The organism is Delftia sp. CH05 (genome assembly GCF_009827015.1).
In the GTDB taxonomy this organism is placed as follows: domain Bacteria; phylum Pseudomonadota; class Gammaproteobacteria; order Burkholderiales; family Burkholderiaceae_C; genus Comamonas; species Comamonas tsuruhatensis.
Genome location: NZ_WUMG01000038.1, coordinates 1 through 53106 on the forward strand (window position 1 = coordinate 1; position 53106 = coordinate 53106).

At 64.9% G+C, this 53106-nt stretch carries 69 protein-coding genes (1 of these 69 only partly in view); 40 read left to right on the plus strand and 29 right to left on the minus strand.

Annotation, left to right across the window (positions count from 1 at the left end; translation table 11 throughout):
* From GRX31_RS22775 to GRX31_RS22840, 14 genes are all read right to left on the minus strand, one after another.
* On the minus strand, positions 1 to 210 hold a 210-nt coding region (locus GRX31_RS22775; protein ID WP_160854532.1), incomplete at its 3' end, for a hypothetical protein.
* Between the two features lie 48 nt (positions 211 to 258).
* Positions 259 to 849: a DUF1566 domain-containing protein gene (locus GRX31_RS22780; RefSeq protein WP_160854961.1), complete on the minus strand. Its 591-nt coding sequence runs from the start codon at positions 847 to 849 to the stop codon at positions 259 to 261.
* 100 nt (positions 850 to 949) lie between these two features.
* Positions 950 to 1234 carry an H-NS histone family protein gene (locus GRX31_RS22785; RefSeq protein ID WP_160854963.1) on the minus strand — a complete coding sequence of 95 codons (285 nt, stop codon included), beginning with the start codon at positions 1232 to 1234 and terminating at the stop codon, positions 950 to 952.
* Positions 1235 to 1259: 25 nt separating this feature from the next.
* A complete protein-coding gene (locus GRX31_RS22790; protein WP_047218023.1) occupies positions 1260 to 1442 on the minus strand; it encodes a hypothetical protein in 183 nt (60 codons plus the stop codon).
* On the minus strand, positions 1439 to 1672 hold the full coding sequence (locus GRX31_RS22795; RefSeq protein ID WP_160854965.1) for a hypothetical protein: 234 nt from the start codon (positions 1670 to 1672) through the stop codon (positions 1439 to 1441). Before GRX31_RS22795 ends, GRX31_RS22790 begins: the two co-directional genes overlap by 4 nt.
* 1 nt (position 1673) lies before the next feature.
* Positions 1674 to 2648 carry a recombination-associated protein RdgC gene (locus GRX31_RS22800; protein ID WP_160854967.1) on the minus strand — a complete coding sequence of 325 codons (975 nt, stop codon included), beginning with the start codon at positions 2646 to 2648 and terminating at the stop codon, positions 1674 to 1676.
* 6 nt (positions 2649 to 2654) lie between these two features.
* Positions 2655 to 3116, minus strand: coding sequence for a hypothetical protein (locus tag GRX31_RS22805; protein ID WP_160854969.1), 462 nt, complete (start codon positions 3114 to 3116; stop codon positions 2655 to 2657).
* A 20-nt stretch (positions 3117 to 3136) separates the two neighbouring features.
* Positions 3137 to 3424, minus strand: a complete 288-nt coding sequence (locus GRX31_RS22810; protein ID WP_160854971.1) for a hypothetical protein — start codon at positions 3422 to 3424, stop codon at positions 3137 to 3139.
* A gap of 5 nt (positions 3425 to 3429) precedes the next feature.
* A complete protein-coding gene (locus tag GRX31_RS22815; RefSeq protein ID WP_160854973.1) occupies positions 3430 to 3714 on the minus strand; it encodes a hypothetical protein in 285 nt (94 codons plus the stop codon).
* 102 nt (positions 3715 to 3816) lie between these two features.
* The gene (locus tag GRX31_RS30630; protein WP_237426752.1) at positions 3817 to 4128 is read right to left on the minus strand and encodes a hypothetical protein; all 312 of its coding nucleotides are present in this window, start codon (positions 4126 to 4128) and stop codon (positions 3817 to 3819) included.
* Entirely contained in the window at positions 4116 to 4313 is a 198-nt protein-coding gene (locus GRX31_RS30915) for a hypothetical protein (protein WP_126312990.1), read from the minus strand. Before GRX31_RS30915 ends, GRX31_RS30630 begins: the two co-directional genes overlap by 13 nt.
* 583 nt (positions 4314 to 4896) lie before the next feature.
* Entirely contained in the window at positions 4897 to 5388 is a 492-nt protein-coding gene (locus tag GRX31_RS22830; RefSeq protein WP_160854975.1) for a helix-turn-helix domain-containing protein, read from the minus strand.
* A gap of 5 nt (positions 5389 to 5393) precedes the next feature.
* A complete protein-coding gene (locus tag GRX31_RS22835) occupies positions 5394 to 5753 on the minus strand; it encodes a hypothetical protein (RefSeq protein ID WP_337193976.1) in 360 nt (119 codons plus the stop codon).
* A gap of 574 nt (positions 5754 to 6327) precedes the next feature.
* Positions 6328 to 7035, minus strand: a complete 708-nt coding sequence (locus GRX31_RS22840; RefSeq protein WP_160854977.1) for a S24 family peptidase — start codon at positions 7033 to 7035, stop codon at positions 6328 to 6330.
* Between the two features lie 82 nt (positions 7036 to 7117).
* Here GRX31_RS22840 and GRX31_RS22845 point away from each other — a divergent pair, with 82 nt between their 5' ends.
* Entirely contained in the window at positions 7118 to 7366 is a 249-nt protein-coding gene (locus GRX31_RS22845; protein ID WP_160854979.1) for a helix-turn-helix domain-containing protein, read from the plus strand.
* Positions 7367 to 7377: 11 nt separating this feature from the next.
* Here GRX31_RS22845 and GRX31_RS22850 read toward each other — a convergent pair whose 3' ends face one another.
* Entirely contained in the window at positions 7378 to 7653 is a 276-nt protein-coding gene (locus GRX31_RS22850; protein WP_160854981.1) for a hypothetical protein, read from the minus strand.
* A gap of 97 nt (positions 7654 to 7750) precedes the next feature.
* On the opposite strand from GRX31_RS22850, the gene GRX31_RS22855 reads away from it, so the two are divergent.
* From GRX31_RS22855 to GRX31_RS22905, 12 genes are read left to right on the plus strand one after another with little or no spacing between them, the layout of a single operon-like run.
* Positions 7751 to 8176: a hypothetical protein gene (locus GRX31_RS22855; RefSeq protein WP_047218032.1), complete on the plus strand. Its 426-nt coding sequence runs from the start codon at positions 7751 to 7753 to the stop codon at positions 8174 to 8176.
* A 35-nt stretch (positions 8177 to 8211) separates the two neighbouring features.
* A complete protein-coding gene (locus GRX31_RS22860) occupies positions 8212 to 8874 on the plus strand; it encodes a phage antirepressor KilAC domain-containing protein (RefSeq protein ID WP_237426753.1) in 663 nt (220 codons plus the stop codon).
* Positions 8871 to 9890 carry a hypothetical protein gene (locus GRX31_RS22865; protein WP_160854985.1) on the plus strand — a complete coding sequence of 340 codons (1020 nt, stop codon included), beginning with the start codon at positions 8871 to 8873 and terminating at the stop codon, positions 9888 to 9890. Before GRX31_RS22860 ends, GRX31_RS22865 begins: the two co-directional genes overlap by 4 nt.
* Positions 9883 to 10665 carry a hypothetical protein gene (locus tag GRX31_RS22870; RefSeq protein WP_160854987.1) on the plus strand — a complete coding sequence of 261 codons (783 nt, stop codon included), beginning with the start codon at positions 9883 to 9885 and terminating at the stop codon, positions 10663 to 10665. Before GRX31_RS22865 ends, GRX31_RS22870 begins: the two co-directional genes overlap by 8 nt.
* On the plus strand, positions 10662 to 11168 hold the full coding sequence (locus GRX31_RS22875; RefSeq protein WP_160854989.1) for a hypothetical protein: 507 nt from the start codon (positions 10662 to 10664) through the stop codon (positions 11166 to 11168). Before GRX31_RS22870 ends, GRX31_RS22875 begins: the two co-directional genes overlap by 4 nt.
* 43 nt (positions 11169 to 11211) lie before the next feature.
* On the plus strand, positions 11212 to 11376 hold the full coding sequence (locus GRX31_RS30635) for a hypothetical protein (RefSeq protein WP_237426754.1): 165 nt from the start codon (positions 11212 to 11214) through the stop codon (positions 11374 to 11376).
* Positions 11373 to 11840, plus strand: a complete 468-nt coding sequence (locus GRX31_RS22880; protein WP_337193977.1) for a hypothetical protein — start codon at positions 11373 to 11375, stop codon at positions 11838 to 11840. Before GRX31_RS30635 ends, GRX31_RS22880 begins: the two co-directional genes overlap by 4 nt.
* Complete coding sequence (locus tag GRX31_RS22885) at positions 11837 to 12157, plus strand: DUF4406 domain-containing protein (protein WP_160854991.1); 321 nt, start codon at positions 11837 to 11839, stop codon at positions 12155 to 12157. Before GRX31_RS22880 ends, GRX31_RS22885 begins: the two co-directional genes overlap by 4 nt.
* Positions 12150 to 12407, plus strand: coding sequence for a hypothetical protein (locus GRX31_RS22890; RefSeq protein WP_160854993.1), 258 nt, complete (start codon positions 12150 to 12152; stop codon positions 12405 to 12407). Before GRX31_RS22885 ends, GRX31_RS22890 begins: the two co-directional genes overlap by 8 nt.
* Before the next feature lie 20 nt (positions 12408 to 12427).
* The gene (locus GRX31_RS22895; RefSeq protein ID WP_160854995.1) at positions 12428 to 12694 is read left to right on the plus strand and encodes a hypothetical protein; all 267 of its coding nucleotides are present in this window, start codon (positions 12428 to 12430) and stop codon (positions 12692 to 12694) included.
* Positions 12685 to 13206 carry a hypothetical protein gene (locus GRX31_RS22900; protein WP_237426755.1) on the plus strand — a complete coding sequence of 174 codons (522 nt, stop codon included), beginning with the start codon at positions 12685 to 12687 and terminating at the stop codon, positions 13204 to 13206. The genes GRX31_RS22895 and GRX31_RS22900 overlap by 10 nt, the downstream gene beginning before the upstream one ends.
* A complete protein-coding gene (locus GRX31_RS22905) occupies positions 13203 to 13763 on the plus strand; it encodes a hypothetical protein (RefSeq protein WP_160854997.1) in 561 nt (186 codons plus the stop codon). Before GRX31_RS22900 ends, GRX31_RS22905 begins: the two co-directional genes overlap by 4 nt.
* Before the next feature lie 39 nt (positions 13764 to 13802).
* Here the strand turns inward: GRX31_RS22905 and GRX31_RS22910 are convergent, their stop codons facing one another.
* The 7 genes from GRX31_RS22910 to GRX31_RS30640 form a co-directional block, all read right to left on the minus strand.
* The gene (locus GRX31_RS22910; protein WP_160854999.1) at positions 13803 to 14126 is read right to left on the minus strand and encodes a hypothetical protein; all 324 of its coding nucleotides are present in this window, start codon (positions 14124 to 14126) and stop codon (positions 13803 to 13805) included.
* Between the two features lie 64 nt (positions 14127 to 14190).
* The gene (locus GRX31_RS22915; protein WP_160855001.1) at positions 14191 to 14433 is read right to left on the minus strand and encodes a hypothetical protein; all 243 of its coding nucleotides are present in this window, start codon (positions 14431 to 14433) and stop codon (positions 14191 to 14193) included.
* Entirely contained in the window at positions 14430 to 14732 is a 303-nt protein-coding gene (locus tag GRX31_RS22920; protein WP_160855003.1) for a hypothetical protein, read from the minus strand. Before GRX31_RS22920 ends, GRX31_RS22915 begins: the two co-directional genes overlap by 4 nt.
* A gap of 91 nt (positions 14733 to 14823) precedes the next feature.
* Positions 14824 to 15267 (minus strand): hypothetical protein, encoded by a 444-nt coding sequence (locus tag GRX31_RS22925; RefSeq protein WP_160855005.1) that lies wholly within the window; start codon positions 15265 to 15267, stop codon positions 14824 to 14826.
* The gene (locus tag GRX31_RS22930) at positions 15260 to 15733 is read right to left on the minus strand and encodes a hypothetical protein (RefSeq protein ID WP_160855007.1); all 474 of its coding nucleotides are present in this window, start codon (positions 15731 to 15733) and stop codon (positions 15260 to 15262) included. The genes GRX31_RS22925 and GRX31_RS22930 overlap by 8 nt, the downstream gene beginning before the upstream one ends.
* A gap of 153 nt (positions 15734 to 15886) precedes the next feature.
* The gene (locus tag GRX31_RS22935; protein WP_160855009.1) at positions 15887 to 16132 is read right to left on the minus strand and encodes a hypothetical protein; all 246 of its coding nucleotides are present in this window, start codon (positions 16130 to 16132) and stop codon (positions 15887 to 15889) included.
* A gap of 138 nt (positions 16133 to 16270) precedes the next feature.
* Positions 16271 to 16477, minus strand: coding sequence for a helix-turn-helix domain-containing protein (locus GRX31_RS30640; RefSeq protein WP_202396694.1), 207 nt, complete (start codon positions 16475 to 16477; stop codon positions 16271 to 16273).
* 100 nt (positions 16478 to 16577) lie between these two features.
* On the opposite strand from GRX31_RS30640, the gene GRX31_RS22940 reads away from it, so the two are divergent.
* The 9 genes from GRX31_RS22940 (at position 16578) to GRX31_RS22980 (ending at position 27520) form a co-directional block, all read left to right on the plus strand.
* Positions 16578 to 17549, plus strand: coding sequence for a terminase small subunit (locus tag GRX31_RS22940; protein ID WP_202396687.1), 972 nt, complete (start codon positions 16578 to 16580; stop codon positions 17547 to 17549).
* A gap of 4 nt (positions 17550 to 17553) precedes the next feature.
* A complete protein-coding gene (locus GRX31_RS22945) occupies positions 17554 to 19164 on the plus strand; it encodes a terminase (protein WP_160855011.1) in 1611 nt (536 codons plus the stop codon).
* Positions 19165 to 19173: 9 nt separating this feature from the next.
* Positions 19174 to 21435, plus strand: coding sequence for a portal protein (locus GRX31_RS22950; RefSeq protein ID WP_160855013.1), 2262 nt, complete (start codon positions 19174 to 19176; stop codon positions 21433 to 21435).
* Positions 21436 to 21652: 217 nt separating this feature from the next.
* The gene (locus GRX31_RS22955; RefSeq protein WP_202396688.1) at positions 21653 to 22753 is read left to right on the plus strand and encodes a hypothetical protein; all 1101 of its coding nucleotides are present in this window, start codon (positions 21653 to 21655) and stop codon (positions 22751 to 22753) included.
* Positions 22754 to 22823: 70 nt separating this feature from the next.
* Positions 22824 to 24116: a phage capsid family protein gene (locus tag GRX31_RS22960; RefSeq protein WP_126313000.1), complete on the plus strand. Its 1293-nt coding sequence runs from the start codon at positions 22824 to 22826 to the stop codon at positions 24114 to 24116.
* 73 nt (positions 24117 to 24189) lie between these two features.
* Positions 24190 to 24666: a hypothetical protein gene (locus tag GRX31_RS22965; RefSeq protein WP_160855017.1), complete on the plus strand. Its 477-nt coding sequence runs from the start codon at positions 24190 to 24192 to the stop codon at positions 24664 to 24666.
* A 76-nt stretch (positions 24667 to 24742) separates the two neighbouring features.
* A complete protein-coding gene (locus tag GRX31_RS22970) occupies positions 24743 to 25204 on the plus strand; it encodes a hypothetical protein (protein ID WP_160855019.1) in 462 nt (153 codons plus the stop codon).
* Position 25205: 1 nt separating this feature from the next.
* The gene (locus GRX31_RS22975) at positions 25206 to 25877 is read left to right on the plus strand and encodes a phage adaptor protein (protein ID WP_160855021.1); all 672 of its coding nucleotides are present in this window, start codon (positions 25206 to 25208) and stop codon (positions 25875 to 25877) included.
* Positions 25878 to 25888: 11 nt separating this feature from the next.
* The gene (locus GRX31_RS22980; protein ID WP_160855023.1) at positions 25889 to 27520 is read left to right on the plus strand and encodes a hypothetical protein; all 1632 of its coding nucleotides are present in this window, start codon (positions 25889 to 25891) and stop codon (positions 27518 to 27520) included.
* Here GRX31_RS22980 and GRX31_RS22985 read toward each other — a convergent pair.
* The 4 genes from GRX31_RS22985 to GRX31_RS23000 form a co-directional block, all read right to left on the minus strand.
* Positions 27517 to 28131, minus strand: coding sequence for a hypothetical protein (locus GRX31_RS22985; protein ID WP_202396689.1), 615 nt, complete (start codon positions 28129 to 28131; stop codon positions 27517 to 27519). The two genes, GRX31_RS22980 and GRX31_RS22985, sit on opposite strands and share 4 nt — an antisense overlap.
* A gap of 123 nt (positions 28132 to 28254) precedes the next feature.
* On the minus strand, positions 28255 to 28680 hold the full coding sequence (locus GRX31_RS22990) for a protein-export chaperone SecB (RefSeq protein WP_160855025.1): 426 nt from the start codon (positions 28678 to 28680) through the stop codon (positions 28255 to 28257).
* Positions 28677 to 28946, minus strand: coding sequence for a hypothetical protein (locus tag GRX31_RS22995; RefSeq protein ID WP_160855027.1), 270 nt, complete (start codon positions 28944 to 28946; stop codon positions 28677 to 28679). Before GRX31_RS22995 ends, GRX31_RS22990 begins: the two co-directional genes overlap by 4 nt.
* A 36-nt stretch (positions 28947 to 28982) precedes the next feature.
* Positions 28983 to 29534 (minus strand): hypothetical protein, encoded by a 552-nt coding sequence (locus GRX31_RS23000; protein ID WP_160855029.1) that lies wholly within the window; start codon positions 29532 to 29534, stop codon positions 28983 to 28985.
* Between the two features lie 423 nt (positions 29535 to 29957).
* Between GRX31_RS23000 and GRX31_RS23005 the strand changes: the two genes are divergently transcribed.
* From GRX31_RS23005 to GRX31_RS23090, 18 genes are all read left to right on the plus strand, one after another.
* On the plus strand, positions 29958 to 38123 hold the full coding sequence (locus tag GRX31_RS23005) for a PLxRFG domain-containing protein (protein WP_160855031.1): 8166 nt from the start codon (positions 29958 to 29960) through the stop codon (positions 38121 to 38123).
* Positions 38124 to 38199: 76 nt separating this feature from the next.
* Positions 38200 to 39000, plus strand: coding sequence for a hypothetical protein (locus GRX31_RS23010; protein WP_160855033.1), 801 nt, complete (start codon positions 38200 to 38202; stop codon positions 38998 to 39000).
* An 11-nt stretch (positions 39001 to 39011) separates the two neighbouring features.
* Positions 39012 to 40040 carry a hypothetical protein gene (locus GRX31_RS23015; protein WP_160855035.1) on the plus strand — a complete coding sequence of 343 codons (1029 nt, stop codon included), beginning with the start codon at positions 39012 to 39014 and terminating at the stop codon, positions 40038 to 40040.
* Between the two features lie 4 nt (positions 40041 to 40044).
* The gene (locus GRX31_RS23020; protein ID WP_160855037.1) at positions 40045 to 40908 is read left to right on the plus strand and encodes a hypothetical protein; all 864 of its coding nucleotides are present in this window, start codon (positions 40045 to 40047) and stop codon (positions 40906 to 40908) included.
* Entirely contained in the window at positions 40902 to 42074 is a 1173-nt protein-coding gene (locus GRX31_RS23025) for a hypothetical protein (RefSeq protein ID WP_160855039.1), read from the plus strand. The genes GRX31_RS23020 and GRX31_RS23025 overlap by 7 nt, the downstream gene beginning before the upstream one ends.
* Positions 42071 to 43990, plus strand: coding sequence for a hypothetical protein (locus GRX31_RS23030; protein WP_160855041.1), 1920 nt, complete (start codon positions 42071 to 42073; stop codon positions 43988 to 43990). The genes GRX31_RS23025 and GRX31_RS23030 overlap by 4 nt, the downstream gene beginning before the upstream one ends.
* Positions 43987 to 44436 (plus strand): hypothetical protein, encoded by a 450-nt coding sequence (locus tag GRX31_RS23035; protein WP_160855043.1) that lies wholly within the window; start codon positions 43987 to 43989, stop codon positions 44434 to 44436. The genes GRX31_RS23030 and GRX31_RS23035 overlap by 4 nt, the downstream gene beginning before the upstream one ends.
* 1 nt (position 44437) lies before the next feature.
* Positions 44438 to 46246, plus strand: coding sequence for a hypothetical protein (locus tag GRX31_RS23040; protein WP_160855045.1), 1809 nt, complete (start codon positions 44438 to 44440; stop codon positions 46244 to 46246).
* Between the two features lie 55 nt (positions 46247 to 46301).
* Positions 46302 to 46658: a hypothetical protein gene (locus tag GRX31_RS23045; RefSeq protein ID WP_160855047.1), complete on the plus strand. Its 357-nt coding sequence runs from the start codon at positions 46302 to 46304 to the stop codon at positions 46656 to 46658.
* Complete coding sequence (locus GRX31_RS23050; RefSeq protein WP_160855049.1) at positions 46651 to 47145, plus strand: capsid cement protein; 495 nt, start codon at positions 46651 to 46653, stop codon at positions 47143 to 47145. The genes GRX31_RS23045 and GRX31_RS23050 overlap by 8 nt, the downstream gene beginning before the upstream one ends.
* Positions 47146 to 47150: 5 nt before the next feature.
* Positions 47151 to 47681 carry a hypothetical protein gene (locus GRX31_RS23055; RefSeq protein ID WP_160855051.1) on the plus strand — a complete coding sequence of 177 codons (531 nt, stop codon included), beginning with the start codon at positions 47151 to 47153 and terminating at the stop codon, positions 47679 to 47681.
* A gap of 1 nt (position 47682) precedes the next feature.
* The gene (locus GRX31_RS23060; protein WP_160855053.1) at positions 47683 to 48507 is read left to right on the plus strand and encodes a hypothetical protein; all 825 of its coding nucleotides are present in this window, start codon (positions 47683 to 47685) and stop codon (positions 48505 to 48507) included.
* A 224-nt stretch (positions 48508 to 48731) separates the two neighbouring features.
* A complete protein-coding gene (locus GRX31_RS23065; protein WP_237426757.1) occupies positions 48732 to 49046 on the plus strand; it encodes a hypothetical protein in 315 nt (104 codons plus the stop codon).
* A 39-nt stretch (positions 49047 to 49085) separates the two neighbouring features.
* On the plus strand, positions 49086 to 49397 hold the full coding sequence (locus tag GRX31_RS23070; RefSeq protein WP_160855055.1) for a holin: 312 nt from the start codon (positions 49086 to 49088) through the stop codon (positions 49395 to 49397).
* Entirely contained in the window at positions 49394 to 50026 is a 633-nt protein-coding gene (locus GRX31_RS23075) for a glycoside hydrolase family protein (protein WP_160855057.1), read from the plus strand. Before GRX31_RS23070 ends, GRX31_RS23075 begins: the two co-directional genes overlap by 4 nt.
* 46 nt (positions 50027 to 50072) lie before the next feature.
* Entirely contained in the window at positions 50073 to 50297 is a 225-nt protein-coding gene (locus GRX31_RS23080) for a hypothetical protein (protein ID WP_160855059.1), read from the plus strand.
* Entirely contained in the window at positions 50288 to 50800 is a 513-nt protein-coding gene (locus tag GRX31_RS23085; RefSeq protein WP_160855061.1) for a hypothetical protein, read from the plus strand. The genes GRX31_RS23080 and GRX31_RS23085 overlap by 10 nt, the downstream gene beginning before the upstream one ends.
* Positions 50797 to 51636, plus strand: coding sequence for a Gp49 family protein (locus tag GRX31_RS23090; protein WP_237426758.1), 840 nt, complete (start codon positions 50797 to 50799; stop codon positions 51634 to 51636). Before GRX31_RS23085 ends, GRX31_RS23090 begins: the two co-directional genes overlap by 4 nt.
* Here GRX31_RS23090 and GRX31_RS23095 read toward each other — a convergent pair.
* The 3 genes from GRX31_RS23095 to GRX31_RS23105 form a co-directional block, all read right to left on the minus strand.
* The gene (locus tag GRX31_RS23095) at positions 51633 to 51911 is read right to left on the minus strand and encodes a hypothetical protein (protein WP_160855063.1); all 279 of its coding nucleotides are present in this window, start codon (positions 51909 to 51911) and stop codon (positions 51633 to 51635) included. The two genes, GRX31_RS23090 and GRX31_RS23095, sit on opposite strands and share 4 nt — an antisense overlap.
* Positions 51912 to 51994: 83 nt before the next feature.
* Positions 51995 to 52210 (minus strand): hypothetical protein, encoded by a 216-nt coding sequence (locus tag GRX31_RS23100; RefSeq protein ID WP_097203095.1) that lies wholly within the window; start codon positions 52208 to 52210, stop codon positions 51995 to 51997.
* Between the two features lie 13 nt (positions 52211 to 52223).
* Positions 52224 to 53106 carry the 3' portion of a Y-family DNA polymerase gene (locus GRX31_RS23105; RefSeq protein ID WP_160855065.1) on the minus strand. 404 nt of this gene lie beyond the right edge of the window, so the window shows 883 of its 1287 coding nt (coding positions 405–1287); its start codon lies beyond the right edge, outside the window; its stop codon occupies positions 52224 to 52226.

The following is a 53106-nucleotide window of genomic DNA, read 5'->3' on the forward strand; positions in this document are numbered from 1 at the left end:
CTCTTGGTCAGGCGCGCGCCAATCTCCCTGGCCGTTCAACTCGGTCGGAATGCAGGTCTGAACGCCCTTGAATGCCGCGTCTTTGATGTCGTGCTCGACACCGCCAGGGATGACAACGTGATGGACGGCGCCATCGATCAGGCGGGCGCCGATGTAGATGCCGCCTTGCTCGGGCCATGCCTGGCCGATTGCGGGAATGGACTTGCTCATATGGATGCTCCTGCTGGGTGGTTGAGGGTGAAGAAAGGGGTGAAGGGATCAATAAATGAATCTGCGGAAAGGCCGAACTCGGAACTCGTTGTACCGGTTGTTGTTGTTCGTGTTGCCGTTCTCGAAATCGACAGCCCAGGCGTAGTCCCCGCTGAGCGTCGTGCTGCTCCAGTACCAGGACTCTTTGCCGAACAGGTGGGGCACGTTGGCGGCTGCCAGCTGCAGCTCGCGGCGGGCCGGCAGGTAGAAGTCGCTGTGTTCGTCGCTCTCGAAGCCGACCGCCAGCTTTGCGGCGGGGCATTCGTTGCGCAGGCGGGCGGTGTTGGCCAGGCCGTCCCAGTCGGACAGCTCACGCTCGCAGGTCGGGCCCCACGCGGCGCGGCCCACGTCTTCACCCGGAGCGACGATCAGGCCGTAGACTGAGCCATCGGAGCCCCTGAAGTCGCCGGCGTAGTGGCCGCCCTGGCCTTCCCAGTAGTCGCCGATGGCGGGGCGACCATGGTCGGCGCTGGGCACTGCTGTCGGCGCAGCCGGCTCGACGCGGCCCAGGCCCTTCATGAGAGCCTCCATGCTGGCCATGGCTTCGGGCGAAGGGACGAAGATGATGGGCGCCGTGTTGGTGCCGATGTGGACGTTCATAGCGAGACTCCATGAAAAAGGCCGCACAGTGGCGGCCATGGTTGAAATGGAAGGGGTTTGATCAGGACAGCGCCCATGCGCTGTGCTCATGCCTCGGGGGTTAGGCGGCGGAGATCAGGAACGGAGCGCGGTCCTTGCCGTTGATCCAGTTCGGAGGCTTGCCGCGCCCCGTCCAGGTGGAGCCTGTGGCGGGGTCGCGGTACTTCGGGGCGCCCACGCTGCCCTTGGCCTTCGCGGCGGGGAAGACATCGGCAGCGGTGAGGCCGTGCTCCTGGATCAGCGCGCGGGCTTCGGTCACGGCTTTCGCTTTGGCCTCTGCCTGAGCGGTAGCGATCTGGGCGTCAATCTCGGCCTTGCGTGCCAGCAGGTTCTGGTATTCGGACATCGGGTTTCCTTTCTTGGATGGGTGATCAGTGGCCGCAGGGCAGGGCATCGCCGCGGTGATGGTCTTCGGGCAGCTCGGCGCCGCAGCCGAAGCAGTGCGTGGGCTTCTGCTCGTCCCACCAGATGGCGCGGGCACGTTCGGCGGCGCGGCGCGCAGCTGGCAGATCGCGCTCGGCGCGCGTGGGATGGTGTTCGGTGTCTTGGTTCATGCTGTTGAGGCCGTGGCCACCGGGTGCTGCATCCAGATGCTGGCGAGCGTGTCGGTGATACGCGGGCGGGAGTGATTGCGCTTGCGATAGCGGCGGTACTTGTCACAAACGCAGGCGTTGCACTGGTCGGCCAGCCCGTCGGGGCTTTTGACCAGGGCGCGAAAGAAGCCCACGTCGGCGGGCCAGGGCTCGCCGCAGGTGGTGCAGACCTTTTCGGGTGATGCGGCCATGTCAGAACGGCACATCGCCAGGCTTCAGATCTGGAGGGGCACAGGCCGGGCCTGTCGTGGTTAGCGAGGCTGGAAGGGCGTGCCCCAGGCCAGTGCGACCCTCGCCACCCAGGGCTTCGATCAGGTCGGGAAAGAGTTTGGACAGCTCGCCCGTCGTGATTGCCACATCGGCATCGAAACCGCCATCGCCATCCTTGGACTCGGTCACGACATCGAGCATCTGAACCTTGCGCAGCTGCAGGCCTTGGGTCAGCACGAAGCTCACGCGGTCGTCCCAGGTCAGCGCCAAACGCGTGGGCAGCTTGCCGTGTTCGATGTGCTGCTGCACTTCAGCAATGTCCAGTGGATGGCGGCCGTAGCGCACCACGGCCTTGGATTCGTCGGCGGCCTTGAGCTCGCATTCACGGTCAATCGAAAAGCCGGCCGGGCTTTCCTGCGTGGTCAGCCAGTGCGCCATGGCGGCCTGTGCGCTGGTCTGCGTATCGACCAGGGCCAGCGCAAAGCCTGTGAGGCCCTCGACCAGCGAGCTCACCACCTCGTCGGCGCGCGCCTGGCTGCCGGTGTCCAGCACCAGGGTGCGGGCCTGCGGGTCCAGCCACACCCACATGGAGCCCTGCTTGGTGAAGGCCATGGGCAGCAGGTCCAGCTTGGCCTCGTCCTTGAGTTCCTTCTTTTCCTTCTTGCCGGGCTTGCGGCCTTCGGTGGCCTCGATGTGTGCAGCCTTTTCGTTGACGCGGCGGTTGAGCACGCTGGCCGGCAGCATCTTGGCCTCGGTCATGAAGCGCATCACCCACTGATTGGCCACGGACTCGGCCAGCGGGCCATGGGGCTCGCCGCGCGGCGGCACCCAGCCGGCGCTACGCTCCTGTGTGGCGCCGCACTCGGCAAACGGTGACTTTGCCAGGGCGGCCTCGACAGCCTGGAGGTCAGGTGCCCAGGATTCGGAAATTCGGTAAATGATTAGGTTCGTGAGCATGATGTATCAGGCAAGGGATTTCGGATGCTTGGGCAGGCAGCCCAGGCGGTTGGCTTCTGCATCGGTCCAGGCCGCATGACCCAGCAGCAGGGTGTGGGCCTGGGTGGCCAGGGCCATGTTGGGCTGCACGCGCTTTGCCTGAGACACGAGCAGATCCAGCAGCTTGGTATAGGCGCGGGTCTTGAGAATCCCCCAGCCGCCGAACTCGGGCGGCATGCGCTTCACCATCTGTTCGGCCTGGACGCCAATGCCCTTCACGGCTTCCCTGTGAACGAGCTTGGCCTCGTTGCGCAACTGGGCCGCCTCGGCCGAAAGTGCTTTTGCGCGTGCGCGCAGGTTGTAGGCTTCGACAGCGCGTTTCTCGCCCTTTGCTTCGAGGCGCAGCGCGGCGGCCTCGGTGGCCTTGGCCTTGGCCTTGGCACGCATGATCATTTCTTGCGCGTAGAGATCTGCCGGTGTTTGCGACATGGGGTTCTCCAAACGGTGGGTTACAGGGCGCCGCCCTCGGTGTCGTCGGCCGGTAGGTGCTGGATGGCGGGTGCAGGGATCGCTGGCGCGCGCGGCGTGGGTCCGGCCAGGAATTCGTCGCGCTTCACATAGAGCTGGTCGATCAGGGCGTCGGCCAGGCGGGGCAGGTCGCGGGCGTTCATCAGCACCGCGCTGCGGTCCTTCTCAAAGGGCACGCCTAGGGCTGCAAGGTTTGCCGCGTTGAGCTGCAGCACTGGGGCGAAGGCTGCGCAGATCTGCGACAGGTTGAGCTTCTCGGGATTCGGCATGGCGATCAGTGGGCCTTGGACTGCTGCATCGCGTCGTAGCCGTCGATCAGCGCGGACAGCTGCTTGCGCAGATCAGCGGCCGGGCCCAGATCTGCACCGATGCTGGCCAGGGCGCAGCCCATGGCGTACAGGCCACCATAGACCGCGAGCGCTTGGCTGTTGCGTTCGCTGTAGTCGTTGAGGATGCCGATGATGGGGTCGGCGACGTGGCAGACGACATGAGCGCTCTCGTTCGGCGTGATGTCGCGCGTGACGCGCACGCCGTCGCAGGCGACTTCGGACTGGTTCATGGGTGCTCCAGGTTCAGAAAAGGGGTGCTCCGGCGATGGCGACCGCAGCGGCGATGCCGAAGGCGGAGAAGGCGGACCAGAGGAAAAAGCCGAAAAGTTTGCTCATGGCAACTCGCGCAGGCATTCCATGGATTGCGGGCCGATCCAGACCACGGCGTGGCCGGGCGGGCAGGCCTGGGCGGCGCTGTGCGCGCGCTGCACGTCCGCTGCGCTGGCCACGGGCTCCTGGGCCGCGCCGGCCTCCGCACAGGCGCTGAGCACCAGGGCCGCGAGCACGGCCACGCACAGCAGAAGCCAGCCGCCGGGCGTGGGCGCCGGGCCCGGTTCGGCCACAGGGCCTGGGCGCGAGGCCTCGCGGAGGAAGCGCGCATCGGGATCGGGATTGAAGGGCTCGGAGGGGATCACTCGTTGCATTTGGGCTCTCCAGAAACAACAAATCCGCCAGGAGGCGGATTCGTGGGGTTGGTGGCTTGCTGCTGTCGGCGCTGTGCTGCAGCCTCTGCCAACAGGCGCTCTTCTTCTTTCCATTCGGCAAGAGAGCGCGGCTCATAGGCGGCTTGGCCGCGATCGCCGCGCAGCCGGGTGAATCTGGTTCTCATGGTGGATTCCAAAAAAGAGCCCGCCCCACATTGCTGCAGGGCGGGCCAATGCCGCGAGAGCGGCCCCACGAAACAAAAAGGCCCCGCAACTTGTGAAGCTGCAGGGCCTGGCTGGAAAGTGCCGATGCCGTGAAGGCGCGCCTGGGAAGTAGAGAGGGAGGGAGGAGGAAGCCCAGGCTCGGCGTGGAAACTGATTGCGTCCACGATACCCTGCCCACGGCCGGGCAAATGTGAACGGAAAGTAAAAGGTGCAGGGCTCCCACCTGCTGCGGCCTGCTAAGCCTCTGCGACCCCGTGGCCAGGGTATGGGTTGATGGCCGGCCGTATTCGCCCCGGCTTTCCTTCTATTGACGGTTTGGCGGACTCTCGCCGCTTGCAGGCGGGCAAATGCCTGTCACGATTGGCCATCACAGATAAGGGCCGGATGCGATCCCGGCACAGAAGCGAGCGCTGTTTTTCATGGCAGCCGCATAGCCCTCGCGGGTACGGCCTAGGAAGTCTGTCGCTCCGGTTGCTTCCATTCCCCGCGCATCGCCCGCGCATTCCCTATCTGTGATGGCCCCGGCTCCGTGCCGGGGCGCTGTCACGCTCGAAAGTCATCACGATGCAGAGAGTCCATCCGCGCAAGTTCGCGCAGGTGGCTCGTCTGCTCGCGCATCTGTTCCAGCATTTGAACCAGCACCGGCTGCGCATCTGGCTGCTCTGCGGCGAAGTCCTCGCCCAGGGTCTGGCCCAGGCGGTGGACGATCTCGGCATTGAGGCTGCGGTTTGCGGCGCTCGCCAGCTGGACCAGACGACCGTGCATTTCCGTTGGGATGCGCAGCTTGCACTGCGTCGCGGGCGCTGTATCTGCAGGTTCAAGATCAGCGTCATCGTCGCCGTTCAGCAGCCAGTCTGGATCGACAGCAAGCGCCGCCGCCAACGTGTTGACGATGCGAAGGCGTGGGCGAACCTTGTCCGTTTCGTAGCGCGACAACTGGGTTGGGGCCATGTCGGCGCGCTCGGCCAAAGTGAACTGGCTCAGGCCCTTCTCGTTCCTGGCGAGAATGAGGCGCGCCCCGAAGGTGTTCGCCATCGCAATCACAGCGCCAGGCGCCGCTCCAGGTCCTGAAGAGCGGTGCAGGATTCGCGCAGCTGACCGGACAGGTCTTCGATGTGGCCCACCAGCGGGGCGGGCGCGGCCGGCACGGGGTTTGTCTGGCTACCCTGCCCGATAGGGTCATTCGGCATGAGTACCGGCTCCAGCCGTGCGCGCAGGCGTTGGATGGTTGCCTGCAGGTCGCGCACATTTACGGAGACTTGGCTGATGGCCGCATCTACCGGGCTGACGGGAATGCCGGTTGCCGGGGTACCCTCATAGATGGCTCCCAGGCCTGCTGTAGCGATGGCGGATTGGGCGGCCTGTGCGTGGCGCAGGCCTGTGTTTGCGGAAACGGTCACGGTGGTCTCTCCTGTGGTGGTGGCGGAAACAAAAGAGGCCTCCCGTATCGAGAAGCCTCTTTTGTTTCGCCCCGATGCGCTCGGGGAGGGCGTTGATCTGGGCTTTTCTTTTCTTGGCATCCCAGTTCATGCCTCACTCCCGTTTTCTTGACCCAGGAGGCGGTTCGCAGTGCAGCGGTAGCTCGCCTGCTGCCGGCTCAAGTCCGGCATACATGCGGCGCCATATCTCGTTCGCGATGCCTGATCCCATCCAGGGGCAGAGCGCTACTAGCCTTCGCACCGGCAGGTTCAACATTCCCAACCGCGCCATGCCCGCGGCGCCCTGTCTTTACCCAGCCGTGCTTGCTGCAAGAGCCAGAGCGCGCCGGTCGATGCCGTGGTGCCCAACTTCCCGGCCGGTCCGCATGTGTGGTGGCTGGGTTGCTGAGTTTTATTATCAGCGGCGCTGGTTTATGTGTCAACCAGCGCCGCTGATTTTCTTTTCTAAGCGCGCTGGTGCCCTCGGCGAATGGCCGTAAAAAAAACCCGCACAAGGCGGGTCTTTTGGATGCTGAGGTGATGCGAGGCTGGCAGGTCAGAGCATGATTCCTGCCCATACGGCGCGGCCAATTACCTCGAAATCATCACCCTCCCGGTACATGATTTGCTTGGGCTTGAAGCTGGGGTTGTCGGCTATCGCCAAGACGCCAGCCCCAGGCACATCCTGAAGACGCTTGATGAGCAGCTCACCATCGGCACGGAAGGCAAAGAAGTCACCGTTCAAACGCTCCTTGTCCCCTCGGTTTACCAGAACGATGGACCCGTCTGGGATCTTTGGTTCGTTGCTGTGGCCTGTGGCATCCACGACCACAGCATTTGCCTGGGAGACGCCAGCCTTCTTCAAAAAATCGGTGCGGAATACAAGGGCGGGTTTGTCAGCCGCGACGTAAGCCACCTTGCCAGTGCCATTGGCAAAGCGGACATTGGCGTACCGGACTGACGTGTACTCGTCGCTGGAAGGTGGAGGCGGCGGGGTCAGCTCTGCGATTTGGGCTGCTGGGGCCGCCAGTCGTGGGCTGAAATCCTCAATGCGACAGCCCAAGCCAGCGGCAAACCCTGCGGCCGCCTTCAGGCTGAGAGCGGATGTGCCGCTCAGGAAGTTGCTGACAGCGGTCTGGCCGCCGATCCCAAATTCCGCGCCGAACTCCTTCTGGTTCCTGGGCTTGACCCTGTTCCAGATTTCACGCAGGGCCCGCGCTTCTTCGCGGTGCTCGTCCGTGACGATGGCTTTCTTGCTACTCATGGCTTAAGTATCAGGCGCGCTGATTTTTTGTGATCAGCGGCGCTGGTTGACGCATGAACCAGCGCCGCTGATAATGAATGTCATGCAGACACTCAAACCCATACGGTCGCTCCTGGGTGTGACCCAAAAAGAGCTTGGCGTTGGAATCGAATGCAGCCAAGGAAACATCGCCAACTACGAGTCCGGGCTGCAGTCCATGCCTGTGAACGTTGCCCTGAAGCTGATCGATTTCGCGCTCGGACGCGGCCTATCCGTGACCTTGGACCAGGTCTATGGGCGAGCTCCGCTGCCCGAAGTGGCGCCAACCTACCAGGAGCAAGGCCATGGCTGAGCGCGTTGCCCTCACTCCCCTTCCGACTGCGCTCCTGAAGCTGGCGGTACACGTTGGATGCTTGCATCCACGAGACGCATCGAAATTTGAAAAGCGTCTATTGCTCGATCCGGAACTGGGGAGGCCGTCAAAAGGGCCATCGTCTCTTCCTTCTCCCGATGCAGCTCCTTCACCAACGAAACCGGGTCGGGGTGAGTCTTGATGAGAGCACGTATCGCACTCCCTAGCGCCATCTGCATGCCAGCCATGTCCGAGGCCATCTGCTTTCTCAAATCTTCGATTTCCATGTCCGCCCCTCCTGGGAATGGTTGTGTAGGAACTCCCATTCTGCCCCGGGAGGCGGCGGGCACCTTTTCCCAGAATCAACCCCAGGAGTAGTCCCGCATGCGTGACACCCACGAAAAGCTGAGCCGGGCTGAAGCGGCCGCCTTCCGGGCGATCCAGGCAGCTCTTGCCGACCTCGACGCTGAGCAGGCCGAGCGCGTGCTGGCTCGTGTCCAGGACCAACTGGACGAAGAAGCTGGCGGGCCCATGTTCGCGCGCGGCATTGCCGGCCCGCTGGGCAAGCTGGACATCCCGCTGCGCACCAAGGTGGACGAGGCCACGGCCGACCTGTTCCTGCGCCACTGCGGCCAACAGGCCACGGACACATCCATGGTGCTGCGCGACTGCGTGTACGCCCTGGTCTACGGCAAGACCTATCGGCAGATGGTGGTGGAGAAAGTGAACCATGACGCGCAGCGTACCGAGGCGCTGGCCAAGCTCATAGGGCCTTTTGGTAGCCCCGAATTCGGAGGGCCTGCCCGATGAATGCGATCACTGCAATTTCCGCCGCTGTGCTGACCATGAGCAGCGAAGAAATCGCCGCCCTGGTGGAGTCCCGCCACGACAACGTGAAGACTTCCATCGAGCGCCTGGGCGCGCGCGGCGTGATCCAACTCCCTGCGTTGCAGGAAGTCCGGAACCATCTCGGCCAGGCCGTGAGCGTCTACCAACTGTGCAAACGCGACAGCTATGTCGTGGTGGCGCAGCTGTCTCCTGAGTTCACGGCGCGGCTGGTGGATCGCTGGCAGGAGCTTGAGGCCCAGGCCGCTCCTGCCGTGCCGCGCACGATGTCTCAGGCGCTGCGCCTGGCCGCTGAACAAGCCGAGCAGATCGAGCAGCAGCAGGCCGCCCTGGCCCTGGCCGCTCCCAAGGCCGAGTATGTGGACCGCTACGTGGCCGCCAACGGCGCGAAGGGCTTCCGGCAGGTGGCCAAGCTGCTGGGCGCGAACGAGCACGAGTTCCGCGCGTGGCTGCAGGACGAAAAGATCATGTACCGCTTGGGCGGCGAATGGACTGCGCATCAGTGCCACATTGATGCTGGCCGCTTTGTCGTGAAGACGGGCGTGGCCCATGTCAACGATCACGCCTTCAACGCCACGAAGTTCACACCCAAGGGGGTGAATTGGGTGGCCGGCCTTTGGGGCCAGCACCAAGCCCGCCTGGCGCAAGGGGAGCGTGCATGAACCTCGCTTCCATGCTGGACCGGCCCATCGCCTTCCAGCGTTCCTTTGTGCACCTTGGCGCCGGCATCACTGGCGCGCTGATGCTGTCCCAGGCCGTGTATTGGGCCAACCGTGGTTCCGACGACGACGGCTGGTTTTTCAAGACGCAGGTGGAGTGGGAGGATGAAACCGGCCTGAGCCGCACTGAGCAGGAGACCGCCCGCAAGAAACTGTTGTCGCTGGGGCTCATGGAGGAGGCTCGCCGCGGCATCCCCGCCAAGCTGTATTTCCGGGTCAGCATCGATGCGCTGGTGAGCCAGTTGGAGGGCCTGGAGACCCCCTGCAAACAAGATTGCAGGAATCCTGCAATCAAGGATGCGGGAACCCCGCAGGCAGGTTCGCAGAAATCCCGCAAACAGGTTCGCGGGAAAGCTGCAAACAGGTCTGCAGGAAACCCGCAATCTAAACTAAGTAAGACTACAACAGAGACTACTTCAGAGACTACAGCAGAGAGTATTGCGACGGGGGCTGAAGCCCCCCACGCTGCTGCTGAGCCGATGCGTGTCACAGCCCCCAACGGGACAATCCACGAGATCCCTGCAGAGCTGCGCTACCCCGGCCCCGACACCAAGTCCCACAAGACCTGGATCGCCTACGCCATTGCCTACGAGGGCCGGTACCGCAGCTGGCCCGTCTGGAACCAGACCGTGGGCGGCCAGATCTGCAACTTCATTGACCGCGTCGGCGCCGAGATCGCCCCCCGCATTGCCGTGCACTACGTGCGCCGCGTGCAGGAGGACTTCATCGTCCGGGAGATGCACCCCGTTCGCCTGCTGCAGCAGAACGCGGAGAAGTGGTCAACTCAGTGCCAGACCGGCGTTGGGATGACCAGCACGCAGGCCCGCCAGGCCGACCAGACCAGCGCAAACGCTGGCGCCATCGAGGAAGCAAAGCGCCTGTTGCGAGAGCGTGCAGGCGCAGCCCAGGGCGAAGCGTCGAGCGCCGGACAAGGCCAGGGGGAGGTGATCGATGTCTGACCACCACGACACCGACTGGCTGCTGGAGGAGCTGGGCGCCACCATGGAGCTGAGCGGCCAGCAGGTCCGGCCTGCTGCGCTGCTGCTGCTGGCGGAAGATCTGGCCCACATCGACAAGCCTGTGCTGCGCCTGGCCCTGGCCCGCATCCGCGCCGAGCATCGCGGTCCGATCCTGACCGGAACTGTCCTGCAGTACGTGGACCACGCCATGGGCCGCATGCTGCCCGCCGAAGCCTATGGCCTGGCGCTGACCAGTGCTGACCAGCAGGCCACCGTGGTGTGGACCGATGAGATCGCCCAGGCCTGGGCCGTGGCCGCGCCGCTGCTGGATGCCGGCGACAAGTTCGGCGCCCGGCAGGCCTTCATCGAGGCCTACGGCCGGATCACGGGCGAGGCCCGTGCCCTGCGTCGCCGCCCTGTGGTGCAGGTCAGCCTTGGCCACGACCCCGAAGCCCGGACGCGCGCCGTGCAGGAAGCCATCACGGCGGGCCGACTGCCGGGCGGGCTGGAGGGCCTGACTGATGACCTGCGCGAGCAGCTGCAGCTGCCGGCACCGCGCGCCGCCCTGGCGCTGCCGGCACCTGAATCCATGCCCAGCGGCCCGAAGCGTGAGGTGCTGTCCAAGCTGGCCACCCTGCGCGAAGCATTTGCGCTCAAGGCCTCGCGCTTCACGCCCGTGCAGGTCCAGGCCCGCGCAGACCGGATGCGCGTGGGGCAGGCCAAGCGCCGCGCTGCTGCCGCCGTGGCGCAGCACCAGCAGGGGAGCCAGCCATGAGCGCGATCCATCCGGCCGCTACCCGTGCCTACCTCGCGCTGCCCTATGCCTACTCGCTCGCGCAGGAGCTGTCGGCCAGCGAACGGCAGCCGCTGCACCAGCGCAAGCGCGAGCCCCTGGCCGCTGCAGTCCTGGCTGCCGTGCATGCCGTCGGCTACGCCGTTCCGACAGTGCAGCACTGGCGCGATCTAGCTGACGCCGCGAACCTGTCCGAAACGCTGCTGGGCATGGGTGTCTTCACCGAGCCCGAGGCCCAGAGCCTGTTTGCCGATGCGGTGGCCGCCGTGGTTGACCTGGGCCGCAAGCACGGCCATGGCCAGGAGATGCGCCTGAACGCAGTGCAACTGGGCCACCTGGTCGAGTTCGGCGAGGCCTACGGCCAGGTGCTGGAGGTGATCCCGGCCCGCACCTTCATCCGCGCGCACCGCGCCACCGAACGCCGCCTGCGCGAGCTGCTGGTCAACAGCCACGGCAGCGACACCCATGAATTCATCGTCGTCTGATAACCAATGGCAGCAACATCAAATCAATCTCAGCGGGGAAGCCGTGGCACACCTCGTCAAGCTGGCTCAGCAACCCGGGTGGTGGGAGTACGTCAAGGCCAGGGCCAGGGAGCTGGACAGGGACGAGTCTCGGCTGTTCGTGGACATCGAGCGGCAGGTGGTGCAGCAGCTGCAGGCGCTCGCCTGGCGCCCGCCGCCCCGCGCGTGACGCTGCCGGCTGGCCACCAGGGCCCGATCACGGTGCTGGGCATGGACCCGGGCAAACACACGGGCCTGGCCTGGATCGTGGACGGTCAGCTGCAGGCGCTGGAGGAGATTGCACCAGCGCAGATCCTGCAGACGCTGCAGGGCAGGGCGCCCACGCTGGTGATCTTCGAGGACAGCCGCAAGGCACGGAAGACCTGGACCGGCCAGGGAAGCGCCGCGGCGCGGGCCAAGATGGCGCGCAACGTGGGTGAGATCGATGCATGGTGCGTGCTGATCGAGACCCTGTGCGCCAGCCTCGGCATTGCTTGCTTCGGCATGCCGCCCAGCGCGAAGGCCGGAGGCGCCCATGGAGCCAAGATCGACGCCGCGACCTTCAGCCGCCTGACGGGCTGGTCTGGCCGCAGCAATCAGCACCAGCGTGACGCCGCAATGATCGCGTGGTCCTTCCGGAGGGCCCGGCCATGAAGCGCATCTACATCGCCGGCCCGATGACAGGCCTGCCCGACTTCAACTACCCGGCCTTCAACCGAGCCGCCGCCACGCTGCGCGCCCAAGGCCACCACGTCGAGAACCCGGCCGAGAACCCCGCGCCAGCGTGCGGCAGTTGGGCCGGATACATGCGCCTGGCGCTGCCCCAGCTGTGCAAATGCGATGCGGTCTACATGCTGCCCGGCTGGCGCGGCTCCAAGGGGGCGCGTGTGGAGCACGGCCTAGCCCTGGATCTGGGCATGGAGGTGCAGGACTTCGATGCCAGCGCAGGGGAGGGCGGCGCACATGCTTGATTTCCGCCCCGATCTGCCCCGGCGCGGCCAGCGCGGCCCCGTGCGCGCCGCGCCCCAGCACCCGCCCCTGTGGCGTGGCGCCGCAATGCGCGAGCGCATCGAAGGCCCTGATGCCCTGGGCCGCTACCGCTTTTCCGTCTGGTCGGAAAACCGCTGCTGCCGCCTGGAGCAGTACGGCCCCACGCGTGTGTGCGTGATGGGCGACCACGGCTTTCTGGTGCAGGTCGATGTTGAAGGGGATGTCCGATGAGGGTAATAGTCGTCTCCGAAATGGCCCGTGAACTGATCGACCGCCCGACCAACAGGCCTTGTTTCATCCTTCCGCCTTCGTGGAAGCCTTTGGTGGATGCGCTGATGGCCGACCCCAATCCCGAGGGCGAGGCCGCTCTGACGCGGGCAGCGTTGAACGGAGCAAACATCCTGTATCAGCGTTGCCCTGTCCGCCCAGCGTTGCCCGCCGGCGGCGTGTTCGACACCTTCCCGTGGGAGGTAATGGACCGGCTGGATTCCTGGCGGGAGGTGCATCCATGGCGCTGACACGCAGGCCGTTCAAGTCCAAGAGTTCATGGCCTGTGGCAGGCACGACCAATCTGGACCGCGAAGAGCGCTTGGCGCAGCGTGCTGCCCGCGCCATGGACAGCGCCCGCGCCACAGCCGGCTTGGCGTGCACCAGCATCGTGGTGATGGGCGCAGCCAGCACAGGCCTGGCCGTGCCCAAGGCCGAGATCCTCGAATGCGAAGCCTACCGCCGCGCCGTCGCCGCGCTGCCCTGCATCTGGTGCGGCATCTGCGGGTTCTCCCAGCACGCACACCTCAACCTCGGCAAGGGCTTCGCGCTCAAGACCGACGACCGCACCGGATTCCCCCTGTGCTGCACGCGCCCCGACATCGAGGGCTGCCACGTCGCATACGACCAATACCGCCTTGTTGACGGCGGCCGCGAAGCCCACCGGGACTACGGCCTCGAGTGGGGCCGCATCACCCGCCACACCATCCTGGAATCCGGCCAATGGCCACAACGCCTGCCCCTCTGGAGTGAAACCGCATGAACCAAGTCACCACCAGCACCATCCACAAGACAGCCGGCGGCAATCCGGACACCGGCGCGGTCGAGGCCGTGCCCACGCTGACGCAGGTCTATGAGGCGATTCGCCAGTTGCATGAGGCCGGCGAAGAGCCCACGCGCGACCGCATCCACAAGATGACGGGGCTGAACCTCACCACAGTGGACGACCGCATCAAGGTGCTGCGAGGCGAGGGAATGATTGCGGCGGTGAAGCAGTGCTACCGCCCGGTGCACCAACATGGGCCGGCGCGGGATGTGGTGATCGTCCACCTGAACGATGGTCGGACCATGGTGGAGATCGGCGAGCATGTGCTGCACCTCGTCCGCCCTGAGGCCGCGCGCCTTGGCCAAGGCTTGGCGGGCGTGGCACTCGAGCACACAGCACTGACGCGCGTCACGGAGTTGCAGGACCAACTGCTGGAGGAGGTGGCCAGACGTAGAGACCTGGAGCGCGAAGTGAAAGCGCTAAAAGCTCAGCGGCGTGTGGACGGGCGTCAGGGTGATCTACTCAGTGCGCTGTCGGGCCAAGCTGCGGCGTAGAGTCAAGAAAAAGCCCGCTGCGTGCGGGCTTTTTGTTGGTCAGGCAGCTGCCTTGCGCTCCTGGCGCCACCAGGGTGGTGTGAGCAGTGCATTCGGCGAGGCCAGCACAAGAGCCTTGGCCGCCGCTGTGAGCGCCTGGTGCCGCTCCATTTCGCCGAAGGTCAGGCCGCGCCGCTCCATTTCCTGCCGCCTGGCTGCAATGCACTCGCGGGCCTTGTCCTCTGCCTCGACCAAGGGGTGGGCGGTGACCCACTCGCCGCGCTCAGGGTGGTACAGGTAGGCATAGGCCACACCGGCATCGTCATCAAAATGGATCTGCACCTCATAGCCACCTACGGCCGAACCGGGGCTCAGGTAGCGCATCTGCGGCATCCCCCCAAAGCCGGGCGACGAGTATTGAACTCCTCGATCAGTTGGCTTGCTGCGTTCATGACTTTTCCCCTTCGTTCGTTGCTGCAGCGAGGGACGCCGCCGCCTTGCGTTGATCCAGAGTTGAGGCCGCGCCGGCCCTGAGCATGACCAGCTGGCCGGTGCGCAGGTTGCGCGCCAGCGCGCCGATTTCGTGGCCGCGCTGTACAGTGCCCAGCATTTCCCAGCCCGGCAGCTCAACCCATTGGTAGAGACGCCACGGCCCCGTGGCGTCTACCGTCAGCTTTGCCCGTTGGCTCATGCCCGGCTGTACCAACCCAGCCTAACCACCTCGGCCACCTCGATGGGCGCCCCTTCCATCTCTGGTGTCTGCAGCTCGATGAAGTGGCCGTAATCGTTGCTGTAGCTGGCGCCCTTGGCGGTGCCCAGCAACTGCCAGTCGCCGTACAGGCTTTCCTGATGCACCAGCCCCTTGGCGCCCGCCACGGGGACGGCCTGAAGGGCGACGGGGGCGGCGGCGGTGTTGGTCGCGGCGTACTGCACGCCATGCATGCCCGGCTCGGTCTGTTCTGCGGCCCAGATATAGGAAATTGCGGTCATTGTGGTTCTCTCTTGCCCCTCATTGACGGGAGGCGCCGCTGGCGGCGGTGTGCTGCCATGGGTTCAATACTATTGCGCAATGATTGCGCAGTCAATCCCCTTTTTCGTTGTTGCGCAAAATTCCCACGGCCGCATAGCACATGGCCATCAACTCGGCGCTTGATGTGTGCGCGCTGTTGTCGCGCGAGATTGTGCGGATGCGGTCCAGGCGGCTGCGCGCGGTGGGAAGGCCTCTGCGCGTCATCTGATCGGCCAGCGCAGTGGCGTCGATGCCTGCAGCGCGTGCCAGCTGCAGGATGGCCGCCGCCACATCCCCCAGCTCTGGCACGGTGGTGCTGCTGTCGGGCCAAGGGTGGCCCGCACGGCGAGGCAGCACGCGCTCCAGCAACTGCCCATCCCTCTCCAGCACCACCTCGCGGCGCTCATCGTCGTTGTTGGTGTCGCGGGCGGCTCGGTCCCAGGCAGCCACGGCCATGGGCGCCCAATCGGTTTGGCAATACAGGGTGTTGCCCTGGTAGATGCGCCACTCAGGCATGGGCCTGCTCCCGGGCTTTCCAGCTCATGCGGCGGCGGTAGGCAATGGCCTCGCGCACCTCATTCCTTGCCGTGCGCACGATGTCGGGGCGGTTGTCCCAGATCCATTCTTCGATCTTGCGGCGCGCCGATTCCGCGCTCTCGAAATACGGGCGCGCGGCCCACGCCTGGCGCCATAGCTCCCGGTCGGCGGATTTCCGCAAGTCCAGCGGCCCGCCAAAGAGGGGCTTGCCCCGGGCAAAGCCTATGGGCGGCTGGCCGTCCCAGTAGCTGTTTTGGGCGGTGCATGTGGGTTCGCCGTGCAGGTAGACGTTGACCTGCCCAGGCGGCTGCAGGCCCTCGCGCACAAAGTCGTGCGTGGGGTCCAGCCAGGCCAACCAGCGGCCATAGCGGGTGCGCTGCACGCAGCCGAACGAGGCAACGAAGGCGCGCACCTCGGCATCAAATTCCTGGTCTTCGGTTTGCATCATCAATCTCCAGTGGTACTGCCTATGCGGCAGAGAAGCTACCTGTTCGGTAGTGGAGAGAGTGGAGCCCGCTGATGGAGCACCATCACTGCGGTATTTCCTAAGCTGCCTGCTCGGCAGTCGGCGCCTATCTGGATGGCGCCACTATAGCAGTCAGGCAATGAAGAATTCGCCGGGGTTTATCTCGCTGGCCATGCGGCCATCTTCCAGCTTGGCCCACTTTGCATCCCAGGACTTGCCGTTGCCGATGGTGGCGCGTTGCGCGTTGACCAGGTTCCACTGGCGGCCGGCGTTGATTTCCTCGGCCACGCGGGTGCCGCTGAATGCAACGCTTTGGCCGCTGGCCAGGGTGGCGGAGGTCTTGGCGACGATCTGGCCGTTGCTGATGAGGTAGGACATGGTTTTTTCCCTTTGGTGCGTTCGACCTGTGCGGCCGAGACTTCCCGGATCTGCCGAGCCAGTGGCCGCTTGTTGCTGCCATGGGAAGAATATTAATGCGCAATGATTGCGCAGTCAACGCCTTTTTTCAGACGTCACTCAAGCCGCGTTTGCGCGCTCCACTTCCCAGCCCAGGCAGGCCAGGGCGACGGTGCGGGGCACGGGCTTTTCGCCGGTCAGGTAGTATAGGAGCATGCGGCGGGAGAGGCCCAGGGCCTCGGCTGCCGCGGTTTGCGTCAGTCCGTTGCGGGCCATCCAAGTCGCGATTTCTCCGGCGGTGTGTTCAGAGGGCGGTTTTGCTGTCATGTCGTGATTCTATGCGCAACGATTGCGCAAAGTGTCGCGTCACGCGGCGCGCCCCGCCTAGGGTTCGACGGCCCTAGGTCATGCCGGAACACTTCCGGCCATGGCCCAACGTCCTGCCGGCAAGTCCGAGCCTCAAAAAAAAGCCGCTCCCAAGAAGCCTGCTGCCGCGAAGAAGGCCGCAGGCTCTGCCGTTCCTGCGAAGCGCCCAGCGGTCAAGAAGCCTCCGAGCGCCACGGTGAACCCGGCGTTGAAGAAGGCTCCGGCAAAAAAGGCCGTCCGCACCGAGAGCACGGGCGCCCAGGCGCTGACCGCGAGGGAAGCGAAGTTCATCGATGAATTCCTGGTGGACCTGAATGGAACCCAAGCGGCGATTCGAGCCGGCTACAGCGCCAAGACAGCTCGGCAGATCGCCTCAGAGAACCTGTCAAAACCTCACATCCAAGTCGCGATTGCGGAAGCCCGAAAGCAGCAGCAGGAGCGCACGCAGATCACTGCCGATGCCATGCTGCAGCAGGCCTGGCTGATCGCCACAGCCGATGCACGCGAACTGATCGAGACCAAGGTCGCATGCTGCCGCCATTGCTGGGGGGAGAACTTCCGCTACCAGCGCACCGTCAGCGAGATGAACCATGCCCGCGAAGCATGGCGCGCTGAAGGCAAGGCGCCCGAGGATTTCGATGAAGAAGGCGGCATCGGCTTCAATCCCCACCGGCCGCCGCACCCGGAGTGCACTGCATGCGTTGGGGATGGATATGCACGCGAGGTCATCAAGGACACCCGCTACCTGAGCCCAGCCGCAGTCCAGCTCTATGCCGGCGTGAAGCGCACGAAGGAAGGGCTACAGGTCCTGATGCACAGCAAGGAGGCCTTTGCCGAGAAGCTGTGGAAGTACCTGGGCCTGTACGAGAAGGACAACCAGCAGAAGTCGGACCCTCTGGCCGCGCTGCTGCATCGCATCTCCAAGGAGAACGGCAACGGCTTCGCGCCCATTGCAGATGACCCGGAGCGCACAGGCCCGCGCCCGGGATCCACGCTGCAGGTGAAGCAAGACCCGACGGACGAGGAGGGCTGAGGCTGTGGCCGCGCGCGTCCACAGTGCTCCCCTGAACCGGCTCCCCGACACGCCCGAGGAGCTGGAGCGGTGCTTGCGTGATCCCGAATGGCGCCTGTTCTCCGGCTGCCTGTACAAGATCATGGTCAAGGGCGACTCTAAGGACGGGGAAGAGGCCGACACCTTCACCATGCCCTTCCGGCCGAATCGCGCGCAGAAACGGTTCATCAGCCGGCTCTGGCACCGCAACATCATCCTGAAGGCGCGGCAGCTGGGGTTTACCACGCTGATCGCCATCCTGTGGCTGGACCACGCGCTTTTTAATGCTGATCAGCGCTGCGGCATCATCGCGCACGACCGCGACTCGGCCGAGGCCATCTTCCGGGACAAGGTGAAGTACGCCTACGAGAACCTGCCCGAGGAGATCCGCGACCGCTTCCCCCTGGCGCGCGATAGCGCGGTGGAACTGCTGTTTGCCCACAACAACAGCAGCGTGCGCGTGGCCACGTCCATGCGCTCGGGCACCATCCACCGGCTGCACGTCTCCGAGCTGGGCAAGATCTCGGCACGCTTCCCGCACAAGGCCAAGGAGGTGATGACCGGCTCCATCCCGGCCGTGCCCACCACGGGCATCCTGGTGATCGAGAGTACGGCCGAAGGCGCCAACGGCGAGTTCTACCACCTGTCCCAGCGTGCGGAGGCCCTGCACTACACGCACAAGAAGCTAAGCCCGCGCGACTACCGCTTCCACTTCTACGCATGGTGGCAGGAGCCCAACTACCGCATGGACGCGGGCCTGGTCCATGTCACGCGCGAGCAGCACGACTATTTCGACCAGGTCGAGGTCGAGATGCAGTGCAACATCGATCTGGAGCAGCGGGCCTGGTATGTGGCCACCCAGGAGGCTGACTTCCCCGGTGCGCCCGAGCGCATGTGGCAGGAGTACCCCTCCACGCCGGCCGAGGCATTCCAGCAGTCGAGCGCGGGCCGGTACTACGCCAAGGCCATGGTCGCGCTCACGAAGCGCGGCGGCATCACCTCGGTGCCAGAGCTGGATATGCCCGTCTACACCTTCTGGGACATCGGGCGCGCGGACGGGACGGCCATCTGGTTTATGCAGTCCCTGCGCGGCGAGGACCGCTTCATCAACTACTACGAAGAGCACGAGGAAGACCTGCGGCACTACGTGCGCCACCTGCAGGGCCTCGGCTACGTGTTCGGCGCGCACTTCCTGCCGCACGACGCGAATCACAAGCGATTGGGCGACACCAACCGATCCACCAAGCAGCAGCTGCAGGCCCTCATGCCCGGCCAGAAATTCACCGTGGTGCCGCGCATCACCGAGCTGCAGACAGGCGTCAACCTGGTGCGCAAGCACCTGCGCGGCGCCTGGTTCGACCGGGAAGCCTGTGCCTTCGGCCTGGAGCGGCTGCGCGGCTACAGCAAGAAATTCAGCCGGGCCCTGAACAAGTTCATCGATGAGCCCGACAAGTCCAACGGCTGCACGGAAGGCGCGGACGCGCTTCGGCAGTGGGCGCAGGCAAAGGAAAGCGGGCTCTTCAACCCCAAAGACGATGGGTACGGCGCGCGCGCCGAGCCCGAAGAGGAAGAGGATGCGCCGGACTGGCGCGCGTGAGGCACTGCCATGAACTATGCAACCCCCCCAAGCACAGCAGACCTGGGCGCGGCGCTTACGCCGCAGGAATATGCCCGCATCATCGATGACATCCTGGAGCAGCCGCCGTGGCGCCGGCAGGCCGACATGGAAGCCGACTATGCCGACGGCAACCAACTGGGCAGCGAACTGCTCGCGCGCATGAAGCGCTTCGGCATCCCGCCGGCCAAGGAGAACATCATCGGCCCAGCGATTGCGGCCGTGTGCGGATACGAGGCCAAGACGCGGACCGACTGGCGCGTGACGCCCGACGGAGACCCGGGTGGCCAGGACGTGGCCGATGCGCTCAATTTCCGGCTGAACCAGGCCGAACGCCACAGCCGTGCAGATCGCGCGATCAGCGATGCCTTCAAGCCCCAGGTGAGCGTGGGCCTGGGTTGGGTGGAGGTCGCGCGGGCCAGCGATCCATTTGCCTATCCCTACCGCTGCCGGTATGTGCACCGCAATGAAATCTGGTGGGACATCCGGGCGCAGGAGGATGACCTGTCCGATGCCCACTGGCTGCTCCGGGAGCGGTTCATCCGCAAGGACCGGGTCGCGGCGGCATTCCCCAAGTATCGGGACCTGATCATGCGTGCGGACTCCGCATCCGGCCCTGGCGGCTATGGCGGCTATCTGGGAGAGGGCGGCTATTCCACGGGCTTGGTGCCGGGCCTGGATGTGTCCCGGGCCTGGACTCCGCGCGAGCATGCCTGGTACCGATCCGAGACCGACGAGCTCAGCCTGTGCGAGCTCTGGTACCGGCGCTGGGTGTCGGCGCTGGTGCTGCGCCTGCGTGGCGGCCGCGTGGTGGAGTTCGATGAGTCCAACCAGCAGCACCGCCTGGCCGTAGCCTCTGGCGCGGGCACACTGTCGCGCGAGACCGTCACGCGGCTGCGCCGGTCCTACTGGATCGGTCCCATCTGCCTGCACGACGGCCCCACGCCATACCCGCACCAGCATTTCCCATATGTGCCGTTCTGGGGCTACCGGGAAGACCAGACGGGCATGCCGTTCGGCCTGGTGCGCGACATGCTGTTCCCGCAAGACAATCTGAACAGCACCATGGCAAAGCTGCGCTGGGGCATGGCCTCGACGCGGGTGCGGCGCACCAAGGGCGCAACGGAGATGACCAGCGCTCAGATCCGCCAGCAGCTAGCGCGCCCGGACGCCGACATCGTGCTGGACGCTGAGCATATGAAGGATGGCGGAATATTCGAGGTGGACCGCGATTTCCAGCTCAACGCCCAGCACCTGCAGTTGATGGATGACAGCCGGCGCGCTCTGGGCCGCGTCAGCCCGGTCACGCCGGCCATGCAGGGCCAGGCAGGCACTGCGCGCAGCGGCCTGCAGGAAACCACCCAGGTGGAGCAGTCCCAGATCGGTATCGCCGACATGATGGACAACACCAAGGACGGCCGCACGATGGTCGGCGAACTGCTGATGTCGCTGATCATTGAGGACATGGGCGACGAGGAGCAGACCATCGTGATCGAGGGCGATGTGCTCAACCCGCCGCGCACCGTGGTGCTGAACAAGGCCGAAGAGGACCCCGACACAGGCTTGGCCTATCGGTCCAACGATGTGCTGCGCACGCGCATGAAGGTCGCTCTGGAGGACGTGCCGAGCACCAGCAGCTTCCGAGGCCAGCAGCTCAGCTCGTTGTCCGAGGCGGTGAAATCCTTGCCGGAGCATATCCAGGTGGTCGCGCTGCCATTCCTGATCGACCTGATGGATCTGCCCCGCAAGAAGCAGGTGGTGGAGGCCATCCGCGCGGCGACTGGCCAGCAGACGCCGGAGCAGATCGAGCAGCGTGTGCAGCAGGAGGTGCAGGCCGCGCTGGTGAAGGCAGGTCACGAGCTGAAGGCGCGCGAGCTGGAAATGAAGGAGCGCCTCACCGATGCCCAGATCAAGAAGGTGATGGCCGACGCTGTGCAGGTAGGCGTGCAGGCCGCCTTCTCGGCGATGCAGGGCGGGGCCCAGGTCGCCATGAATCCTGCCATCGCGCCCATTGCCGACGCCATCATGCAGGGCGCGGGCTACCAGAAGCCCAACCCTGGTGGCGACGATCCAGACTTCCCGGTGCCGGACGTGGCGGCCGGCGGCCCCGCTCCGCAGTCGGGTGGCCCTGGCGCAGCCGGCGACATCGCTCAGGTGCACGAGAACACCAGCCCTGCATACCCGCCCATTCCGCAGGAGCCGGCGCGCGGCATGCAAGGGATCGAGACCGCTACCCCTGCCGATAACCTGTAGCTCACTCCGTCCAGAGTTGGATGCGGCGGGCGCGTCGCCTGACACTGTGTTCCACGTTGAAGGCGAAAGCCAGAGACGAGAAGCCTGCCCGTGATGGGTCGGCACCTCCCGCAGCTGGAGAGCGTGATGGTCGGGGCTTCGGCCCCGGCCTGATCCTCGAATCTGCGTGCCCCTTCAAACAGGCCCGGCCGGATAGCCGGGGATGTGGAGCACCTACATGCCGATGTCACCTGAGCAACTGCTCGAATCCGCCTTTGCAGGACAACTGGATCTGGACGCGGACGCGGCCCAGACCGCCGAAGCCAGCAACGCCGCGAGCACTGCTACTCCCGCAACTGCCACCCCTGGTGCTGAGCAAGCCGCTGCAGCGCCTTCTGCCGCTCCTGCTGCAGCCACCGCTGTTACAGCAACCCCTGCTCCTGCACCTGTTGCAGGCGCGACGCCCGCTCAGGATGACGAGCCGGCCGGTGCGCCCATTGCCAGCAAGTCGGGCAGCTACACGATCCCCTTTGAAAAGCTGGCCCAGGCCCGTACAGAGCGTGACCAGTTCAAGGCGCGCGGCGATTCGCTGGAGAGCGAGAACGCCACCTTGAAGGCTCAGATCGACCAGTTGACCCGCAGTCAGCAAAGCAACCTCGCTCAGGCCCAGGCGGATGCCGCGGCCCGCGAGCAAGCTGGCGCGGCGCCAACCTCGGCCGACAAGAACCTGGCCATTGCCCAGGCAGCTGCCACCCAAGGCGTGGACATGGCCCTGTTCGGCGACTTCTCGGAGGAGGGGATAGCCAAGGGCGTGGCCGCGCTGGTGGACCAGCGTGCAGCAGCACTGGTGGACGCGCGCCTGGCCCAGGCCATGCAGCCCCTGCAGCAGCGTGAACAGGTCAGCGCCCAGCAGGCGCACGACAACGCGATCTATGCGGCGCATGCCGACGCGGACGAAATTGCCGACTCTGCCGAGTTCAAGCAGTGGGTGGATGCCCAGCCTGCTTTCGCGCGCGCGGCCGTGGCCAACGTCCTGCAGAACGGTTCCGCTGCCGAGATCGTGGAAGTTTTCAGCACCTTCAAGGGTGCCCGGCCCGCAACTGCTCCCGCTGCCAGCCCGGTCGCTCCTGCCAATGCCGTGGACGCGGCCGTGGCAAAAGCGAAGGCTGAAGCAGAGCAGGCTGTGCCGGTGAGCTTGTCCGAACTGACTGGCGCGGCTGCTGGTGCCAGTGAAGCGGAGCGCGCGCAGGCACTGGCCAACAACCCCGCGGCGCTGCTCAACGTGATGAGCGGTATGTCACCGGCAAAGATCGATGCCTTGATGAACAGCTTGGCGTGAATCGCTGAATATTTTTTGAAACCCGGGCCACCTCGTGATGAGGCAGCCCTCTCCCCAAGACGGAGGACATATGTCCGGAAAAACCAATGTGGCAACCGGTTCGCCGAATGCCCAATACGTTCAGGCTGCCGGGCTGTTCGCTCAGTCCATGCAGCGCAATTCGACGCTGAACCGCATGGTGGGCACGGTCCCCCAGGGCGAGGCTCACGTCAGCGCCGTGCTGAGCAAGCAGACCGCCACCGACATGCCCATCGTGCGCACGGTGGACCTGACGCGCGGCCACGGCTCCGAGGTGGAGTTCCACTTCGTGCAGCCCACCAACGCCTATCCCATCATGGGCAACCGCATGGCCGAGGGCAAGGGCACGGGGATCGAGCTGGACAACGGCCGCGTGCGCGTGAACCAAGTCCGCTTCCCTGTGGACCTGGGCAACACGATGACCGATATGAATTCCCCCGTGGAATTCCGTCGCATCGGCCGACCCATTGCGCTGTCGCTGATGAACAGCTACCAGGACCAGCTGATGCTGACCCACCTGGCGGGCGCGCGCGGCTTTCAAGACGGCATGGAATGGCGTCTGCCGACCAGCGCCCATCCGGACTTCGCGGAGTTCGCCATTAACGAAGTGAAGGCGCCCACACGCAACCGGCACTACATCGCCGATGGCGACTCCATCAAGACTGTGTCGGTGAACGCGGGTGAGCTGGACATTGCCTCCACTGACGTGCTCGGCATGGACGTGGTGGACAGCATCCGCACGGTGATGGAGTCCATCGCACTGCCGCCGCCCGCCATCAAGATCCCCGAGGACAAGGTGGCCGAGGATTCGCCGCTGCGTGTGCTGCTGGTTTCGCCCGCGCAGTACCACGCATTTGCCCAGGACCCTGGCTTCCGCCAGTTCCAGGCGAACGCCCTGGCGCGCGCGTCCAAAGCCAACAACCACCCCCTGTTCCTCGGCGAAGTGGGCCTGTGGAACGGCATCTTGATCTGCAAGATGCCCAAGCCCATCCGCTTCTATGCTGGCGACACCGTTCGCTACTGCGCCTCCTACGAGACCGAGACGGAAAGCACCTGCACCGTCCCCGCCTCGTTCGGCACCACCCATGCGGTGGACCGCGCGATCCTGCTGGGCGGCCAGTCGCTGGCTCAGGCCTTCGGCAAGTCCAAGCACGGCGGTATGCCCTTCTTCTGGAGCGAGAAGGACTTCGACCACGGCGACAAGATGGAACTGCTGATCGGCGCCATCATGGGCGTTTTCAAGATCCGCTGGTTGGTGTCGCAGGGCAACGGCAAGAAGCACTACACCGACCACGGCGTCACGGCCATCGACACAGCCGTGCGCATCATCGGCGAGCGCAACTGACGCGCCCCAGGGCGGGCGGTCTGCTGATCGCCTGTCCTCCGCTGAGTTCTTCACCATTTCATCGGAGGCCAACATGGCAACCATCACCAAAGTGCAGTCCTCCAGCAACCAGCTGGGTGCGACTCCGTGGGGCAACCTGAGCGCCCTGCATTACACCCTGGCCACCAACGCGGCCGGCGCGGCCTTGGGCGGCGACATCCTGACGCCCGCCATTCAGGGCACAAAGATCCGCCTGGGCCTGCTGCCCGCTGGCTTCAAGCTGATCGACAGCTTGGTTGTCATTGCCGTTGGCATGACGGCATCCGTCACCGCCAAGATCGGCTTCGAGTATGCCGACGGCGTGGATGTGCCGGCCGTGCCACAGGACGACGACTACTTCGGCGCGGCCGTGAACCTGGCCGCCACGGCGCGCCTGCGCAACGCCACTGCCAACCCGGTCATCACGCTGCCCAAGGATGCCTACCTGATCCTGACCGTGGGCGGCGCGGACAACGCCAAGGCCAGCGCGCTGGACGTGGTGGTGCTGGGCGTCCCCGAAGGCGTGGCCTGATCGAAGCCGCGCTCGCGGCGATGAACCATGCAGCAAGCCGGCCTGTCCGGCTTGTTTCACATGAACGGAGCGAATCATGAAGTTCGACAAGCTGGAATACACGGGCAAGAAGCCCTATCACGACCGTCACGCTGCCACCCATTGGGAGCCTGGCGATACCAAGTTGGTGCCCGAGGCCGTCGCGCGCAAGCTGCTGCGTTTCGTGGAGTTCCGCCGCGCGCCCGTCGATCAGCAGCAGGCAGAGCAGCTGCAGCCTGCCGACCAGCAGGGTCAGCAGGCGCAGCAGCCCGACACATCGGACCAGCAGGCTGATGATGCAGCGCTCCAGCAAGCGCACGCCGCCCAGCAGCAGGCAGAGCAGCTGCAGCAGCAAGAGCGCGCGGCCACCGAGGCCATGCTGCTGACCATCGAGGGCATGGACAAGGGCGCCCTGGCCGAATACGCGGCGAAGTACGAGGTCAAGCTCGACGCGCGCAAGGGTGAGGCCAAGATGCGCGCCGAGGTGGCCAACCTGATCGAGCAGTTCGGAGCACGCTGATATGACGCTCCAGGATCTGATCAACCGCTTCCGCGCCGACTCCAAAGACTGCGTGAAGCCCTACCTTTGGGGCGAGGAACTGGTGACAGCCTGGCTGAACGAGGCCGTGGCTGAAGCGGCGGTGCGCGGCCGGCTTCTGTTGGAAGTTGAGCGCCCTCAAGTCTGCCAAGTGCCGGTGAAGGAAGGCCAGGCCACCTATCCTCTGCACCCCGCCCTGTACGAGATCACCTATCTCGCCTACGAGATCGACGGCGCGCGGGAACCACAGGAGTTGACGCTGGTTTCCACGGAATGGCTGGACCGCCATCAGCCAGGGTGGCGCCACAAGCGGCTTGATTGCATGCGCTGGGCTGTGCAGGGGGAGCGATCCGTCCGACTCGTGCCGGCGCCGCCGCGCGATGGGCGTCTGGTGCTGGAGGGCTACCGCCTTCCGATGCGACCCATGTGCAGCCCGGGCGAGTCGCCCGAGATCCATGCCTTCAGCCATGAAAAGCTGGTGCTCTGGGCCCTGCACCGTGCGTTCTCCCAGCCAGACGCCGATGGTTTCGACCCGACGCGCGCGGCATTGGCTGAGGCGGAGTTCACGCGGTACTTCGGCCGCCGGCCCGACTCCGACTTGCGCCGGCAAACCCGTGAGGACCAGCCTCACGTCACCGAATCCATCATTCTTTGAGGAGAGCCATCATGTTCGGCTTTCAACCAGGTCGGCGAGAAGCGCAGGCGGCAGAGCAGCCGCGGCTGGGCTTTCGCCCGCGCAGCAAGGCCGCGGCTCTGGCCGAGGCTCAGAACCAGGCGCCAGACTCCATCCCCGGCATGTTCAAGCCGGGCGAATTCGTCTTGCCGCCCGATACCGTGCACGCCATGGGCGGCGCTGGCGCGCTGCAGGCCGCCGTCGATGCCACCCACACGCCAGCACCCGAACAGGCATTCGTGCCGCGCGGCTTCAAGCCCAAGGTGTTCTTCGCCAACGGTGGGCGGCCTGAAGACCAGATCCCGACGGACGGCTACCCCAAGGCGCCGACTCCAGACGGCTCGCAGTCCAATCCCATGAATACCGAGCTGGGCCGCAATGTGTCGAACCTGGCCAATGCCGTGCCTGGTGCGCTGGGCGGCGGCGCGTCTGCCCTCGCGCGCACGGGTGGGGCAATCAGTGGCGCCATCAACTCCGGAACAAACGCCGCGCGCGGGCTTGCGGTCGGCGCCGGGATCGGGGGCGGTGCCGCCGCAGCCGCAGCACCTGCTGCCGCCTCCACGATGGCGAGCCCCGCGCCCTCCACGGCTCCAGCAAGCTCAGTTGCAACGCCGCAGGCCACGCCTCCCGCCGGCAGCACCATGGGCCCGCCCAGCTCGGCCGCGCCGCAGGAAGTCCAGCCCGGGATCTTCCGTCAGGGCAACAGCTTCTCCGACAGCGCACAGGGCGCGGCCCTGGGCAACGAACCGCGGGGCCTGCCATCGCGGCGCAACGACGCGGCCGGCGAGAACCTGGCCAGCCAGTACACCGCACGCGGCTTCACACCCGGCCAGCGCACCGAGGCCGAGCAGCCCCGCCTGGGATTCCCCGGCTTCCGTGCTCCAACCGTCGCCCACTCTGGCAACGACTGGCAGGCCCGCAAGGACCTCCAGAACCTGGAGACCGGCGCGAGCAGCATCGCGAATCGTCCCGAGTGGAGCGGCACAGGCATGGCCCGCTTCCGTGGGGGTGGCGCTCAGTCCGGCCCGCCGCCGGCCGTGGCCGCCTACCAGGCAGCCCTGCAGACCGACTCGGCGCTGCGCCAGGCCCAGCCAGGACTGGATGCCGAGACCATGCGCCAGAACGCGGGCCTGGCGCGCGAAGGCATCCAGCAGGAAGGCGGCCTGCAGCGCGAAGCCATGCAGCAGGCCGGGGAAACCGGGCGCACGGGCATGCGAGTGGGCATCGAGCAGCAGCGCCTTCAGGGCGAGGCAGAAGCGCGCGGCTTCAAGACCCGGGCTCAACGCCAGGAAGAGCAGCTGCGCAATACGCTGCTCGATCCCAACGCCACGCCCCAGCAGAAGCAGCAGGCTCAGCAGTCCATGCGCGCGATTCGGGGCGATGCAGATCCGTCGCCCTGGAAGGTCACGGTCACGCCTGCGGTCAAGAATGCCGATGGTTCCACAAGCCAGGGCAGCATCATCCGGCACAACGCCGTCACGGGCGAGGTGCAGCAGGTGGATGCGGGCATGGCGGGCGGGCCCAAGACCATCACGAATGACGACGCGGGCCGCCGTGCCCTTGCCGCGCTCCCCTCGGGCTCGGTGTATGTTGGCCCCGATGGCAAGCAGTATCGGAAGGCTTAATTCAGAGGGACGGCGTCGCGCTTCCACCAGTCAAGCTGTCCCTTGAACTCCTCCAGCACCCTGACCACATCGGCCGTGGAGCCCTTGGTCAGGGTCTGTTCCCTGCCCTTGTCCTGCGTCACCCAGGCCCAGAAGTCCTTGCGCGCGAACAGCGCATCAGCATCTGGGTGCGCGGCGTAGATCTTCCTGTAGTGCGTCTCCAGCTTCAGCAGGTCGGCATCGGTCTTGGCGGCTGGGTGCTGCGCGCGAATCTCCGCAGACAGCGGATACCGCTCGCACATTTCCGTCGGGCCTGCGCTCGGCGTGTACAGGCAGCCGCACGCGCGCATGATCATCCCAGCTGCCGGCTGCCAGGAGGTGTCGCGCGCCTTGTCCAGCGTGCACTGCTCTGGAGACTTCGGGCCCAGCAGACCACGCCCCGAGCCGCGGCGCACTTCGAAGAACTTGTCAGGGTGCTGCTGGGCACACAGGTTCAGCGCGGCAGCATGGGCCGGCGCGTTCTTCACCCCAGGGAGCTTGTCTAGGAGGCAGGTGGCGTAGTCCGCGGCCAGCGAGGGGGTGGAGAGGAAACCCAGCACAGCAGTGGCCAAAAGCCTTTTCAACATGTCCATTGCCGATCCCATCGGGGATGATTTCTCAGACCCCTAAAAAAGTACTCAGTCCGAAAAATATAATTCATGCTTTGCCATGAATGATCCATGAAAAAAGGGCCATCTGGCCCTTTTTCTTGTGTGTCAATTCGACGGCGGACGAATTGGCTGCGTGTAGAGTGGGAAAACCACTCCCTTGACTCCAGCTCTCAGTGCGAGCCCATAGACCTGCTCGCGAACGAAAGGCATGAGAAGAAAAGGTGCGTTAATCTGCGCCCAGCGATTGAGGTGCTCAAACTTGAAAAGCTCATAATTCACCTCAAATTGGCCGGATAGCTCAACTTTAATCTCGAATGAGGCCGAGGCCTCAGGATCGGATTTCCGTGGAGAAACATTCACCTCAATGCCGACGGCTATAAACGGGTCTTTTTCGTCAAAGTCGGATGTACCAACTTTGATAACTAGATCCACTTCGCCTTCGTAATGTTTCGCTTCGTTGAAATCGTTAACCACGATGCTCAATTGAGACACCGTGATTTCACGAAGTTGTATTGGGTGTAGTTCAGTCACGCTGCAAGGGCAAATCGTTCATCGTTTGCTGGATCGCAATCCAGGGCATATGTATGGAAATCCTCATCCCTTACATGAGCGAACGAGCGTAGCCGCATGATTTCAAAGTACTTATCGAGCTTGGAGCACGACAGCGAAGCCACTTCATCGATCTCACGCAGGGCCTGTGCGATATCCGAGTCCCTGTGCTTGGCAAACTCTGCTGCTAGTTCTGCGGGAGACAGAGCCTTCAGTTCAGCGATGACTTGAGCTAATAGGTCTTTCATTTTGGTTCCACCTTCTGTATTTGTTTATTTATTTATTTATGGGTTAGCTAGTTCAATCTTTTTTATAAGTTTTTCGCCACCCTGTCGGATTACGTAAACATCGGACATTTTGTAGTAAAAGGCAACAAGAGATTGGAAGCCTTTAGGTTGCGGCGTCTGAACCAGCGCCTTGAGTACCAGAATTTTCTTACCCGCCGCTGCTTCTAGTTTGTTTATTACAGTGGCGATAGCTGTTGGCACATCGAACGATTTCGGTGGGTCGGACAAAGACGGGGCAAGTGAAAGGACAGAATTCCGAAAATCTTGTGTGCTGGCATCACAATATTCAGGCTCGTTAGGTTGGATAAAGTGGGCTTTAACGACAGCGAAGTCAGTGTTTTCATCATCTTTGTACCTTTCTTCGTCCAAATACTTTTTCCACCAAGCCTGTGCAAGGTGCCTTGCAATGCGGTCATCATTTCCTTCGATGGCCCAAAAATAAATTCCAGGGCCTACATGCCCATTATCTCCAGTAGGGATGAACGATTGCTGGTCAATAATGGAGTCAGCTTTAGAGCGACTAGTTCCATGAGTTCCTTGCAAGTACAACCTTTGTTCTCCATCTTATGTCGGTAGACCGATCGGCCTGTAGGACCGATCCTTGGATGAGAGAGATCATAGGCGGCACTTACGCTTGCTACAAATTGTTTTTCACTACCGGCAATCCCTACGATACCTCTCCTGTGGCGAATCTGCCCAGTTGCTTAGCAATTCCCGTACATCGGCGGTCAATTGCCTGTAATTCCGTCCAGTGATGTTGTTAGTCTCCGACAATTCGGAGTGGGATTGGTGGTTATTCGGCGAATTGCTCCAGATCCTGAGCGTGGACCTGGCTAGCACAGTCCCGGTCCGCGGCATCTGAGTAGGGATCTCTAGGCCCCAGCGTGAGGGCCAGGAGCGCGGCACACGATCTTCCCTCGCCCCCCCCGCCTAGGGTTCGACCACTCTCCCCCTCGAGGGGAGAGTGGGGGGATGGCAAACGACAACGAATGGTGGAAGCAGGGCGCAAGCCCCGTTGAGTCGTCCTCACCAGACGGCGATTGGTGGAAGGCGGGCGCAAAGCCTGTCGAGCCAGAGTCGCCTGGCCGCTCCGCCACTGACTACGTCCGGGACGCGGCCGCCTGGGCAGCCAAGGGCGCCGTGGCCGTGCCAGAAGCTGTTGTCGGTTTGGCCGACATCGCAACAGGCGGGCGCGCGGGCAAGCTCCTGGAGAACGAGGGTGGGGCTGTCGGCTTCCGGCCCAAGCAGGCGCGCGAGGCCATCAACGAATGGCATTCCGACGCCACCAAGGAAGCCCAGCGCAAGTTCCAGGAGGCGGAGGGCCTGGGCGGCAAGTTCAAGGCCGCTATTGAAAACCCGTCCAACATCGTCGGCGCGGTCGTTGAATCGCTGCCGGCCATGGGCGCGGGCGGTGTGGCGGCGCGCGCTTTGGGTGCAGCCACGCGGCTTGGCCAGGCTGGAGCCAAGGGCGCTGCAGCATCTGGTGCTCTGGGTGAGGGCATCGTGGGCGCGGGCTCTGCGGCCGAGCAGATCCGCCAGGAAACCGATGACGGGCTGCTCTCCCCGGGCCAGGCTGCGGCGGCGGCAGCCACGGGTGCGGCCACGGCCGGCTTCGGATATGCCGGTGGGCGCGCGGCGCAGCGCCTGGGCATTGGTGATGCGGAGACCATGCTTGCCCAGGGCAACAAGGGCATTGCCAAGCAGTTCGCCGATGACGCGGCCACAGCTGCGTCGAATCCACTGCTGCAACAGCGCGCGGTCAAGAGCATTCCCCGGCAGGTGATCGAAGGGGCCATCTCCGAAGGCTTCCTTGAGGAGCTGCCGCAGTCGGTGGCAGAGCAGATCTTCCAGAACCTGGCCCTGGGAAAGGACTGGTCCCAGGATGTGGATACGGCAGTGGTGCTGGGCACGCTGTCGGGCGCGGCCATGGGCGGCGGCGCGGCGGGGTATCGGGCGGCGCGCGAGCCACGTGCGGGCGCGGCCGAGGCCGGCCAGGCAGTCGATGCGGCGGGCCAGGAGGATCGGCAGGCTTCACCGGACATAGCAGGTACTCCGGATGTTGCTGCTGCTCCAGCGCCGGGCGCGGCGGCTGAGCCGGATGCTCTGGTACCGAATCCAGGCCTGGATGCCGTGCGCCGCGAATTCGATGCCCGCATGTCGCAGCTGCAGCAGGAAGAGGGCGGCGAGCCCGAGGTGCCGCAGTCCGCCCCACCCGATGGCGCGGCAGCCCTGGCGCAGCAGCGCGCGGCAGAACAGGACCGGCGCGATGCGGAGAGCGCGGCCAATCGAGCGGTCGAATCCCCAGACGACGAGATCTTGCAGTCCACGGGCGCGGCGCCTTTGTCGCCCTCGCGCGCCATGGGGCTGGACCCGGCTGCCGGCTCCCTGTCTGCAGCTGCTGCCATTGCCGTGGACTCCGGCGCGGCGGCTCAGGCCCAGCAGGCCAGTGCCATGGCCCAGGCCGCAGAGCAGGCGGAACGCGCACCAGCCAAGAAGAAGGCATCCGAGCGCCGGGTAACTGCAGACCCTGCCACTGGCGAGATCGCGGGCGGGGCCATGGCCACCTGGACGGATGAAGACCTGTCCAACGCATTCCGCTCTGCGCAGGCCAAGAACGTGCGCCTGCGGCTGGCGCGCGAGCTGTCGCGCCGCCGCGCCGAGCGTGACCAGCAGACCCCGGCCACCGCGCCGGCCGCATCCGCAAATCCATCCACCCAGCAAGGAAGCATCGATGGCACACAAGCCGATCAAGCCCAGCCGCCGCGCGCGGAATCTTCGCAGGCAGCAGGAGCGCAAGGAGCGCCGTCTGCAGGTTCTGGCCCTGCGCAGGAGCTGACCAATGGCACCACCTCGTCTCAGCACGATGGCGCGCAAGCAGCTGCAGCGCCAGGCCCGCAGGCTCAAGCGCCAGTCCAAACAGCAGCCCAGCGCATCGATGCCGGCCGCGCGGCCTGGGCCAGCATGCCCGTCTCAGAACGCAAGGCCCTGGCAGGAAAGCTTGAGGGCCTGAAGCCGGTCATCCGCAAGGCCCTACCTGGCGCCACATGGGAGCGGCTGAATGCGGATCTGCAACGCAAGATCGCGGACGCCATGGCGCCGCAGGGAGAGACCAATGATTCACCCGCACCTGCAGTACGGCTGGCAGATGAACGCCCACCAGGCCCTGCGGCTGCTGCGGAGGCTGGGGGCGGTGAGCCGGCAGGACGCGCGGCAGATGCGCAGCCTGCTGGGCCGCGAGGTGGCCGTGCCGGACAGCCTGCTGCCGGCGTGCAACCTGCTGTACCTGGCCGAAGTGGCTCCAGCGAACAGGCTGCCGCTGTAGAGCCTGCTGCTGAACCAGCGCCCACGGCGGGCCAGCAGCAGGCCGTGGCCATCGCACAGCAGGGCAACGAGGCGCGGCGCGCCCAGCTGCTGGCCGCCAGCGAGCGCTGGACCAGCATGCCGGCGGCCGAGCGCCAGGCTGTGGCAAAGGCCGCGAAGGGGCTGAACGCACCAGCACGGGCGGGCGCTCATACGCGGGCATGGGCTGACCTGGCGCCCAAGGTGCGCGAGAAGCTTGCCGCCGCCATGCCCGATGCTGCTGCAGCACCTGCAGCACCTGCAGCCCGGAAGGCGCCGTCCTTGGTGGATGAGCTGGGTGCAGGTGTTGGCACCTATGCAGAAAAGCTCAAGGTCCGAATTGGCGATGCGAAACAGAAGCTGCAGCAAGCGTCCACGCTGTCGCCCACGCTGCGAAAAGCCAATGGTCATGACGTCCAGGCGCTGACCGCCGAGGTCGCGCGCCTTGAATCCCTGAGGGGTGAAGCCCGGGCGCTTGATGAAGCGGCCGTGCGCGATGAGGCAGCCCGAGGGCTGCAGCAGGGCGCACGGCAAGAACTCGATGTGAGCCAGTTGACGCCCGCTCAACGGTCAGAGGTGGTGGCTCGTGCAGCTGCCACAGGCAATGCCGCTGATGCCTCAAGTGCGATTCTGGATGCTGTGGACGAAGCAGCCACCGCTGCGGCGACGAGCCCTGCCAACGACCTGCCCGAGCCCACCGAGGCCCAGAAGGAAGCGGGCAATTACAAGAAGGGCCATGTCCGCCTGAATGGCCTGGACATCAGCATCGAGAACCCGGCCGGCAGCCGCCGCCGGCCCGAATGGCCTCCGCTGCAGAACCACTACGGCTACTTCAAGGGTTCCGTGGGTGCGGACAAGGACCATGTGGACGTGTTCATGACCAACCGCGCGAGCGACCCGGACCTGCCGGTGTTCGTCGTGGACCAGGTGAACCGCGATGGCTCGTTCGATGAGCACAAGGTGGTGCTGGGTGCGGCCGACGAGGCCGATGCGCGGGCCACCTACCTCGGCAACTATGAGAAGGGCTGGACGGGCCTGGGCGCGATCACGCAGATGACGCAGGACGAGTTCAAGGCTTGGCTGCGTAATCCGGCGAAGACGAAGAGGCCGGCCGGCACGCTGCCCGGCGCAGCGCCTGCACCAACGAAGAAGCCTCGCGGCGTCCTGGCCAAGAAGGCTGCCGCTGAGGAAGCGGCGCGCGCCGACTACTTCACCCCGGGCAACATCGTGAAGGGGTACGGGGATAGCCATGTCCGCGTGGTTTCATACACGCCGGCCAATGCCGATGGCGTCTGGAGCGTGACGGTACGCCAGGTGGAGAAGCAGGGCTCAGGCTGGCAGGATGTGCCGGGCGTGCGCGAGCGCACCCATGCCACGCCACCGAGCGCCCGCGAATTGAAAGCCGGGCCTGTGGAGCGCACCGAGGAACTGCCGTTCCGCCGTGGCGAATCCGATGGCCAGGGCCTGACCGATGACCAGATGGCCAACCTGCTGCGCATCATGCGGCCCGAGCCGGCGGCGTTTTCCGATGCGGCGCGGGCCCAGGCCGTGCGCCAGGTGCGCGAGACAGTAGATGCCATCCGCAAGGGCTGGAGCAACGGCCCCGAGGTGGTGGTGGCCTTCGACATGTCCGACCCGGCTGTGCCGGAGGCGGCGCGGCGCGCGGACTTGCGCCAGCGCAGCGGCGGGGCCTCCGGTGCGCCCGAGGGCTTCTACTGGCGCGGCAAGGCCTACCTGCTGGCCAGCAAGCTGAACACGCCCGCCGACGCGGCTCGCGTGCTGCACCACGAGGTGCTGGGCCACCACGGCCTGCGCGGCATGTTCGGGCCGGAGCTGAACAAGATCCTCAACCAAGTGGCCGCCATGCGCCAAGCTGAGGTAGCGGCCAAGATCAAGGAATATGGGCTGCGCGGCGTCACGGACCTGAGCCGGCGACATGCGGCCGAGGAAGTGCTGGCCGAGATGGCCGAGAAGACCCCGCAACTGCATTTCGTGCGCCGTGCCGTGGCCGCCATCCGCAATTGGCTGCGGGCCAACGTGCCCTGGTTCGGGCGCCTGAAGCTGTCGGACGCCGACATCATCCAGGGCTACATCCTGCCGGCGCGCGATTTCGTGGAGCGCGGGCAGCGTACCGCTACCGACCGTATCGAGCCGGTGTTCAGCCGTTCGGACTCGGCGGCCGCCATGCCCGACGCCATCATCGGCAGCACACTGGGCAGCGCATCGAAGCATCCCGACTACGCTGCGGCCAAGGGCGGGGATGTTGCGGCGGCCACGCGGCTGGCCGTGGACCTCGTGACGCCTGAGATGGCGGCGAAGGTGGCAGCTGCGCTGGGTGGTGCGCGGCCGCGCGTGCTGCCTGTGGCTGCCGTTGAGTCCAGTGGTCGCAACAAGATTCCGCGCGCCGTGGCCGAAGTCCTGGCGGCACGCCTTGGCCTGGAAACGGCGACGGGCATCGTGCAGGCGAACCGTGCACAGCGCACGGGTCTTGATTGGCTGGACCGCATCTTTGCACCTGTCGATTTCGCCGGCACCGTAGAGCCGGGCGACTACCTCCTGGTGGATGACACCCTCACGCAGGGCGGCACGTTCGCGGCCCTGGCCAGCCACATTCATGAAGGTGGAGGCAATGTGGTGGGCGTGGTTGTGTTGACCGGTAAGCAGTACAGTGCAAAAATCCAGCTCTCTCCTGAAATTCTCGCAACTCTCCGGCAAAAACATGGTGACCTCGAAGACCAATTCCGTGCAGCCACAGGCTACGGCTTCGACGCGCTCACCGAGTCTGAGGCCCGATACCTCGCGCGATTCGAACCGGCTGAGCGACTCCGAGATCGAATCGCTGAAGAAGGACGACGCGCAAGCGAGCGCGCAGATCAAGGCAATCCTCGCCAAGGCGATGACGCCGACGAACTGAGCTTCAGCCGCTCACGGCTTTCGGAGATCAAGGACAGCGCTCTGGACCAGCTCCAGAAGACGATGTCCCACCCTGGCAAGGTCTCTGTCTGGGACAAGACCATCGGCACCATGCGCCACCTGGCCGAACGCGCGCCAGCTTTCAAGCCGGTCTACGAGACCGCCCAGCGCAATATCGATGACGTGTCTATGCTGGCCAACGATGCGGCCGACCGGGCGCCGCGCCTGCTGCCGCGTGTGGACACCATCGGCGACCTCGTGGGCAAGAACCGCAAGACGCCTGTTTCCGCCGCCGACAACAAGGCCGTGGCGAAGCCTCTCTTCGAGGGCACGCTGCTGTGGGGCAGGGACGTGGACGGCAAGGCCGTGCTGGTGGACGAGCTGACCAAGAAGTACGGCAACCTGCCCGCAGACGACAAGGCCCAGCTGCTGCTGCGTGCCGGCCGTCTGGACGACCGCATGCTGCGCGCGTGGCGCGGGCTGCCGCTGGCCCAGTACGAAGCGCTGGTGAATTCTCGCTTCGAGAGCAAGATGCTCAAGGCCGGCGCGGTCTGGACGGATGCCGAGCTGCAGACCATGTTCGGCGCCACGCCCAACCAGATCGCCCTGTACCGTGAAGCCCGCGCGGCCATTGACCGCTCCATCGACATGACGGCCCGCGCGGACATGATGCGCGCGCTGGGCGACGAGTACGCTGAAATGCGCGACATGGTACTGGACGCGCCCAAGCTGTCCGATGCTCTGGAGCTGCTGACCACCACGCTGCAGGAGGATGCCAAGGCCAAGCCGGACCTGGCCGAACGGCTGCTGCAGCTGAACAACATGGTGGTGGACCGGGCGGCCACAGCCAAGGACCTGCAGGACGTGGGGTATGCGCCGCTGTCGCGCTTCGGGCGGTACACGCTGGACGTGGTTGACCAGGAGGGCAACCGCCAGTACTTCGGCATGTACGAGACCATGAAGGACGCCAACCTGGCCAAGATCCAGATGGCCCAGGCCTTCCCCGGCGCGGTGATCACCCAGGGCACCATGAGCCAGCAGTCCTTCAAGCTGTTCGCGGGCATCACTCCCGAGACACTGGAGATCTTCAAGGACATGGTCGTGGGCAAGGAAGCCGACGCGGCCACGCGCAAGGTGTTCGATGAATACCTGAAGCTGACAAAGAACAACCACAGCGCCTTGAAGCGCCTGATCCAGCGCAAGGGCATCGAGGGCTACAGCCAAGACGTGGGCCGCGTGGTGGCCAACTTCATCTACAGCAATGCGCGCCAGGGCGCGGCGGGCCTGAATGCCGGCACCATGGACCGCGCGATCAACGACATCCCGAAGGAGCAGGGCGAGCTGAAGGACCTGGCCATGGGCCTGCGCAGCTACATCCGCGATCCACAGGAAGAGGGCCAGGCCGTGCGCGGCATGCTGTTCGCGCAGTACCTGGGCGGCTCGCTTGCCTCGGCCGTGGTCAACATGACCCAGCCCTTTGCGGTGACGCTACCCTGGCTCAGCCAGTTCGGCGGCATTCGTGCGGCCAGCGGCCAGATGGCGCGGGCCTTGAAGGACATGGGCACGCGCGGCATGAAATACGAACCTGACCTAGCCCACGCGCTGAAGTCCGCCGAGGATGACGGCGTGGTCTCGCCACAGGAAGTGCACCAGCTGATGGCACAGGCGCGCGGCGCGGGCGGCCTGCGCTCGGGCGACGGCACCAAGTCCGGCGATGCGCGTGCGGCGGCAGGCAATGCCTGGGAGCGAGCCAAGGTAGCCTGGGGTCAGCCCTTCGCCCTGGCCGAGCAGTTCAACCGGCGCTCCACATTCATCGCAGCCTTCCGCATCGCCAAGGCACAGGGCATGGATGATCCAGGCGCCTTCGCGCGCAAGGCCGTGCTGGAGACCCAGTTCGTCTATTCCAAGGCCAACAAGCCCCAGTGGGCACGCGGCGCCGTGGGCGGCACGCTCTTCACCTTCAAGACCTATTCCGTCAGCTACCTGGAGCTGATGCAGCGGATGTGGAAGCAGGGAGGGCCAGAGGGCAAGCGCGCGGTGGGCTGGGCCCTGGCCATGCTGCTGCTGATGGGCGGTGCGGGCGGCGTGCCCTTTATGGAGGACGCCGAGGACCTGATCGACGGCGTGGGCCAGATGATGGGCTACAACCTCAGTTCCAAGCAGTGGCGCAAGGAGGCGCTCGCGGGCATCGTGGGCAAGGAGCTGGCCGACTTCCTGGAGCAGGGTGTCTCGGGCCTGCCAGGCGCGCCCATCGATGTTTCCGGGCGCTTGGGCATGGGCAACCTGCTGCCCGGCACCGGCCTGCTGTTGACCAAGCAGAGCCGCGAGCGGGATCTGCTGGAGGTGGCCGGCCCCGCCGGTGATCTGGTGATGCGCGGGTTCACTGCTGGGCGCAAGGTGCTGACGGGCGACGTTGCTGGCGCGGCGTTGGAGGTCTCGCCCACGGCCGTGCGCAATGCGTTCAAGGGCGCGGACATGGCCGCCAGCGGCATGTACAAGGACACCAAGGGTTACAAGGTTATCGACACCACGCTGTCCGAGGCGATTGCCAAGGCCGCCGGCTTCCAGCCCAAGAGCGTGGCCGAGGTGCAGGAAGCCAACAGCTTCATGCAGCGGTCCAAGAGTTTCTACAGCCAGACCAGCAGCGAGATCAAGGCGCAGTGGGCGGATGCGCTGTTCCGCAAGGACGAGGGCGCCCTGGCGCGCGTGCGCGAACGGCTGGCCGATTGGAACAAGAACAATCCGGAGCAGCCCATCGTCGTCAAGATGCCCGACGTGTGGAAGAAGGTGCGGGAGATGGGTAAGGACCGGACAGACCGCATTGCGGACAACTCGCCCAAGGCGCTGCGTCAGCAGATGCGGGAGATGGCAGCGGAGGCGCGATAGCGCTTGCCCCTTGCAGGGTTGGCCTTGAAAGGGCGGCATTGGAAGACTGCGGGAATTCACTTCGCAGGAGCTTCCAATGTCGAACACCAGCTATCCGAAGGGCATGGAGAAGCTTCTCTCCGGCTCCATCAATGCCTCCACCGACACCTTGAAGGCCGCGCTGCTGCCCAGCGGCTACGCCTTCAGCGTGTCGCATGAGTTCGTGAGCCAGCTCGGCTCGATCATCGGCACGGCCCAGCCCCTGCTCAACAAGACGATCACCGGCGGCGTGCTGGACGCGGACGATCTGGACTTCGGTGCCCTGGCGCCAGGTTCGACCATCGGCTCGGTCGTGATCTTCAAGGACACGGGCAACACTTCCACGTCGCCGGTGCTGTTCTTCCTGGACACGGTGACAGGGCTGCCCATGGCCACCAACGGCGGCGCCGTGACCATTCCCTGGGACAACGGCGTCAAGAAGATCGCACGGCTCAATCTGCCGATCTACCCGAAGGGCGCGGAGAAGATGTGGTCCGGCTCCATCGACTTTGCGGCCGACAACATCCGCGTTGCCCTGCTGCCCAGCGCCTATGTCTATGACGCGGCGCACGAGTTCCTGCCGGACGTGGGCACGCTCATCGGTTCGGCGCTGCCCCTGGATGGGCGCAGCGTTGCCGGCGGCGTGCTCGATGCCGATGATGCCAACTTCGGCGCGCTGGCCGCCGGCTCCACCATCGGCAGCGTGCTGCTGTACAAGGACACGGGCACGGCGGCCACGTCGCCAGTGATCGCGCGCATCACCGACGTGCTGGGCCTGCCGCTGGCAACGAATGGTGGCGGCCTGGTGGTGCAGTGGTCCAACGGCGCCGCGCGCATCTTCTCGCTGGTGCCGGCGTAAGGGGCAGGGCCATGGACCTGTTTTCCAACAACGCCGAGACCGCGCTGGCCTCGGCCCTGACCAGCGACAGCGGCGACCCAGGCTACGGCACGATCGTGACCACGGGCGCGGGCCTGGACGGCTTTGCCAACCCCAGCGGCACGCGCTCCCTGCGCGCCACCATCACGGACGCGACCATGCCCGGCCAGTGGGAAGTCGTCACCATCCGCCAGATCGATGGCGTGAACCTGATCGTGGATCGCGGGGTAGAGCTGCCCTGGGATGCCAGCGGCCCCATGGACTGGCCCGCTGGCGCCAAGGTCAGCGTGCGCGTCACCGCCGGGATGCTGGAGACCTTCGTCCAGATGCAGCCCAATGGCTTCTTCGGGCCGGCCCTGTCTGGTGCGGACCGCTTCGCGGCGCTGGGGTATCCGGCGCTCAAGAAGGCGTGGCCGCAGCCACTGGCGAGCGCTTCGTCCTTCCATCGCGCCGGCAACGGCATGTCCATCGTGGGTGGCTCCATGTTCGTGGACCTGGGCACGCCGCCGGCCTGGGCCGCGGGCAACATCCTGCACGGCGATGTCGTACTGCCAGCCACGCCGGATGGCTGCCAGTACTGGGCATGCACAAATCAAGACAGCCCTGTCTACGCTGACGCCGCTCCAGATTTTCAGGGCGCTGGCACGCACGTGCCGCTGAACCCGGACAACCTGGCGCTAGGGTATTGGGTCCCGGTGCCCATGCCAGTGAGCCTGCTGGTGCGGCTGCAGGGCGTGCGCATCGTTGTGGAGGAGGTTGGCTTCATCGCCAGCGTGGTCACAGCCAGCTCGCCACCCACGGTCTCCATCGGGACCGACCTGGATTCCTCCGATCCCCGGCCAACACGTTTTGCAAATGCGGTGGGGCTGTCGCAGATCACAGGCGGGGGCGAGTCGCATCGCATTCCTATCGCCGTGGGCGGCCAGTTGTCGAACGCCCTGACGTTCCGAGTTGATACGCTCGCCGCTGGTGGGCAGTTCGCCGGCCGCTTCTACTGGCGCGGCTTCTACGTCGAGGGCTGAACTCATGAGCTACCCGCTCATCAACGGCGCTGCCATTAACGCAGAAGAGGCTGGCGAGGCCACGGTCGGCATAGACCTTGTGACCTCGGGGCAGGCGATTGCCCGGCCTGCACTTCTGCCCGCTGGCGCGCTGCCGATGGAGCTGGGTGCGCCACGGGCTGCGCTTGCACTGCGGCCTGCGGGCCTGGATCTGGTCACGTCCGGACAGGCCATCGCCCGCTACAACACCGCCCTGCGGCCGCCGGGCATTGACCTGGTGTCGAGCGGGCAGGCCGTCGCCATGCCGATGCTGGAGGCACAGGGCGCGCAGGCGCTGGAGCTGGGCGCGCCCCGTGTGCGCAACGGGCTCGATGTGGCCCTGGTGATCGATGGTCTGGACCTCGTGCGCACGGACTTTGCAGTCATCACGCTGGATCAGGTCGCGCCCGATCAGGTGGTGCAGGCCCGCAGTGCCCGACCCTTGGAACTGGGCGTGCCAGCAGCACAGCCAGGCGCCGTCACGGTGCAGCCTGCCGGCGCTCAACCGATGGCGTTGGGCATGCCGGGCGCCGGCACCCGCCTGCAGGCCCAGGGCGCTCATCCATTGGAAATCGGCATGCCTGCCGCGGGCATTCGCCTGCAGGCCGGCGCCGCCCGGCCTCTGGGGCTGGGCGCGCCATCCGTGGGCGTGGCGCTGCGGGTCGATGGCATCGACCTGGTGCGTGGGGGTACGGCCAGCATCGCGCTGCCTACCGCGCAGCTGCTGGCCGCCAGCGTCTATGTCCTGGAGCTGGGCTCTCCGGGCCTGCCATCCACCACCGTCCGCGCCCGCGCCGGCTTCCCGCTCCAACTGGGCATGCCGGCCGTGGCCAGGGAGAACACATGCTGACCTTTGAGAAATTCAGCGGCATCAACAACGTGCTGCCCGAGCACCGCCTGGGCGGCGATGCGCTGCTGGCGGCCGAGAACGTGGACATCGGGCTCACGGGCGAGATCACCCGCCGCGCCGGCCTCACCCAGGTCTCCGACCTGTGCCACAAGAACCTGCACCAATCCCGCGGCTACCTGCTCGCCACCGTGGGCGCGCAGCTGACCGCCATCCATCCCGACGGCGCACGCCACGTCATCCACCCATCCCTTGGGCCTGAGCGGGTCTGGTACTGCAACCTGCCCGACGGCCGCACGATTTGGACCAACGGCCTGATCCAAGGTGTGACCGATGGCCTGGCCAACCAGGAGCGCAGCGTGCCCACGCCGGCGGGCCTGGGCGCGCCAGACGCGGCCTTCGGGCAACTGCACCGGGGCCAGTACCGCTACCACCTCAGCCATGTGCGCTTGGCGGACCACCTTGAAGGACCGGCCATCAGCTCCGCGCCCGTCGAGATCGCCGAGGGCGGCCTGCGGCTGGATGGGCTGCCAGTGCGCGAGGGCTACGCGCTCAACGTGTACCTGTCGGGCCAGGACGGGGAGGGCGCCTATCTGGCCGGCGTGGCCACGGGCAGCAGCTTTGAAGTCAGCGGCCCCAATTCGGCCCTGGTGCTGCCCTGCCGAACCCTGGGCGCCCAACCGTTCCCCGTGGGCACCATCACCGCCGCGTGGCGCGGGCGCGTGCTTGTCGCCCAGGGCAATGTGCTGTGGGCGAGCCGACCCATGGCACCGCACCTTGCTGACTGGCGCGACTTCCGGCCCATGCCTGCGCCGATCACCGGCATCGTGCCCGTGGACGATGGCATCTATGTGGGCACAGCCGAGGATCTGGTCTTCCTGTCTGGGACCACCTTCGACCAACTGGCCTATCTGGAGCGCAAGACTGGCCCTGTGGTGCCTGGCTCTGCCGTGCCGGCGCCAGGCCGCCATCTGAAGCTGGGCGATGGCGCCGGATCGGGCTCTGCCATGGTGTGCATCGCAGGCGGCGAGATCGTGGCCGGCTTCGCGGGCGGCCAGACAGCCAGCCTCACGGCCAACCGCTTCAAGATGCCTGGGGCCGTGGCCGAAGTCGCAGCCACGTTCCGCGTGGTGAATGACATCCCGCAGTATCTGGCGGTGCCGCAATGAGCATCTGGGACCCGCACACCTATAAGTCCGGCGGCGTGCCCATCGGCCCGGTGGCGCCTGCCGCGCTGCGTGTGCACGGCGCACCGCCCACGCAGGACCAGCTCGGCCAAGCCCAGGCGACCTTCTATCGCTTCTGCATGCAGGCCCGGGTATCACAGGCCCCCAACCCGGTGGAGACCGGCCGCCTGCCCGACGGGACTGCATACCGCATCGTGCGCGTGGGCAACTCCACGACTATGCAAATTTGGACCGAAGAGGCGGATGAGGGCGAACGCAACAGCGGTATCGCCATCGTGCTCACTGACCTGGAGGGCAAGTCAATTCCTGGGCATGTCGAGAGCGACGCGCCAGCCCTGTACCTGCTCACGCCTGAAGTTGTGCGCGGTAGCCGCATACCTTCAGGCCGCTGGCGCGTGCGCAGGAGGAAGGTGCTGCAGGGCGGCAAGGCAGTGAATGCAGACGGCTCGGGTCGGGTTTATTTCGCAGGTGTTCAAGGGGTGGCTGATCAAAACATCCCTTTCATACGTTCGGCAGTGAGTCTCAATGGGCAGGCCTACTGGTACGACGACATGCAAGAAAATGTCGCTGTGTCCCGGGAGTCTGTTCAAGTAGCGGTATCTGGTTCTGCAACGTCGCCTATCCCATTCGTTTACACCGAGCGAGGCGGTAAGAAATACTCCATGCATATTGATATTGAGCCGGACGCAATTTCCCCTGCCAGATACTGGATGCAATTACGTGTTGGGCCCATCGTACAACGTGGAAGCGATTATGTTGGCGAAGTCGTTTGGAGAGAAATGCTACCGCCCGGATTGGGGTTGGATTTCAGGACGATAACATTCAGCTCTGATGGGAGGTCTGCGCGAGCAATCGCATATGAGTCTGGGAAGACAAAATTCGTCCTGTTTTTAATAACCACTGCTAGCGTTGGAGTTTCTGTTGTGAGAGAACTTCCCAGTAGCAGGCAGACTGGTGTATTTTATAATCGATCATTCAAGGTTGAGGAGTCCGGAACGCCCAATGAACCCGGATATAATAGGCAGACTTGGGACATATTCGGTTATGGCGACGGCAGCGCCGAATACGGCAGCACAACCCCCGTGGATACGGTAAATGGCTATTTAGGTCCGGGGCGCGACTACGGTTCGGGTGAATTTGTCTTCAAGGACTACACCCAAGGGGATTGGGCTTATAGCCGACGTGGATTACCTTTGTCTGGGGAGGATGAGACTCGTACTGCTTCCGTCTCAAGCTACTCTGATAAATACTCCTCTTTTAGTATTATCACGGTTCCTACAGAGACAACGCCATTGCACACGATTGGCTCTAGTAGCGAAACTCGTCGCCGCACTGATGTTGTGAGCGGTTTTGGCGGTGACAGGACTACCCTTCAATACAGTGATTCATTTTCTTTGCAAAGCGAAGCCATCGCCACGGAAGTGTCCACAACAGCCAGTGGAGAAGGCTCTGAAATGATTAACACTGGTGGGCAATCTCTGCTGTTCGATGATCTGGACTACAAATTTAGAATCTATTATGAAGAAAACAAGGTCCGTAGTACCGCGTGGCAATACGTAACTGATCCAGATGCCGAATTCGGATACAGGAAGGAACTCACTTCAGATGTCTATTCCGAGTCAAACTCTCTGAATGTATCGCTCAATAATTCAAGCGTACTGACCATGGATTTTGACCCCATGGGTCCTTATCGCCATGTCGTTATTTTTGCTTCTGATCCAATGACGGGCGCTATCGTTGTGAATCTGCAGGAGGTATTGCAGGAAACCCGCGCCGTACGGCGGAGTTGGATCTTCGCCGTTGACGACCATGGTGTGAAGCAGATCCAGGATTTGATGCGTTTGCCCGCCGCCCCCAATGTCAAGGCCCGAAGCAATGCGGAGATTTTCTCAGTATGAATACCGTCGTATGCAACACCCTGAGCGGCGCAGTGTCCGAGTACACGCGCCACGATTTCCATGCGTTGACACCGACCCATGGCGGCAGCGCCACGGGCCTATATGCCTTGGCCAGCGGCGATACCGACGACGGCCTACCCATCGTCGCCGAGCTGCGGCTGCCAGCAACCATCCGCGAGAACACGCTGAAAAAGCACCTGGAGATGGTCTATCTGTCGATGCGCGGCCACGGCTGCGCCCAGTTCTCGGTGCTGGGCCCTGGCACTGAGCGGTGGAGCTACAGCTTTCCGCTCGTGGGCTCCGGCCAGACTCGGTGCCAACCGGGCCGCGGCATCCGCCAGAACTACCTGGGCTTTGGCCTGAGCACTCCGGCGGGCCAGGCCTTCACGCTCGATCGCATTGAGGTTGCGACCGTGTCTTCGAAAAACCGTCGCGTAGGAGCCTGACATGGCATTGGATCTGAATGGACCCGCAGAGATCGTCCAGGACAAGTACGAGCGCAGCATGGCGATGGCTGACGCCGCCTCCAAGGAAGTTGCGTCTTTCACGGACGATCTGAGGAACAGCCTCTACAAGCCTTCGCAGATCGACGTTCGGTGGCAGACGCTGCCTGCGCCGAACTTGCCGCCCATCCCGGATATGCCAGCGCTGCCCGATGCGACGCTTGTGGAGCCCGCCGACATGCCCGGGCCGCTGTCGGCGCAGATACGGGACGTGCCCATCGACGGGTTCGATGTGGTGCCGCCCACACTCAACTTCGGGCAGGCCCCTGTCTTGACCATCGGCCAGGCGCCGACACTGCCTCAGTTGCGGGACGTAGCCGTGCCTGATGCGCCGGATGTGGTGCTGCCTGGTGCGCCGGAATTCCTGCAACTGCAGACGCACACCTTCGGCGGGGTTGACCTGCACGAGGACTGGTTGGAGAAGCTGGACGACATCCCGACGCTGTCCGTCTTGCAGCCCGCGCCATTCCAGCACAAGCCCGGGGCGAAATACGCCTCGCAGCTGCTGGACAACCTGAAGGCCTCGCTGAATGCGCGCATCCAGGGCGGCTCCGGGATCGCTCCGGCGGTCGAGCAGCAGATCTGGGATCGTGCACGCGACCGTGAGACTGCCCTGGCGCTGGCGCGCGAGCAGGAGGTGTTGCGCGGCGCCGAGGCCCTGGGCTTCCCGCTGCCCAGCGGTGCGCTGGCGGGCCAGTTGGCAGACGCTCGCCGCGAGTTCCACGACAAGCTCTCGGGCCTCTCGCGGGACGTGGCCATCAAGCAGGCCGAGATGGAGCAGCAGAACGTCAAGGACGCCATCACCCAGGCCCTGCAGTTGGAGACCACGCTGCTGGACGACGCCTACAAGCTGGAGATGCTGGCCTTCGAGACCGCCAAGACCACGGCAGACAATGCCCTGGCCGCCTTCAATGCGGCGGTCGAGCACTACAAGGCGCTGCTGGCCGGCTACCAGGCCTATGCTGCCGCCTATGACACGGTGATCCGGGCCGAGCTCAACAAGGTTGATGTCTACAAAGCGATGCTGGAGGCTGAAAAGACCAAGGCCGACATCAACAAGTCCCTGGTGGACCGCTACCGCGCCGAGATCGACGGGAGCATGGCGGTGGTCGAGATCTACAAGGCCCGCGTGGGCGCGGCCCAGACCCTTGTCGAGCTCGAGCGCGCACGCATCCAGGCCGGGGGCGAAGAGGTCAAGGCTTTCGTGGCCACGGTCAATGCACAGACAGCACTGGTTGACATCTACAAGACCCAGGTGGGAGCTGAGACTGCGAAGGTGGACGCTTATCGTGCGCTCACGCAGGCCTATGCATCCAAGGTGGGCGCCCAGGCCGAGCAGGCACGCGTCGAGGTGGCCCGGTACCAGGCCCTGATCTCGGCCAAGGGTCTCGAATGGGACGGGTGGAAAGCTCGCCTGTCCGCCGCCACGGCCCGTGCCGAAAGCGCGGCCCGGCAGTCCGCAATCCTTGTCGACGGCTACCGCATCGGCGCAACTGCCGCTGAGGCTCAGGCGGCATCGTATGCGCGTCGATGGGAGTCCGAGATCAAGCAATACGAAGCCGGGATGAACATCACGTACCAGGTTGCCAGAACCAACAATGATGCCGTCACCCATGCCAACGATGCGCGCATGGAGGCTGCGAAGGTGGGCCTCACTGCAAAGGCCCAGCAACTGGCCAGCGCCTTGTCGATGGTGACAGCTCAGGCCCAGATTGATGGCCGCGTCAGCTGGAGCTACAACGGTCAGATCTGATGCCGCCCCCGGCTAGGGTTCGCTCCTTGGCGCCCTGGCCGGGAAACTGCGGGGCATGACCAAGCCGGCCAAGCTCAACTTCACGATCTACCAGGGCGCCACGTTCCGGCGGCGCCTGCGCTGGCTCAACCCAGACAAGACCCCTATCGACCTGACGGGCTGCACGGCCCGTATGCAGGTGCGCGAGGAGGTGGAGTCCACGGCCGCGCTGCTGGAGTTGACCACCGAGAACGGGCGCATTGCCCTGGGAGGCGCCGCTGGCACGGTGGACCTGCTGATCGATGCCGGCACCACGGCCGCCATCACCTGGAGCGGTGGTGTTCACGATTTGGAGATCGTCCACCCTGGCGGCGAGGTCACTCGCCTGGCCGAAGGCTCCTGCTGCGTGAGCCCGGAGGTCACCCGTGACTGATTTGCTGATCGTCCAAGAGGTCGAGATCCTGGCCGAAGAGGCGCAGGACTCGGTGCTGGTCGAGCAGGTCGAGGAAATCGAGATCCTGGCTGTGGCGGAGCAGGGTCCTCCTGGCCGTCCCGGCGAGCCCGGCCCTGCCGGCGGCGCATCGGTGCAGCGAACGGCCGGCACGAACCTGTCGGCCCTGCTCGCGGTGTACGAACTGAATGGCGTGGTGCGCGCGCTGAGCGCTGACGATGCGGTGCACATCGACCTGTTGCTGGGCATCACGCTGACGGCGGCCCAAGCCGGTGAGTTGGTCAATGTGCAGCGACTGGGTGCCATTGAGGACTCCGCCTGGAACTGGGTGCCCGGCCGTGTGTACCTCGGCGCCAATGGTGCGCTCACCCAGACGCCGCCCACTAGTGGCTTTGACCTGCTCATCGGCTCCGCCACATCCCCCACGCGCATCACCCTGAACCTGCAAGACCCTATTTCACTGGAGTAAGCACCATGGCAACTCAACCCACCCAGGGATTCTTGGCCCGCGTCTCGGGCAAGACCCGCCAACTGTTCGGCCTGGCCGTGTCTGCCGGCGCAGCGGATGCCGGCAAGCTCGTGGCCACTGGATCGGACGGGCGGCTGGACACCTCACTGTTGCCCGCCGGGATCGGCGCCAATACGACCATCGCACCGGCAAGCGAGGCCATCGGGGCGGGCAAGTTCGTGAATTTCCATGCCAATGCTGGTGCGCTGAACGTGCGGCTGGCCGACAACAGCAACGGCCGCCAAGCCGATGGCTTTGTGAAGGATGCCGTGGCCTCGGCTGCAAATGCCACCGTCTACCCCCTGGACACCACGAACTCCGCGCTCACGGGCCTGACACCTGGCAGCCGTTACTGGCTGGGTACTGCTGGCGGGGTCATCACGGCGGCGCTCGACCCTGCCGACACGGCCAATGCGAACAAGGTCTGCCAGGAGCTGGGCACGGCCAAAAGCGCGACCGAGCTGGTCACGGATGACCTTGGCTACGTGACCCTCTGAAATGACTGCACGGCGGCCACTTGTAAGGGTCGGCGGGCGCATTCGCCAGCTGCCCGCGGGCGACACGCTGCCCGGCGTGCGCGAGCAGCTCACCGCCGCGCGCACCTACTACGTTCGCACCGACGGCAGTGACAGCAATACGGGCCTCGCAGACAACGCTGGTGGGGCATTCGCCACCATCCAGAAAGCTGTAGATATTGCAAGTGCTCTGGACAACGGCGGATTCAACATCACTATACAGATTGCCGATGGAACTTATAGCCAATCGGTGATATTGAAATCGTTTGTCGGCGGGGGACAGTTGATAATCGCCGGCAATGCATCTTCCCCGGATAATGTGATCATCTCTTCTGGTGGTGATGCGATTTCTACAAATGATGGCACCGTCGGAACATATTTCATCAAAGATCTGCGCCTGACAGCTACAGGCAACGGTCTTTATATCAAGACGGGCTCCATCGTCTTGATCGGAAATTTGGTGTTCGGCACTTGCAGCATACATGTCCGCTGCGAAGGGTACATCCGTGTCATGAGCAGCTACAAGATCATCGGAGGTGCAACGTATCACTACTACATTGTCAAGGCCGAAATCCAGTGCAATCAGGTAACGTTGACGCTCTCCGGTACCGTCAATTTTTCAGGCTCTTTTGTTACTTGCGTCGTGCTCGGGTTGCTAAATATGTTTAGCACGTCAATCAGCGGAACTGCAACCGGAAAGAGATATACCGTAGCTTCGAATTCTGTTGTCTTTACCAACGGCGCTGGTGCGAACTACCTCCCAGGTAACTCTGCAGGCACAACGGATTCCGGCGGGCTCTATTTATGACATACCAGCTATCTGGCGAGGGACACGTATATTTTTCGCGTGGCGGTGATCGCATCACGGTTCCAACTGCCGATTCAGTTGAATATCCGAATTGGAATCCAGATTTCCTGGCGTACAAGGCCTGGCTCGCGGCCGGCGGTGTTCCGCTACCTGCCGAGCTGCGGCCTGCTGCCGAAATTGCTGCGACCCTGCGCCAGGCCCTGGCCGCAGAGTACCGCAGGCGCATGCAAGTCATCGCAGCCGGCTACCCCCTGAGCGAGCGCGAATCCTGGCCTGTCCAGACCGAGGAGGCGAGGGCGCTTGAAGCGGATTCGGCGGCGGCCACGCCCTGGATCGACGCTGCAGCACTGGCACGCGGGCTGGATCGTCTGGTGCTGGCCCAGCGCATCCGCGAGAAGGATGACGCATACCGCCAAGTGCACGGGCTGCTGACCGGAACTCGGCAACGCATCGAAGACCAGATCGACGCTGTGGCCGACGACGCCCTGGCGCTGTCCCAGATCGATGTCGCGGCCGGCTGGCCTGCGGCCCCCGTGTAGGGTTCGCCGAAAAGGCCAGGCCCCGGAATCATCGGGGCCATGAAAACTGAAACCCTCGACATGATCGCCACGACCGGCAGCCGCACCACCGGTGGTGGCGCTGTCGTCGGCTTGTTTGGCGCGCTTGCTTCATCCCAGGCGATCGGCCTGCTCGGCATTGCCGTGGCTCTGCTGGGCGCCCTGGTGAACTGGTACTACAGACGCGAAGCCAATCGACGTTCTGAGGCCAAGGCCCGAGACGAGGCGGCAGAGCGCGCTCTCCGTATGGAGCTGATGCGCAAGACCGGTGTCCCATTCCGGCCGGCACGCGAAGAGCTCGACACCTCTCCAACCGACATGGGTGCATTGTGAGCAAGGTGCCCGCATTCCTGTCCAGCCGGCTGGCGGCCCTGGCCATCCTCGCCGGCCTGGGCGGCACAGGCGCATACGTGGCCCGGCAGACCAGCGACGAGGCCCTGCGCGACCAGTACGTGCAGACCGTGGCGGCAGATCCGAGCACCAGCAACGCGGTCAAGGTGGCCATGGTGCTGGGCCAGTTCTACGAGTCCTCGGGCAAGCACATCGGCACGCCCTACATCGACAAGCTGGGGCGCGGGCAGCCGCTCACCGTGTGCAACGGCATCACCGGCCCAGAGGTGGTGGCCGGGCGCTGGTACAGCCCCTCGGACTGCTACTACCTGGAGCGGGGGCGCTACCTGTCCGCCGAGCGCGAGGCGCGCAGCCTGTTCACCCGCTGGCCCAGCTACGACCCGTTCGTGCAGGGCCAGTTCCTGGACTTCGTGCACAACAAGGGCGCGGCCAACCTGAGCACCAGCACGCTGCTGCGCAAGGCCAATGCCGGCGACCTTGCCGGCGCCTGCCGCGAGAACCCGCGCTGGAACCGGGGCACGGCGGCAGGCGTGTCCACCGTGCTGCCCGGCCTACAGCTGCGCGGAGACGCGAACGCAGAAATTTGCCTGGAGTGGAGGGCCCGGCCATGAACCCGATCTGGATCGCCATGTGGTGGTACTGGTGGAGGGGTGGGCGATGATCGTCAACCACCTGCCGTGGCTGGTGCTCGCCTTGACCGTGTGTATGGTGCTCATGGGCTGGCGTCAGCATCCGAAGACTTGGGCCCTGGCCCTGGCGATCCAAGCGATTCTTCTGCTGTGGATCCTGGCGGCGCAGGCCTGGGGCGCGCTGCCTCTAAATTGCGTCCTGGCGTTGATGTCCTGGCGCAACCATCGCAGGTGGGGCTACCCATGGGCCTGAGCGCCATCACCCACGGCGCCGTGGCCGCGCTTGCCGCGCTGCTGGTCTGGTACTTCCAGGAGGCCCGGCTTGGCGCTGATCTGGCCGAGGCCCGGCTGGAAACCACCACCCAGCAGCTGGCCACCAGCACGGCCCAGCGCGCGGCCGACGCCCGCGTGCGCAGCGCCGAGCAGGCCATGAACACCAAATACCAAGGAGCCCTCAATGCCGCCCGTGACCGCGAGGCGCTGCTGCGCCGTGATCTTGACCAGCTGCTCTCTGTGGCTGACGGCCTGCGCGAGCAATCCGCAGATGCCGCCCGCCGACTTGCCAACGCTCCCCCTGCTGCCGTCCTTGAGTACGCCACTGCCCTCGGAGTCGTATTTGAAGACTGCCGCGCAGCGTATGGGGACATGGCAGCAAAGGCTGCAGGACACGCAGCTGATGTCCAAACCCTCGGTGCCGCCTGGCCCGTGATCCCGAGCCTGCCGGCCGCAGGCGTCTCTATCGGACGCAACCCATGACCTTTCTGAAAAAACACTGGCAGGCCACTGCCATCGTGGCAATCGCCGCGCTCTTGATCATCTCCGGCTGGCGCATGTTCAGCCAGTCCGCCCAGATCATCGATCTCGGGATTTTCATGCTGCTGGGCGTGGCGTTGCTGCTGATGCCGATTGCCGGCTTGGCTGAGCAGATACTCCGCAAGCTCGGGGAGCAGACCGTTGCCGTGTCATCGCGCGAGCGCTCCCACCGTCAGGAGCTGGAGCTAGCCTTGGCGCACGGCATGGGGGCATTGGTCGCCAATCCCGCATTCCCGGGCAAGTCCGTGGGCAACAACATCCGCGATGCGCTGGACGCGATGTTGGTGCAGTCGGCTCCTGCGTCATTGGCCGAACTGCGCTGTGGGATGAACGCTTACCCAGGCCGCGCCGACCAGCACAAATGCCTGGTGCATGGCGTGGCGGCATGCCCATGCCACAAGGCCAGTGACGACCTGATGCGCAGCGCCGGCTACGAGGGTGAGCAGGCCCCAGCCAGCGGCGGCCCGCGCGTGACGCTCGCTGACATCGAAGCCGAGATTGTGGGCGAGCACTACTTCACCGCCACTCAAGGCGCCGGCCACCCTGAGGCGCTGAACCCGCGCGACTTCGGCGACGTGCCCGCCGAATTGGCGCTGCTGACGATCTGTGTGCTGCGCCTGCGCAATGGCACCAAGCTCGTAGGCATCAACTACGGCGCCATCGACCCGGACCAGCACGACGCTGATCTCGGCCGGAAGGAAGCCCGCGCCGATGCCGTGGAGAAAATTTGGGAGCTGCTGGGCTTCCGGCTGCGCGACAAGCTTGCGGCTGGCGCCTAAGCCGCAGGCGCCGGGTCAGCCGGCGCTATCGAAACCACCGTGCCGTCGATTGCGACCATTTCGCCTTTCGTCGCGGGGTCAGCTTCGAGCGGCACGCCCCACATGATTCCCGGGTGCTCGCCCTTGTGCATGACGTGGTCGAGATGGTAGAGCTCCTCGGGCGGCAACCTGAACCGCTGGGGGTACTTGTCGCTGCCGTGGGCCTTCCAATGCCCCATGAAGCCGGCGACGACGCGCTGGTGGACTGTGTGTTTCGGATTTGTGGGGTCGATCATGGCCGGCATTGTGCCGTGCTCAATCCTCCGGGCATCGCTCCATGGCCCAATCCAGCGCAGCAGCCGCAGTGAGGTGCGGCCCGTCAGAATGGCGCGTTGGAGCGTTCGACCGAGACGGGGCCCAGGCCCGCGTAGATCTGGTCGTCGTCCAGATCTGTGACAACAAACCACCCGGGCTGCACTTCATTGATGAAGTAATGCTCGGGTAGTCCCGGCAGGATTTGCACTTCTGGCGTTCCGAACCAGCGCGGCATCGTGAGCAGAGTGGGGTACAGCTCAACTTCGAGAGACATTTTCATAACGATCTCCGGGTCAGGTTCGAACTATGGGGATGTCTTGGAGGTCAGTGGTGTATCTGGGGGTGCGGCGGTCCTGGCGCATGGCCCAACCCGACGCCTGCAGCGCGCTGGCCACTCCCAACGTGCCTTTGCCGTATCGCGCGTTAAGGCGGTCCATGGCCTCCATCAGGGGGCTGTGGTCGCGCGCATAGTCGTTGGGCTCATCGAGCAATGAGGCTTGCTGCACTGCCACGGGGGACAGATCCAGCAGCATCACGCCAGCCTTCGACAGCTGATAGCCGGGCTCGTAGATCTTGGCGATCCCGCGCGCCGCAGCGCGCACCAGCAGGGCCGTGTCGCTGCTGGGCTGTGGGAGCTGGATGGTGGTGCTCCGGGCGAAGCGTGGGCCGTCACGAAATGGGCTGGTGTGCGCGAAAACATGCACGGCCCCGGCTCTGTGGTCTTGAGCGCGCAGTTTTTCCGCAGCGCGCTGTGCGAAGGTGGAAACAGCCTCCACCAGCGGCGCCAGTTCGCTGACTGGACGGCCGAAAGATCGGGTGCAGGCAATCTGCTGCTTTGGTGGTGGCTCATGCTCCAGCCCCAGGCAGGGCATGCCCTGCAGCTCGCGCGCTGTGCGCTCCAGCACCACACCAAAGTGGGCGCGCAGCAGCGGCTGTGGCGCGCGGGCAAGGTCCCAAGCCGTGAAGATTTTGTGATCCAGCAGGCGCATCTTGATTCGGCGCCCCACGCCCCAAACGTCGCCCACGGGCACGCTTTCCAGCAGCGACTGCAGCTGTGCTGGCGAAAGCTCGGTGAGGTTGCATACCTGGGCCAGTGAGGCAGGGTAGCTGCCGGGTTTGCGCTCCGCGTCTTTGGCCACATGATTGGCGAGCTTGGCCAAGGTCTTTGTGGGGCCG

What these genes read in the sequence shown, in the direction of transcription:
- GRX31_RS22780 (WP_160854961.1), bottom strand. Translation starts at nt 849, where the DNA reads ATGAACGTCCACATCGGCACCAACACGGCGCCCATCATCTTCGTCCCT.
- GRX31_RS22785 (WP_160854963.1), bottom strand. Translation starts at nt 1,234, where the DNA reads ATGTCCGAATACCAGAACCTGCTGGCACGCAAGGCCGAGATTGACGCC.
- GRX31_RS22790 (WP_047218023.1), bottom strand. Translation starts at nt 1,442, where the DNA reads ATGAACCAAGACACCGAACACCATCCCACGCGCGCCGAGCGCGATCTG.
- GRX31_RS22795 (WP_160854965.1), bottom strand. Translation starts at nt 1,672, where the DNA reads ATGGCCGCATCACCCGAAAAGGTCTGCACCACCTGCGGCGAGCCCTGG.
- GRX31_RS22800 (WP_160854967.1), bottom strand. Translation starts at nt 2,648, where the DNA reads ATGCTCACGAACCTAATCATTTACCGAATTTCCGAATCCTGGGCACCT.
- GRX31_RS22805 (WP_160854969.1), bottom strand. Translation starts at nt 3,116, where the DNA reads ATGTCGCAAACACCGGCAGATCTCTACGCGCAAGAAATGATCATGCGT.
- GRX31_RS22810 (WP_160854971.1), bottom strand. Translation starts at nt 3,424, where the DNA reads ATGCCGAATCCCGAGAAGCTCAACCTGTCGCAGATCTGCGCAGCCTTC.
- GRX31_RS22815 (WP_160854973.1), bottom strand. Translation starts at nt 3,714, where the DNA reads ATGAACCAGTCCGAAGTCGCCTGCGACGGCGTGCGCGTCACGCGCGAC.
- GRX31_RS30630 (WP_237426752.1), bottom strand. Translation starts at nt 4,128, where the DNA reads ATGCAACGAGTGATCCCCTCCGAGCCCTTCAATCCCGATCCCGATGCG.
- GRX31_RS30915 (WP_126312990.1), bottom strand. Translation starts at nt 4,313, where the DNA reads ATGAGAACCAGATTCACCCGGCTGCGCGGCGATCGCGGCCAAGCCGCC.
- GRX31_RS22830 (WP_160854975.1), bottom strand. Translation starts at nt 5,388, where the DNA reads ATGGCGAACACCTTCGGGGCGCGCCTCATTCTCGCCAGGAACGAGAAG.
- GRX31_RS22840 (WP_160854977.1), bottom strand. Translation starts at nt 7,035, where the DNA reads ATGAGTAGCAAGAAAGCCATCGTCACGGACGAGCACCGCGAAGAAGCG.
- GRX31_RS22845 (WP_160854979.1), top strand. Translation starts at nt 7,118, where the DNA reads ATGCAGACACTCAAACCCATACGGTCGCTCCTGGGTGTGACCCAAAAA.
- GRX31_RS22850 (WP_160854981.1), bottom strand. Translation starts at nt 7,653, where the DNA reads ATGGAAATCGAAGATTTGAGAAAGCAGATGGCCTCGGACATGGCTGGC.
- GRX31_RS22855 (WP_047218032.1), top strand. Translation starts at nt 7,751, where the DNA reads ATGCGTGACACCCACGAAAAGCTGAGCCGGGCTGAAGCGGCCGCCTTC.
- GRX31_RS22860 (WP_237426753.1), top strand. Translation starts at nt 8,212, where the DNA reads ATGAGCAGCGAAGAAATCGCCGCCCTGGTGGAGTCCCGCCACGACAAC.
- GRX31_RS22865 (WP_160854985.1), top strand. Translation starts at nt 8,871, where the DNA reads ATGAACCTCGCTTCCATGCTGGACCGGCCCATCGCCTTCCAGCGTTCC.
- GRX31_RS22870 (WP_160854987.1), top strand. Translation starts at nt 9,883, where the DNA reads ATGTCTGACCACCACGACACCGACTGGCTGCTGGAGGAGCTGGGCGCC.
- GRX31_RS22875 (WP_160854989.1), top strand. Translation starts at nt 10,662, where the DNA reads ATGAGCGCGATCCATCCGGCCGCTACCCGTGCCTACCTCGCGCTGCCC.
- GRX31_RS22885 (WP_160854991.1), top strand. Translation starts at nt 11,837, where the DNA reads ATGAAGCGCATCTACATCGCCGGCCCGATGACAGGCCTGCCCGACTTC.
- GRX31_RS22890 (WP_160854993.1), top strand. Translation starts at nt 12,150, where the DNA reads ATGCTTGATTTCCGCCCCGATCTGCCCCGGCGCGGCCAGCGCGGCCCC.
- GRX31_RS22895 (WP_160854995.1), top strand. Translation starts at nt 12,428, where the DNA reads ATGGCCCGTGAACTGATCGACCGCCCGACCAACAGGCCTTGTTTCATC.
- GRX31_RS22900 (WP_237426755.1), top strand. Translation starts at nt 12,685, where the DNA reads ATGGCGCTGACACGCAGGCCGTTCAAGTCCAAGAGTTCATGGCCTGTG.
- GRX31_RS22905 (WP_160854997.1), top strand. Translation starts at nt 13,203, where the DNA reads ATGAACCAAGTCACCACCAGCACCATCCACAAGACAGCCGGCGGCAAT.
- GRX31_RS22910 (WP_160854999.1), bottom strand. Translation starts at nt 14,126, where the DNA reads ATGCGCTACCTGAGCCCCGGTTCGGCCGTAGGTGGCTATGAGGTGCAG.
- GRX31_RS22915 (WP_160855001.1), bottom strand. Translation starts at nt 14,433, where the DNA reads ATGAGCCAACGGGCAAAGCTGACGGTAGACGCCACGGGGCCGTGGCGT.
- GRX31_RS22920 (WP_160855003.1), bottom strand. Translation starts at nt 14,732, where the DNA reads ATGACCGCAATTTCCTATATCTGGGCCGCAGAACAGACCGAGCCGGGC.
- GRX31_RS22925 (WP_160855005.1), bottom strand. Translation starts at nt 15,267, where the DNA reads ATGCCTGAGTGGCGCATCTACCAGGGCAACACCCTGTATTGCCAAACC.
- GRX31_RS22930 (WP_160855007.1), bottom strand. Translation starts at nt 15,733, where the DNA reads ATGCAAACCGAAGACCAGGAATTTGATGCCGAGGTGCGCGCCTTCGTT.
- GRX31_RS22935 (WP_160855009.1), bottom strand. Translation starts at nt 16,132, where the DNA reads ATGTCCTACCTCATCAGCAACGGCCAGATCGTCGCCAAGACCTCCGCC.
- GRX31_RS30640 (WP_202396694.1), bottom strand. Translation starts at nt 16,477, where the DNA reads ATGACAGCAAAACCGCCCTCTGAACACACCGCCGGAGAAATCGCGACT.
- GRX31_RS22940 (WP_202396687.1), top strand. Translation starts at nt 16,578, where the DNA reads ATGGCCCAACGTCCTGCCGGCAAGTCCGAGCCTCAAAAAAAAGCCGCT.
- GRX31_RS22950 (WP_160855013.1), top strand. Translation starts at nt 19,174, where the DNA reads ATGAACTATGCAACCCCCCCAAGCACAGCAGACCTGGGCGCGGCGCTT.
- GRX31_RS22955 (WP_202396688.1), top strand. Translation starts at nt 21,653, where the DNA reads ATGCCGATGTCACCTGAGCAACTGCTCGAATCCGCCTTTGCAGGACAA.
- GRX31_RS22960 (WP_126313000.1), top strand. Translation starts at nt 22,824, where the DNA reads ATGTCCGGAAAAACCAATGTGGCAACCGGTTCGCCGAATGCCCAATAC.
- GRX31_RS22965 (WP_160855017.1), top strand. Translation starts at nt 24,190, where the DNA reads ATGGCAACCATCACCAAAGTGCAGTCCTCCAGCAACCAGCTGGGTGCG.
- GRX31_RS22970 (WP_160855019.1), top strand. Translation starts at nt 24,743, where the DNA reads ATGAAGTTCGACAAGCTGGAATACACGGGCAAGAAGCCCTATCACGAC.
- GRX31_RS22975 (WP_160855021.1), top strand. Translation starts at nt 25,206, where the DNA reads ATGACGCTCCAGGATCTGATCAACCGCTTCCGCGCCGACTCCAAAGAC.
- GRX31_RS22980 (WP_160855023.1), top strand. Translation starts at nt 25,889, where the DNA reads ATGTTCGGCTTTCAACCAGGTCGGCGAGAAGCGCAGGCGGCAGAGCAG.
- GRX31_RS22985 (WP_202396689.1), bottom strand. Translation starts at nt 28,131, where the DNA reads ATGGACATGTTGAAAAGGCTTTTGGCCACTGCTGTGCTGGGTTTCCTC.
- GRX31_RS22995 (WP_160855027.1), bottom strand. Translation starts at nt 28,946, where the DNA reads ATGAAAGACCTATTAGCTCAAGTCATCGCTGAACTGAAGGCTCTGTCT.
- GRX31_RS23005 (WP_160855031.1), top strand. Translation starts at nt 29,958, where the DNA reads ATGGCAAACGACAACGAATGGTGGAAGCAGGGCGCAAGCCCCGTTGAG.
- GRX31_RS23010 (WP_160855033.1), top strand. Translation starts at nt 38,200, where the DNA reads ATGTCGAACACCAGCTATCCGAAGGGCATGGAGAAGCTTCTCTCCGGC.
- GRX31_RS23015 (WP_160855035.1), top strand. Translation starts at nt 39,012, where the DNA reads ATGGACCTGTTTTCCAACAACGCCGAGACCGCGCTGGCCTCGGCCCTG.
- GRX31_RS23020 (WP_160855037.1), top strand. Translation starts at nt 40,045, where the DNA reads ATGAGCTACCCGCTCATCAACGGCGCTGCCATTAACGCAGAAGAGGCT.
- GRX31_RS23025 (WP_160855039.1), top strand. Translation starts at nt 40,902, where the DNA reads ATGCTGACCTTTGAGAAATTCAGCGGCATCAACAACGTGCTGCCCGAG.
- GRX31_RS23030 (WP_160855041.1), top strand. Translation starts at nt 42,071, where the DNA reads ATGAGCATCTGGGACCCGCACACCTATAAGTCCGGCGGCGTGCCCATC.
- GRX31_RS23035 (WP_160855043.1), top strand. Translation starts at nt 43,987, where the DNA reads ATGAATACCGTCGTATGCAACACCCTGAGCGGCGCAGTGTCCGAGTAC.
- GRX31_RS23040 (WP_160855045.1), top strand. Translation starts at nt 44,438, where the DNA reads ATGGCATTGGATCTGAATGGACCCGCAGAGATCGTCCAGGACAAGTAC.
- GRX31_RS23045 (WP_160855047.1), top strand. Translation starts at nt 46,302, where the DNA reads ATGACCAAGCCGGCCAAGCTCAACTTCACGATCTACCAGGGCGCCACG.
- GRX31_RS23055 (WP_160855051.1), top strand. Translation starts at nt 47,151, where the DNA reads ATGGCAACTCAACCCACCCAGGGATTCTTGGCCCGCGTCTCGGGCAAG.
- GRX31_RS23060 (WP_160855053.1), top strand. Translation starts at nt 47,683, where the DNA reads ATGACTGCACGGCGGCCACTTGTAAGGGTCGGCGGGCGCATTCGCCAG.
- GRX31_RS23065 (WP_237426757.1), top strand. Translation starts at nt 48,732, where the DNA reads ATGCAAGTCATCGCAGCCGGCTACCCCCTGAGCGAGCGCGAATCCTGG.
- GRX31_RS23070 (WP_160855055.1), top strand. Translation starts at nt 49,086, where the DNA reads ATGAAAACTGAAACCCTCGACATGATCGCCACGACCGGCAGCCGCACC.
- GRX31_RS23080 (WP_160855059.1), top strand. Translation starts at nt 50,073, where the DNA reads ATGATCGTCAACCACCTGCCGTGGCTGGTGCTCGCCTTGACCGTGTGT.
- GRX31_RS23085 (WP_160855061.1), top strand. Translation starts at nt 50,288, where the DNA reads ATGGGCCTGAGCGCCATCACCCACGGCGCCGTGGCCGCGCTTGCCGCG.
- GRX31_RS23090 (WP_237426758.1), top strand. Translation starts at nt 50,797, where the DNA reads ATGACCTTTCTGAAAAAACACTGGCAGGCCACTGCCATCGTGGCAATC.
- GRX31_RS23095 (WP_160855063.1), bottom strand. Translation starts at nt 51,911, where the DNA reads ATGATCGACCCCACAAATCCGAAACACACAGTCCACCAGCGCGTCGTC.
- GRX31_RS23100 (WP_097203095.1), bottom strand. Translation starts at nt 52,210, where the DNA reads ATGAAAATGTCTCTCGAAGTTGAGCTGTACCCCACTCTGCTCACGATG.